We start from the raw sequence: 57671 nt of genomic DNA on the forward strand, positions 1-57671 counted from the left end.
TCCCCATCATCTCCAACCTCACCGGACAACCCGCCACCACCGAACAACTCACCAACCCCGACTACTGGGTCCAACACCTCCGCCACACCGTCCGCTTCAGCGACGGCATCCAATACCTCCACAACCAGAACGTCACCACATACCTGGAGCTCGGCCCGGACGGCGTGCTCACCGCCATGACCCGGACGATCCTGACCTCCGGGGAGGCCGAGGCCCGGCAGGTGGTCACCGCGGTCCCGCTGCTGCGCAAGGGCCGTCCCGAGGGCGGGACCCTCGCGGCCGCGCTCGCCCAGGCCTACGTCCGCGGCGCGGACGTCGAGTGGCGCGGGTTCCTGCCCGGTGGCCGGGCCGTCGCCCTGCCCACCTACCCCTACCAGCGCGACAGCTACTGGCTGAGCGTTCCCGCCGCCCCCGTGGCGCCGAGGCCGGCCGGCGGGCACCCCCTGCTGGACCAGACGGTCGAACTCGCCGCGGGCCAGGGATGGTTGTTCACCGGCACGCTCGACGCGGACGCCGATCCGTGGCTGGCGGAGCACGCCATCCTGGGCCGGCCGCTGCTGCCGGGCGCGGCTGTCGCGGAGCTCGCCCTGTACGCGGCCCGGCGGGCGGGCGCGGCGCAGGTGGCCGAGCTCACCCTCGAACAGCCGCTGCCGCTGGACGAGCGCGTCACCGTCCAGCTGATGGTGGGTGCCCCCGGGACCGACGGGTCGCGCACCCTGGCGCTCCACTCGCGGCCCGAGGGGACGCCGGGCGCGGCATGGGTCCGGCACGCCTCCGGGCTGCTGGCCGACGAGGCTTCCGCAGCGCCGGGCGACCCGGCCGACCTGGCCGTCTGGCCGCCGCAGGGCGCCACCGAGATACCCGTCGGCGACCTCTACGCCCGCCTCGCCGAGCGCGGATACACGTACGGCCCCGCCTTCCAGGGCCTGCGGACCGTGTGGAGTCGCGGGAGCGACCTCTACGCGGAGGTGGTTCTCCCCGACAGCGCCACGGGCCCGCAGGGTGACGGCTTCGGTCTGCACCCGGCCGCCCTGGACGCGGCCCTGCACACCGCCCTCGTCGGAGCCGGTGCCGGAGACCGGCTGCTGGTGCCCTTCGCGTGGAGCGGTCTGACCCTGCGGGCGCCGGGCGCCACCGAACTGCTGGTCCGCCTGCGGCGGGGCACGGGCGACAGCTACTCGCTGCTGATCGCCGACCTGTCCGGTGACCCGGTGTTCACCGCCGAGGCGCTCGCCGTGCGCGAGCTGCGGGCGGACCCGGCGGCCGCCGCCGGACCGGTGCACGGGGCCGGCCTGTTCGGCCTGCACTGGTCCCCGCTGCGCGGGACCGCTCCCGTTCCGGCCGGCCCGTGGGCCGTCCTGGGCGACGCGGACTCCGCCGTCGTGGATGCCGTACGGGCCGCCGGCGTGGCCGTCCGGGCCTACCCCGGCCTGGACGGGCTGCAGGAAGCGGTCGACGGGGGCGCCCCGGTGCCGTCCGTGGTCGTGACGCCGGTGCCCGCGGTGCCGGCCGGGTCGGGCCGGGCCGTGCTCACGGCCCTGGCGCCGGCCCAGCGCTGGCTGGCCGACGAGCGGTTCGCGGACTCCCGGCTCGCCTTCCTCACCGAGGGCGCGGTCGCGGTGGCGGACACCGAGTACCCGGATCCCGCCCTGGCGGCGGTCTGGGGCCTGATCCGCTCCGCCCAGTCGGAGCAGCCCGGCCGGTTCGCCCTCGTCGACGCCGACGGGCGGCCCGAGTCCGTACGCGCTCTCGTGCCGGCCCTGGCCTCCCCGGAGCCGCAGCTCGCGGTGCGGGCGGGGCGGATCTCGGCGCCGGCCCTGCGCGTTCACCGGCCCGCCGTCACCGAGGACGCCCCGGCGGGCTTCGGAGCGGACAGCCACGTCCTGGTCACCGGTGGTCTGGGCACGCTGGGCCGGCTGTTGGCCCGGCACCTGGTGAAGCACCACGGGGTACGGCGGCTGCTCCTGACCGGCCGCCGCGGTGCGGCGACCCCGGGTGCGGAGGAGTTCACGGCCGAACTGGCCGCGCTGGGCGCGGAGGTGACCGTGGCCGCCTGCGACACCGGCGACCGCGCCGCCGTGGCCGCCCTGCTGGCCTCCGTACCGGCGGGCCGGCCGCTGACGGCGGTGGTCCACGCCGCGGGCGTGAGCGACGACTCCGTCCTCGCGGGACTCACCCCGGAGCGGATGGAAGGGGTGCTGCGGCCCAAGGCCGACGCCGCCCTCCACCTGCACGAGCTGACCCGGGACCTGGAGCTGTCGGCCTTCGTCCTCTTCTCCTCGCTCGCGGGCACCCTGGGTTCCGCGGGACAGGGCAACTACGCGGCGGCCAACGCGTTCCTGGACGCCCTGGCCCAGCGGCGCCGCGCCGCCGGGCTGCCGGCCCTGTCCCTGGTCTGGGGTCTGTGGGCGCAGGAGAGCACGCTGACCGGCGACCTCGGCGCGGCGGACCTGAAGCGCCTGGCCCGCTCCGGGATCGGGGCGCTGTCCGCCGAGGAGGGTCTGGCCCTGTTCGACGCGGGCGTGGAATCCGGCGCCGCGGTCCTGACCGCCGCCCACCTCGACCTGCGGACGGCGGATCCGGAGGCGGTCGCGGTGCTGCTGCGGGGGCTGGCTCCGGCCCGGCGCGGTGGTACGGGCGGTGCTCCCGCGGCCCCGGACACGGCGGCCGACCTGCGCGAGCGGCTGGCCCGGGCGCCCCGGCGCGAGCACCGTCACCTCCTGCTCGAGGCGGTACGGGTCGAAGTGGCGGCCGTACTGGGCCATGCGAGCCGTGACAAGGTGCCGGCCGACGGCCGGTTCCAGGACCTGGGCTTCGACTCCCTGACCGCGGTCGAGCTGCGCAACCGCCTGACGGCCGCGACCGGCGTCAAGCTGCCGCCCACGCTCATCTTCGACCACCCGACCCCGGGTGCCCTCGCGGACCGGCTGCGGGCCGCGCTCGTACCCGACGTGCCGACGCGGGACACCCCCGAGGACGCCGCGAACGGCGCCGCCGGTACCGACGGCGCCGGCCTGCCGGACGGCGGGAGCGCGCTCGACACGATGAGCGCCGACGACTTGGTCCGCCTGGCCCTGGGCGAGGGCTGACCCCCCGCCCGGGCCCCGGCCCCGGACCCGTTCCGGACCCCCGACCCAGACACCAGACCCACACCCAGCCCCCCCACGGGGCCCCCAACAGGGAAGTACGGAGAGAACAGGATGGCTTCCACAACCCAACAGCAGGTCGTCGAGGCGTTGCGGACCGCGCTGAAGGAGAACGAGCGGCTCAAGGCCGACCACGCCCGCCTCGTGGAACGCGAGCACGAGCCGATCGCGATCGTGGGCATGGCCTGCCGCTACCCGGGTGGCGTCCGTTCCCCACAGGACCTGTGGCGACTGGCCACCGACGAGGTGGACGCCGTCGGGCCGTTCCCCGCCGACCGCGGCTGGGACCTGGCGGGCCTGTACGACCCCGACCCGGACCGGCCGCACACCTCGTACGCCCGGGAGGGCGGATTCCTGTACGAGGCGGCGCAGTTCGACGCCGAGTTCTTCGGGGTCTCGCCGCGCGAGGCGCACAGCATCGACCCGCAGCAGCGCCTGCTGCTGGAGACGGCGTGGGAGGCCTTCGAGCACGCGGGCATCGACCCGGCCGCGCTGCGGGGCAGCCGCACGGGCGTGTTCGTCGGCACCATGTACGCCGACTACATGAACCGGTTCTCCCCCGCCCCGGAGGAGTACGAGGGCTTCCTGAGCGTCGGCGGCGCCGGCAGCGTGGCCTCCGGGCGGCTGTCCTACACCTTCGGACTGGAGGGTCCGGCCCTCACCGTCGACACGGCCTGCTCCTCCTCCCTCGTGGCGCTGCACCTGGCCTGTGCCTCGCTGCGGCGCGGGGAGTCCACGATGGCGCTGGTCGGCGGTGCCACGGTGATGGCGACGCCGATGCCGTTCGTGGAGTTCAGCCGGCAGCGCGGGCTCGCCGCCGACGGCCGCTGCAAGGCCTTCTCGGCCGCCGCGGACGGCACCGGCTGGGCCGAGGGCGCCGGTCTGCTGCTGGTCGAACGGCTCTCCGACGCCCGCCGCAACGGACACCGCGTCCTGGCCGTGGTCCGTGGTTCGGCCGTCAACCAGGACGGCGCCAGCAACGGGCTGACCGCCCCCAGCGGCCCCGCGCAGGAGCAGCTGATCCGCCAGGCCCTGGCCGCCGCCGGCCTCACCGCCGCCGACGTCGACGCGGTGGAGGCGCACGGAACGGGCACCTCGCTGGGCGACCCGATCGAGGCGCAGGCGCTGCTGGCCACCTACGGCAGCGGGCGTCCGGCGGACCGGCCGCTCCACCTGGGCTCCCTGAAGTCGAACATCGGCCACACCCAGGCCGCGGCCGGGGTCGGCGGCGTCATCAAGATGGCGATGGCGCTGCGCGAGGGGGTGCTGCCGCGGACCCTGCACGTGGACGAGGCCACCCCGCACGTGGACTGGTCGAGCGGCGCCGTCTCCCTGCTGACCGAGACGATCCCGTGGCCCGAGCGGGGCGGGCGGCCGCGCCGGGCCGCGGTGTCCTCCTTCGGGATCAGCGGTACCAACGCGCACGTCATCCTGGAGCAGGCGCCCGCGCCGGAGCCGGCCGCCGCCGGGGAGCCGGCCGCGCTGCCGGCCGTACCGGTGGTGCTGTCGGCGGCCGGGGAGCCCGCGCTGCGCGCGCAGGCCGACCGGCTGTACCGGCACCTGACCGAGGCCGACGGCGACGCGCTGGCGGACGTGGGCTTCTCCCTGGCCACCACCCGCGGCCACCTCCCGCACCGGGCGGTGCTGCTCGCCGAGGACCGCGACGAACTGCTCGACGGGCTGCGCGCGCTGGCCGACGGGGTGCCGGGGCCGGACGTGGTCCGCGCGACGGCCGGGGAGGGCCGCACCGCCTTCCTCTTCGCCGGTCAGGGCTCCCAGCGCGCCCGGATGGGCCAGGAACTGTACGAGGCCTTCCCGGTGTTCGCGGCGGCCTTCGACGGGGTGTGCGCCGCCCTGGAACCGCACCTGGAGCAGCCCCTGCGGGATGTGGTCCTCGCGGCCGAGGACAGCCCCGAGGGCGGACTGCTGAACCGGACGCGGTACACGCAGCCGGCGCTCTTCGCCTTCGAGGTGGCCCTGTTCCGCCTCCTGGAGTCGTGGGGCATCCGGCCCGACGCCGTCCTCGGGCACTCCGTCGGCGCCCTCGCGGCCGTCCACACCTCGGGCGCCCTCTCGCTGGCGGACGCCGCCGAGCTGGCCGCCGTACGCGGCCGGATCATGCAGCAACTCCCCTCCGGCGGGGCGATGGTGGCCCTGCGCGCCTCCGAGGAGCAGGCGACGGCCCTGCTCGCGGGGCACGAGGAGCTCGTCTCGCTCGCCGCGGTGAACGGCCCGGCCGCCACGGTGCTCTCGGGTGACCGGGAGGCCCTGGCCGCCGTGGTCGCGGACTTCGAGGCGGCCGGCGGGAAGGCGACCTGGCTGCGCGTCAGCCACGCCTTCCACTCGCCGCTGATGGAGCCGGCGATGGCGGAGCTGCGGGCCGTGGTCGCCCGCCTGGACTTCCAGGAGCCGCAGCTCTCCTTCGTCTCCGACCTGACCGGCCGGCCCGTGGGCGCGGACGAGCTCGCCGACCCGGAGTACTGGGTCCGGCACGCGCGCCGCGCCGTCCGCTTCCAGGACGGCGTCGGCGCTCTCGCGGAGCTGGGCTGCACCCGCTTCGTGGAGGTGGGGCCGGGCACCGACCTCACCTCGATGGCCGCCGACTGCCTGGAGGAGGCGGACCGGGGCCGCTCCGGCGCCCGCACGCTCATCCCCTCGCTGCGGCGGCGCCTGCCGGAGGTGACCTCGCTGCTCACGGCGGTCGCGCGGATGCACGCCTGCGGCGGTGACGTCGACTGGGCCGCCGTGTTCGCGGGCCGCGGGGCGCGCCGGGTGGAGCTGCCCACGTACGCCTTCCAGCACCGGCCGTACTGGATCGACCTGCCGGCCGGGTCCGGGGACGTGAGCTCCGCCGGGCTCACCGCCGTCGGCCACCCGCTGCTGACGGCCTCCACCGAACTGCCCGACAGCGGCGGCCTGCTGCTGACCGGCCGGCTCTCCCTGGCACGCCACCCGTGGCTGGCCGACCACCGCGTCGGCGGCCGGGTGCTGCTGCCGGGCACCGCGCTGCTGGACCTGGTGACGTGCGCCGCCCGCGAGGCGGGCTGCGGCCTCGTCGAGGAGCTCGTCCTGGAGGCGCCGCTGGTGGTGCCGGAGGAGGGGGAGGTCCGGCTGCGGGTGTCCCTGGCCGCCGCTGACGCCTCCGGCAGCCGGGCCGTCGCCGTCCACTCCCGTCCCGGGGGCGACGCCGACGGGCAGGGCTGGTCCCGCAACGCCCAGGGCTCGGTCCTCGCCGACGGCTCCGCACCGGCGCCGGAGCAGGCCGCGGACCTGGCCGCGCAGTGGCCGCCGCGGGGGGCCGAGCCGGTCTCCGTACCGGTGGCCGGGCTCTACGCCGCCCTCGGCGCCAAGGGCCTCGCCTACGGGCCCGTCTTCCGCGGCGTGCGCGCCGTGTGGCGGCGCGGGCGGGAGGTCTTCGCCGAGGTGGCGCTCCCGGGTGAACGGCCCGGCGCCGACGGGTACGGGCTGCACCCGGCGCTGCTCGACGCGGCCCTGCACCCGATCGCCCTCGGCGGCCTGATCGACGGGGGCGAAGGCGCCGGCACCGGCGCCGACGAGCGGACGTTCCTGCCGTACGCCTGGTCCGGTGTCCGCACGCACGGCCCCGCCGGCACGGTCCTGCGGGTCCGGCTCGCACCGTCCGGCGCGAACGCGGTGGGCATCGACGTCGCGGACGGCTCGGGCCGCCCGGTCGCCTCGATCGGCTCGCTGGCCCTGCGTCCGCTCCCGGCGGAGGCCCTGCCCGCCCACGACGCACCGGGCGACGGACTGCTGTTGCCCACGTGGGAGGAGCTGCCCGAACTGCCGCCCGCCCCCGCGACGCACCGCTGGGCACTGCTCGGTGCGTACGAAGGCGACGGCGAGGGCTCCTCCCTGCGCCTCGGCGCGGCCCTGTCCGGCCTGCCGGCCCTGACCGACGCGCTCTCCGCGGGCGCCGAGGCCCCCGCGCTGCTCGTCCTGCCCTGCCCGCCCTCCGCGGGCGGCGGCGCGCCGGACGCCGGCGCCGGGGCGGCCGTCCGCACGGCCCTGCACCAGGTCCTCGACGCGGTACGGCTCCTCGCGGAGGACGAGCGGCTGGCCGGTACCCGCCTGGCGGTCCTCACCCGGGGCGCCGTCACCCTGGGCGGCGAACAGCACCCCGGGCAGCTCGCCCACCGTGCGGTGTGGGGCCTGCTGCGCTCCGCGCAGGCCGAACACCCCGACCGGTTCACGGTCCTCGACGAGGACGGCACCCCCGCCTCCCGGCGGGCCGTGACGGCCGCGCTCGCCACGGGTGAGCCGCAGCTCGCCCTGCGCGGCGGCACCGCCTACCGTCCCTCGCTCGCCGAGCAGGACGCGGACACGGAGCTGCGGCCGCCCGCCGACACGCCGCACTGGCACCTCGACTACGTGGCCAAGGGGACCTTCGCGAACCTCGCCCTCAAACCCTGGCCGGAGGCGGCCGCCCCGCTGGAGGAGGGCCAGGTGCGGATCCGGATGCGGGTCGCCGGCCTGAACTTCCGCGACGTCCTGCTCTCCCTCGGGGTGATCCCGCCGTCCGTGGACGGGCACGCGGGCGGTTCGGGGCAGGGCGGTGAGGGCGCGGGCACCGTCCTCGAAGTGGGTCCCGGGGTCACCGACCTGCGGCCCGGCGACCGGGTGATGGGCCTGTTCCACGGGATCGGCCCGACCTCGGTCACCGACCGCCGGTTCGTGTGCCGGATCCCGGAGGGCTGGTCATTCCGGCAGGCCGCGGCGGTTCCCGTCACCTACCTGACCGCCTACTACGGCCTGGTGGACCTGGCCGGCCTGCGCGCGGGCGAATCGGTGCTCGTGCACGCGGGAGCCGGCGGCGTCGGCACGGCGGCGATCCAGATCGCCCGCCACCTCGGCGCCGAGGTGTACTCCACGGCGAGCCCCGCCAAGTGGGACGCGTTGCGTGCGGCGGGGGTCCCGGACGGGCGCATCGCCTCCTCGCGCACCCTGGACTTCGAGAAGGCCTTCCTCGATGCCACCGGGGGCGACGGCGTCGACGTGGTGCTCAACTCCCTCGCCGGGGAGTTCGCGGACGCCTCGCTGCGGCTGCTGCCGCGCGGCGGACGGTTCCTGGAGATGGGCAAGACCGACCGGCGCGACGCCGCCGAGGTGGCCGGCACGCACCCCGGGGTGACGTACCGGACGTACGACGTCCGCGATCCCGGTCCGGACCGGATCCAGGAGATCTTCACCGACCTCCTCGGGCTGTTCGAGCGGGGCGCGCTCCAGGCACCGCCGGTGGCGGCCTGGGACCTGCGCCGGGCTCCCGACGCCTTCCGCCACCTGAGCGAGGCCCGGCACATCGGCAAGGTGGTGCTGGACCTGGCCGACGGGAACGAGCGCTGGGACACCGCCCGGGCGGTCCTGATCACCGGCGGTCTGGGCTGGCTGGGCCGGCTCGCCGCCCGCCACCTGGTGGCCGAGCACGGGATACGGCAGCTGGTCCTGATGGGCCGCGGGCTGCCCGGCGAGGACGCGGCCCGGGACATCGCCGGGCTGCGCGCCCTGGGCGCGGACGTCCGTACGGTGCCCTGCGACGCGGCCGACCGGGCCGCGCTGGCCTCGGCCCTCGACGGGCTGGCCGGCGACGGCGTCCGCATCGGCGGGGTCGTGCACGCGGCGGGGGTGCTGGACGACGGCCTGCTCACCTCGATGACCGCCGAGAGCCTGGAGCGGACCCTGCGTCCGAAGGTGGACGCGGCGCTCCACCTGCACGAGCTCACCGAGCCGCTCGGCCTCGACGCGTTCGTCGTCTTCTCCTCCCTCGCGGGAACGCTCAGCTCTCCCGGGCAGGCCGGCTACGCGGCCGGCAACGCCTTCCTCGACGGGCTGATGGAGTACCGGCGTTCGGTCGGCCGCCCCGGCGTCTCCGTCGTGTGGGGCCTGTGGGAGGGGGCCGGCGGCATGGGCGCCGGTCTGACCGACGCGGACGTCGCCCGCATGGCGCGGGTGGGCGTGGCTCCGCTCACCTCGGAGCTCGGGCTGGAACTGCTGGACGCCGCGGTCCGCCGCGACCGTCCGGTGGCGGTGGCGGCGCGGTGGGACCTCGACGGGCTGCGGGCCCGGATCGCGGAGGGCGCGGCGGTGCCGGCCCTGCTGCGGAGCCTGGTGCCCGCCCCGGCGCCCGCCGCGGGGGCGCGGTCCGCGCCCGGGACGGCGGCGGGGGCGGCGGCCGCCGAGGCCTCGCTGACCGGCGACCGCCTGCTGGACTGCGTGCTCCACGAGGTCGCGGCCGTCCTGGGGCACGCCTCCGGTGCGGCGGTGGACCGGGACGGGGCGTTCGAACGGCTGGGCTTCGACTCGCTCACGGCGGTGGAGCTGCGCAACCGGCTCGCCGTCGCCACGGGCGTCAAACTGCCCGCCACGTTCGTCTACGACTGGCCGACCCCGGCCGAACTGGTGGTCCACCTGCGGGAACTGCTCCCGGAGACGGCCGCCGAACCGGCCGCGGAAGCCTCCGCCGCACCGGCGGCGCAGCCCGCCGTGGGCGCGCCCGCCCCGGCGGACACGGCCGGCAACGGCGCCGGCGTCACCGTGGCGCTGCTCGCCGACATCGCCCGGCTGGAGGCCGCGGTCGCCGACCGGCCGCTGAGCGAGGCGCAGAGCGCCGTGGTCAGCGAGCGGCTGCGCGAGCTGCTGACCGAACTGGGTTCTATGAAGGAGGATCACTCCGCGTGGGCATGACCAATTCCCCGACGGCCGCGCCGGCTCCGCCGGCCGGCCGTGCCACCCGGTCGACCGGGCCCGCGAACGGGCCCGTCGACCCCTCCCGGTGGATCCGTACCTACCACGACCGGCCGTCCGCGACCGCCCGCCTCGTGTGCTTTCCGCACGCGGGCGGGGCCGCGAACGCCTTCGTGGCGCTGTCGGCCGCGCTGCCCGAGGACATCGAGCTGCTCGCCGTCCAGTACCCCGGCCGCCAGGACCGGCGCGCCGAACCCTGCGCCGAGGAGATCGGCGAGCTCGCCGCGGGCGTCGCCGGGGCCCTCGCCTCCCGCTCCGATCTGCCGGTGTTCCTCCTCGGTCACAGCATGGGGGCCCTCGTGGCCTTCGAGACGGCCCGGCTCCTGGAGGAACGCGGCCCCGTGGCCAGGCTGTTCGTCTCGGCGGCCCGGCCCCCCGCGCAGGACTGGGAGGAGCCCGACCTGACCGGCGTCGGCGACGAGGAGCTGGTCGCCGGGCTGCGGCGGCTCGGGGGCATCCCCGAACCGCTGCTGCGGGACCCGGAGATCCTCGGCGAGGTGCTGCGCCTGCTGCGCGCCGACCACCGGGCGCTGCTGCGCTACCGCTGCGCCGACGGGGCCGCCGTGGCAGCCCCGCTCACCGTGCTCCTGGCGGCGTCCGACCCGAAGAACTCCCTGGAGCAGATGGCCGACTGGGCCCGGCACGGCAGGAACGGGCACACCCTCGTGACGCTGTCCGGCGGGCACTTCTCGCTCGTCGAACGGCCCGGGGAGACCGGGCCGCTGCTCACCCACTGCGTCCGCCAGGACCTGGCACGGCTCGCCGCGGCGCCCCCGGCCGCGGAGCCGCAGGCGCCCGCCGCCCCGGCCGAGGAGCCCCTCGCCGACCTCGTACGGGAGATCCTGCTGGGCGGCCTCGAAGGCCGCACCCCGGCGCTGCCGACGGACCCGACGGCGCTGGAGGACGCGGCCCGCGCGGTGATGTCCCCCGAGGGCTTCGCGTACGTGGCGGGCACCGCCGGCTCCGGCGCGACCGGCCGGGCCAACCGCGCGGCCTTCGACCGCCACCGGCTGGTGCCGCGGATGCTTCGCGGCACCCGCCGGGCCGACACCTCGGTGACGCTGTTCGGGCAGCGGCTGCCCGTACCGGTCCTGCTGGCACCGCTGGCCGCGCAGCAAGTGGCCCACCCCGAGGGCGAGTCGGCCACGGCGCGGGCCGCCGCGGCGGCCGGTGTGCCGCTGGTGCTGTCGACCTTCGCCTCCCGCACGCTGGAGGAGGTGGCCGAGCAGGCGGGTGACCACCCGCGCTGGTTCCAGCTGTACCTGCCCTCGGACCGGGCGGTGGGCGAGTCGCTGGTGCGGCGTGCCGAGGCCGCCGGCTACACGGCCGTCGTGGTCACGGTCGACGCCACCCACCTGGGCTTCCGCCCGGCCGAACTCGACAGCGGGTACTCGCCGTTCCTGCGCGGCACCGGCATCGCCAACTTCACGGGCGACCCGGCGTTCCTTGCCGGGCTGCCGGCCGGGGCGGACGCCACCGCGGCCGTGCTGCGCTGGGCCCAGATCTCCACCGACCCCACCCTCACCTGGGCGGACCTGGCGTGGCTGCGCGGTCTGACCCGGCTGCCGTTGCTCGTCAAGGGCATCCTGCACCCGGACGACGCCCGGCTGGCGCTGGAGCACGGCGCGGACGGCGTGGTCGTCTCCACGCACGGCGGCCGCCAGCTCGACGGCAGCGTGTCCGCGCTGGACGCACTGCCCGCGGTGCGGGCGGCCGTCGGCCCGGACGTACCCGTGCTGATGGACTCCGGGATCCGGACCGGCAGCGACGTGGTCAAGGCCCTGGCCCTGGGCGCGGACGCCGTCCTCTACGGCAGGCCGTACGTGTACGGGCTCGGGCTCGGCGGCCGGGGCGGCGTCGAGCACGTGCTGCGCTGCCTGCTGACCGACCTCGGCCTGGCCCTGGCACTCACCGGCTGCGCCCGCCTCGCGGACGTCGGGCCGCACCTGCTCGCGGGCACCACCTCGGACACCCCCGGGCACGGGCCCGCGGAGAACGGAGATCGGCGATGAAGCGACCCTACGGCTCCGGCTCGGACCCGACGGGCTGGCTGCGCAGTTACCACCGGGCGCCGGCCGGAGCACCGACGCTGGTCGTCTTTCCGCACGCGGGCGGCTCCGCGACGGGGTACCACGGCCTGTCCGCGGCCCTGTCCGACAGCGCCGAGGTGCTCAACGTGCAGTACCCGGGCCGCCAGGACCGGCTGGGCGAGCGCTGCGTCGAGGACATCGGGGAGATGGCCGACCAGGTGGTCGAGGCCCTGCTCCCCCGTGTGCACCGGCCGCTCGCCCTGTTCGGGCACAGCCTGGGTTCGATCGTCGCGTACGAGGTGGCCCTGCGGCTGGAGCGCCTGCACCCGGACCGCGCGCCGATCGGTGTGATCGTCTCGGGCCGGCCGGCGGCCGCCATCCACCTGAGCCGGGGCCTGTCCCTCATGGCGGACGAGGACCTCGCCTCGTCCATCTTCGACCTGGCCGGCACCCCGCCGGAGCTGCTGGCCGACAAGGACCTGATGGCGGCGGTCCTGCCCTCCCTGCGGGCCGATTTCAAGGCCGCTGAGAGCTACCGGGGCGCCGTGGGCACCCGGCTCGCCTGCCCCCTGCACGCGTACTCCGGGGCGCAGGACTTCAACGTGCCGCGCGAGGGACTGCTGCGGTGGAGCGAGCACACGACGGCCGCCTTCACGGCGCGGTTCTTCGAGGGCGGTCACTTCTACCTCCAGTCCTCCGAGCACGAGGTGGTGCGGGCGATCGCGGACGACCTCCGCTCCTTCGCCGCCGCCTCCCTGGTGGGCAGCGGCCGCTGACCCGGCGGCCCGTACCCACCGCCGGCGGCTGGGCATTTTGATCACGACGGCCGGCTCAGATCCCTTTCCGTCAGTGCTCGGCGGCGTCGGCCGGGCCGGGAGTGTCGGGATTCCCGAGGGACAGGCACCACGGACATTCGTGGAGGTCGCTCGCGGCCCTCGCCGGACGGGGCGAGGACAGGGAGAAACCCGCCCTGTATTCGTCCTGAAGCACCCGGGGCGAGCATATTTTCGTCCGGGGCGGGACGACTGCGCCGGCCGTCCCCGCCTCGGCGAGGCGGCGTGTCACCCGCATCAGCGCTGCCCACACTGCGCTCGCCACCCGGACTGCGGCCAGCCGGACACGGCGCCGGGCAGCTGCCCGGGGGCCTCGATCGGATCGGTCACCGTAGGGGGCCATGCTCACGCAGCCCTTCTCGTAGCCGCACGCGGGTGGGACGGATAGACCTTGCTGCCGGAGGGCGCCCCGGGGAAGGGTGGCAGCCCCTTGCGAATTGCCGACCAGAGACCCCCTCAGAAGTAGAAGGATGATATTTCTTTTATTCTTGACGCTGCTCGACATTCCTCCGAATACGTAGCACGGAAGTGCGTCGAACGGGAATTAGACAGGCCGTGGCAATTTAGCGTGCTTTCATATCGCGGCGAGCCAACAATGTACGGATTGCCGGGGTTTTATGCGACCGGCCGCGTTGCGGATTGCCGGGGTTTTTGAGATATTCAGCGATATTGGCCATACGTCCGAACAGGTGCGCCCCATCGGGAGCGCCGGCTCGACGGGCGACCTGCCGGTGTGCGGAATCGCGCGGCACTCCGGCCGGGATCACCTGGCGGGCCCGGCTCGACGGCTGGGGTCATTCGGCGAGTGGAGTCGGCCGGCGGCGGGGAGGGGCACCGCCGTAGAGGCCGCGCGGGAAGGGTGGCCGACACGATTCGTGGACGATCGGGAACGGATCCTCGCCCACGCAGGCCGAGACGCCTGCGGGCCCCTCTCCCGGTTGCACCGGTGCCGCGACTTCCCGGCGAGACAGCCGGATGGCGTCCACATGACGGGACAGGACGTGCTTGAAGCGTTGGTGGCGCTTGAGTTCAAGGGCGTCCACGTGCCACAGACGGCCAGTGCCCGATGACGTCAACGCAGTGCAACCTGTGCCTGCTGCGGCAGAGATCAGCACGATCCACAGGAGGATGTCTCCCACGACTGGTCCTTTCGAAGGCTGATGATGCAAGGGAAGGGGCACACGCGACCGGAGCCCCGGCGATCGTGGGGCATAACGCAGGGGCATATGCAGAGTTGCGCCCTCCCTGCCGATTGCAGCCATGCGCAGCAATCGGCCCAGCCTTGGCATCTCAGTCTTTCAACTGATGATCAGTCGGCGATCGGGGCGGCCGGACGAGAGGGCCGCAGCCGCCGCAGCCGGCCCTGCGGGCCCGGGGCCGACGGGCTGCGTGCGCACCGGGCTCAGCGGTGGGGATGAAGACACGCCGGACACGCCGTCCTTGAGCTGCGGCGCGGCGGCGCGGCAGGGCGTGGCTACCGAACTCGCGTGGTGTGTGCAGAACGATAAACGGCAGGAAACAGCTGTTCATTTGCGACCATCACCCGGATGGCGCACACCCTGACCAACGCCGTTAGCGTTTATGGAATATGACAACAGCAAAGCTCCCCGTCTTCTTCCGCAAGCCTGCGGAAGGAGACGGACGGGGAGGCAGCTTTCACGCCGGGGCCACCCGGATCGGAAAGTGGACTTTCACCCCACGCGCAACAGGATGCAGCGAGGCCAGGAACGCAACACTCGAACACGAGAGCCTGGAGATCGTTCTGAGCTACTCGTCCTCGATCTTTGAGGACTTCCTCCATACGATGAGCGTGCTCCAGGTCGAGTTCGACCGGAGGTCGGGAAGCACCGCACCGTCCACGGCGCCTGTCGCCGAGCACTCGGGCGGCCACTCCTGTGTTTGAGCCGTACGGATACCCAGACATCCACGGCTTGCACCCTCAGCCGGACACCCCCGCGTTCTGGGGCCGGCCGGACCACGTACAGCAGCACTGTCCCGGGCAACCGCTCGGCGGGCCCGGTGCGCCGGACCGGCCGTGGGACCCTGCGGAAGAGCTCGCCATCCTTCTCCAGGAGAGCGCGCTGCCCGGGCAGCCGGAGCCCTTCAGCCGCGTCGGCTTCGACGACGCCGGTGACACGGTCGGCGCCCTCGGCCTCGTAGCGGGGCTGAAGCACACGCCTGCCGGGCGGCCGCCCAAGCAGGTCTCCAGCGGGCACCGCCGGAGCCCGTCGAAGTCGCCGGTCGGGACCCTGCTGCGAACGGGCAGCCTGTTCACCGCCTTGCTGGTCGCCGTCATCGCCGCCGTGGTGAGCATCCTCAGTGGGCTGGCCATCTGTGACGCCCTGCGCCACAGCGCCGGACTCCACACGGCCCGCGAAGTGGTCGGCTGGTGGCCCCTGCTGATCTACGGCCCCTGGATGGTCGCCTCCCTGTCCATCCTCAGATCCGCGCTGCACCAGCGCCGCGCGCTGCATTCGTGGTCCATCGTGCTGCTGTTCTCCACCCTGGCCACGCTTCTGTGCGTGGCCCAGGCGCCCAGAACGATCGCTGCCGGGACCTCGTCCGCACTTCCCGCGGTGGCGGCGCTGGCCTGCTTCCAGCAGCTGGTCCGCCAGATCACACTCACGCGCCCGCCCCGCCAAGCCGCGCCGCGGCACCGGACCCCGCCCGCCTCGGTGCTCGGGCAGGCGGCCACGGCCGCGCGCGGCCAGGAGGGTGTCCCTCCCCGCTACTCCGTGGCGGAGGAGGCCGTCCGCTCTCCGTCCAGCGGTCGTGGATTCGGGTACGGTCCATGACGGCCGTACGCCTGCGGCGGTGTCATCTGCACCGCAGGCCCGAGCTACGGTCCTCGGCTTGGACAGTGGGTCGCGGGGTTCGCGGGTCGTGTGCTCGGCGCGGGTCGGTGAGCTCCCGCGAGACGGGAGCCGACGGACCGCGACGCGAGAGGGCCGGGCATTCCGTGGGCGGCGACCGCGAAGAGCGGGGGCAGTGACAGCCGCTAACTTCCTTGACAACCCGCTCCTTCCCCACGCCTCACAAAAGTGTTCGCCTGCACCTTTGAAACGAAGATCGAAACCGATAGTCACGGGCCGTGCACAGACTCAGCCCGACGGTCTGTGGCCTTGTCCCCTCACATCGCGGCCTGGGCCCGGACCCGTTCCCCGCTACAGGTCGCACCACATCGCGCCCCGGCCATCCGGTGGCTGCGGCACATCCGAACGACGCACCGCCGGGCAGGGCCACGCCCGGAAAAAACGGACGCCGGCCGCTGCCGTCGGCATCCACGACACGCTCCGGCGCGTCACCTCCCACGTCTACCACGAGAGATCACAAGCATGGCGTACGAAATGTCCCACGCCGAACGAACCAGGTACAAGCGGCGCCAGGATTCCGCCTACCAGGCCGGCGAAGAGGCCGTCACCAACCTCCGGGCGGCGCTCGCGCTCGCGGACCTGACCCTTCCCTCCCTGTGCAACGACGGGCCGGTGGCCGGCCACGGTTTCGTACGGCTCGGAGGCTGCAACGCGGCCTTCGCCAACCGGCTCGCCGAGGTCATCGCCGCAGGGGCCGACGCCCTGCAGTGTCAACGGTGAACAGCCGCACGGCAATCGTCGTCAACGTGTCACGCCCGCATCGGGAGCGGTGCAAGGGTGACGGCTGCCCGGCAGGACGGGGCCCTGTCGTGCCGGGGGGCGGTGCCCCGCCACTGCTTCAAGCGGTTGGAGCACCGTTCCGCGATGTTCCGGACGGCCATCAGGCCGAGCGTTCGCCGGTGAGGCGGACCTTCAGGGTGGCGTGTCCGTTGGCGAAGTTGGAGAAGAGCCGGGTGGGCGGGGCGAGCAGCTCGATGTCGGCCACCCGGGAGCGCAGCGACTCCAGCATGGAGATCATGTGGACCCGGCCCAGGTAGGCGCCGAGGCAGAAGTGCGGTCCGTGGCCGAAGCTGACGTGCTTGTTGGGGGTGCGCCCCAGGTCGAAGGTGTAGGGGTCGGCGAAGGCGTCCTCGTCGAAGTTGGCCGAGCTGTTCCACAGGGTGACGATCTCACCGGCCTTGACGACGTGGTCGCGGATCGGGATGTCCACCAGGGCGTGCCGGCCGAAGTGCATGGTCGGCGTGGTCCACCGCATGACCTCCTCGGTGGCGCTCTCCAGGGTGACCTCCGCGTTCTTCAGCCGGCGCCACTGGTCCTCGTACTGGCTGAAGGCGTGGACGATGCCGGAGGCGGTGGCCCGGCTGGACTCGTCGCCGCCCAGGATGAGGCTGTACGCGTTGTAGATGATCTCCTCCTCGCTGAGCGGCTCGCCGTCGATCGTGGCGGTGGCCAGCGTGCTGAGGACGTCCTCGCCGGGGTTGCGGCGGCGCTCGGCCATCAGTCCGGAGATGTAGAGCACGATCTCGTTGCGCGCCATCAGCGAGACCTCTTCGCCGTCGTCGGCGCTGTACCGGGAGAGGGTCTGGGCGTTCCAGTCCACGAGCTGCTCGCGGTCCTCGGCGGGGATGCCCATGAGGTCGCCGATGCTGTGGATGGGGATCCGGTCGGCGACCGCGGTGACGAAGTCGACCTCGCCCGCCTCGACGGCCTCGGAGATCAGCTGGTCGGTGAGCTGCTGGACGTTCTGCACGACCGGGGCCAGGACGCGCGGCGAGAAGGACTTCATCATCAGGTTGCGGATCTCGCGGTGGCGCGGGCCGTCGGTGACGGCGAGCATCTTGCCCGCGGCGGAGTCCTCGCCGAGCAGCAGGGTGCTGAGCACGTTGCCCTGCTCTGAGGTGTACCGCTTGTTGTCACGGTAGGCGGTCATGATGTCGTCGTACTTGGCGAGGACCCAGAATCCGGGCTTGCCGTCCCGTGCCGGGTGCCAGAACACCGGGTTGTGGGCGCGGAAGGGCCGCCACAGCTGGTGCGGGTCGTTGTCCTCGAAGGTCTGCGGGTCGGTGAGGTCGTAGGCGGCCGGATCGGCCAGGTCCTTCGGGTCCGCGAGCTCGGCCGCCGGCAGGGTGGGGGCAGTCATGGGTGTGTCTCCTCCAGGGCCGCGGACCCGGAGGTCCGCGGCGCGGTCGTGGTCGTCTGCGGAGGTGGGCGGGGGCGGGGGCCTCAGGCGGCTTCCGCCGCCACCGCGGTGGTCGCGAGTTCGGCGATGGTCTGCTTGCGGAACACGTCCTTGGCGGAGATCACCAGCCCGGCCTTCTTCGCCCGGGCGACCACCCTGATGCCGAGGATGGAGTCCCCGCCCAGCTCGTAGAAGTTGTCGGTGACTCCGACGGCCGGGATGCCGAGCACGTCGGACCAGATCTGGGCGAGCAGCCGCTCCGTGCCCGTACGGGGCTCCAGGGCGCCCGCGGGGGCGGTGGCGTGCTCCGGGGCGGGCAGGGCTTTGCGGTCGACCTTGCCGCTCGGGGTGAGCGGGAAGGTCTCCAGGCACACGACGGCGGAGGGCACCATGTGGACGGGCAGCCGGGCGGAGACGAACTCCCGCAGCTCTGCCGGCTGCGGGTGGTGTCCCGCGGCGGCGGGGGTCACGTAGCCGACGAGGCGCTTGTGCTCGCCGTCGGCCAGGGCCAGGACCAGCGCCACCCCGACCTCGGGGTGCTGCTGGAGGACGAGTTCGATCTCGCCGGGCTCGATGCGGTAGCCGCGGACCTTGACCTGGTGGTCGGCCCGGCCCACGTACTCGATGACTCCCGCGCTGGTCCAGCGCACCAGGTCGCCGGTGCGGTACATCCGGTGGTCCGGGGCCTCGCCGTGCGGGTTGTCCAGGAAGCGGTCCGCGGTCAGCTCGGGCCGGTTGAGGTAGCCCTGGGCGACGCCCGGGCCGGCGATGAACAGTTCGCCGGCCACCCCGATCGGCGCCGGTCGCAGCCGCTCGTCGAGCACGTAGGCGGTGGTGTTGGCGACGGCGCGGCCGATCGGGACGGGCATGTTCTCGTCCGCCTCGCGGATGAGGTGCCAGGTGCCGAGGACGGCGGTCTCGGTGGGCCCGTAGAGGTTCACGAGCCGCTGCGGCGGCGCGGCCGCCAGTACCTCGGCCACGCGGACGGAGTTGGCCGCCTCGCCGCCGAAGAGCACCTGGCGCAGCGACCCGAAGGCGTACGGGTCGGCGGCGACGATCTGGTTGAAGACGGCGGTCGTCACGAACAGCGTCGTGACGCCGCCCCGGCGCAGTGCGGCGGTGAGCTCCGCCGGGTCCAGCAGCGTGTCCTTGTCGATGACGACCATCCGGCTGCCCGCCAGCAGGGGGCCCCAGATCTCGAGGGTGGCCGCGTCGAAGGTGACGTCCGAGCCCTGGGCCATGACGTCGTCCGGGCCCAGCGACACCCAGTCGGCGTTGCGGAACAGCCGGACGACGGAGCGGTGTCCGATCACGGCGCCCTTGGGCGTGCCGGTGGAGCCGGAGGTGTACATGATGTACGCGGGGTCGTCGGCGGTGACGCGGACGTCCGGGGCGTCGGCCGGCTGGGCGGCGATCGCCTCGTCCTGCTCGTCGAGGGAGATCATGCGCGTTCCGGCGGACGGCAGTTTGCCGGTGAGCCAGGACTCGGTGAGGCACAGCGGCACTTCGGCGTCGGAGAGCATGAAGCTCAGCCGGTCCCCGGGGTAGTCGGGGTTCAGCGGCAGGTAGGCGCAGCCGGCCTTCAGGACGCCGAGCAGCGCGGTGACGAGTTCGGGGCCGCGGGGCAGGCAGACGGCGATGAAGGTGCCGGGCCGGACCCCGTCGGCGACGAGCAAGTTGGCCAGCCGGTTCGCGCGGGCGTCCAGTTCGGCGTAGGTCAGCGTCTCCAGGCCGGCGCTGACGGCGACCGCGCCGGGGCGCAGGCGCGCCTGTTCGGCGACGAGCTCGTGGACGCAGCTGTCGGCGGGGAACTCGGCCCGGTTGACGGCCCATTCGGTGGTGAGGAGGCGCAGCTCCTCCTCGTCGGCGAGCGGCAGCTCCTCCACGATGGTGGCCGGGTCGGCCGCGGCGGCGTCGAGCAGCACCGACAGGTGGCGGGCGAGCACCTCCACGGTGACCGCGTCGAAGAGGGCGCTGTCGTACTCCAGCGTGCCGGCCAGCTCGCCCGTGCCGGTCTCGGCGAACTCCACGGTGATGTCGTACGCGGCGGGCACACCGGGCGCGGGGAAGGCCCGTACGCCGAGTCCCGGCGCCTGCACCGGCCCGGCCGCCCCGGCGGCGTCGCGCAGCACGACCATCACCTGGACGGCGGGCGTGTCGCCGGCGTCCTTGCCCTCACCCAGGGCGGTGCGGACCCGCTCGAAGGGCACGTCCTGGTGGGCGGCGGCCTCGGCGAGGGTGGCGCAGGTCTGCGCCAGCAGCTCGGTGAACGGCGCCTCGGAGCGTACGTGGGCGCGCAGCAGGAGCGGGTTGTCGAAGGCGCCGACCAGGCCGTCGAGCACCGGCTGGGGGCGGCCGTCCGCGAGGGTGCCCAGGGCCAGGTCCTCCTGGCCGGTGTGGCGGGAGAACAGCACCTGGCACGCGGCGAAGAGGCCGGCGAAGAGGGTGCCGCCGTGTGCCTCGGCGGCGGCGGCGAGGCCCTTGACGGCCCCGGCCGGTATCCGGAGCCCGTGGCGGGCGGCTGCCGCGCCACGGGCCCGGGAGCGGGGCCGGTCGGTGGGCAGCCGCAGGGCGGGCAGGCCGGCGAGGTGGCCGCGCCAGTGCTCCAGCTGTGCGGCGAGGTCGGCCTCGGTGACGCGTGCGCGCTGCTCGGCCGCGTACTGCGCGTACCGCACCGGGAGTTCGGGCAGCCCGGCGGGCCTCCCCGAGACGGCCGCCGCGTACAGCTCGGTCAGGTCCGCGACGAGGAGCGCCCGGGAGCGGGTGTCCACGGCGATGCGGTGGGCGCTCAGCACCAGCACGTGCTCGTCGGCGCGGAGGCGGACCAGGAGGGAGCGCAGCAGCGGGCCGGAGGCGAGGTCGTACGGCCTGGCGGCCAGTTCCGCGATGCGGGCTTCGAGCCGGGGCTCGCGCTCCGGTGCGGGCAGCGCCGCCAGATCCGCGGATTCCAGCTCCAGCGGCCCGGCCGGCCAGACCTTCTGCACGGGCCGGCCGCCGGCCTCGGCGAAGGTGGTGCGCAGGGGCTCGTGCCGGGCCGCCAGGAGCCGCAGGGCCCCGGTGAGTTCGGTGCGGTCGAGGGCGCCGGTCAGCCGGAGCGCGATGACCGGGTGGTGACCGTACGCCCCCTCCTGCCGGTGGGCGGACCGGATGAGCTCCTGCCCGAAGGTGAGCGGCAGCCGGTCGTTCCCGGTCGTCCCGTCGGTCATCCCTTCGTTCCTTTCATGTCCATCTCTTCCATCAGGTCGAGCAGTTCGGGGGTGACGAATTCGTCGATCGGGCAGACACCGGACAGCGTCGAGAAGTACCGGTCCGTCAGTTCACCGCTGGTGGCGATGGCGCGCAGCAGGTCCAGGTGGTGGGCGGGCGGGTCCAGCCGGGCCGTCTTGAGCGTGGCCCGGTACTCGGGCGTGAGGGCCTCCAACCGCTGTTCGGCGTAGGTGTCGAGGGCCGTCCGCAGCCGGTCGGGGTCGTGCAGGCCGTCGCCGATGCAGTCCGCGAGCAGCTGGGCCTGGTAGAAGCCGTCGGTGATCCCGCGCGCGGTGATCGAGTCCTTGTGGTGGGCGGCGTCGCCGACGAGCACCCAGCCGGGTCCGGCGGCCTGCCGGAAGAAGTTGCGCTGGTCGCCGGTGCCGTAGACGCGTTCCAGCCGGGCGCCGCCCGCCATTTCCTCCCGCAGTTCGGGGGCCGTCTTCTCCACGTTCGTGAGCAGGGCGTTGAGCGCGTCGCCGCGCACGCTGTGGAACTGGTCCTGGGGGAGGTATCCGGCGACGAGCGTGGCCCCGTCGTTGGTGGGTACGGTGCCGACCCAGTGCCCGGGGGTGTCGTACAGCCGGAAACCCGGCTGCAGGCCGGACCAGTAGGAGTAGTAGGCGCACGTCGAGGTCGGGTCCTCGACGACGAGCGGGGCGCCGGCCTTCGCGGCGACGGTGGAGCGCATGCCGTCGGCGCCGACGACGAGGGTGGCCCGCTCGACGGCGCCGGTGGAGCCGAGCCGGACGCCGACGACGCGGTCGCCGTCGAAGACGAGGTCGCTCACCGAGCAGTTCTCGCGGAACTCGACGCCCGCGTCGACGGCGCCCTGCGCGAGGATCGGGTCGAGGAGGTAGCGGCGGGGCGCGTAGGCGGCGCGCTGTCCGTCGGCCGGCCAGGAGCAGCCGTCGAGCCGGATGTCGCCGTGGGTGTAGCGGACGTTGTCGAGGGCGGGGGCGCCGGTGGCCACGACCGCGGGCAGCAGGCCCCACCGGGCGAGGGAGGCGACACCGGGCTGATGGATGTAGAGCGTGGAGAGGGTGTCCTTGGGGAAGGTGCCGCGCTCGACCATGAGCACCCGGTAGCCGGCGCGCGCGAGCAGCATCGCGGCCGGAGCCCCGGCGCACCGAGCGCCGACCACAATCACGTCGTAGTGGGTCAAAAGATGCTCCTTGTCCTGCGCCGGCCCCGGTGGCGGGCCTTGCGGGGATGCGTGGGGGGCGGGTACGGGGCCGGCGGCCCGGACCGGTCGGGTCCGGGCCGCCGACCGCGGCTAGTTCACCCGGATCGGCAGCTTCCAGACCCCGGTGAACTCCGGGGAGGTGAGGAAGGTCGGCTTGTCGTCCGGGTCCACCCGCAGCTTGGGGAAGCGGTCGAACAGGATGTTCATGGCGATCCGCCCCTCCAGCCGTGCGAGCGGGGCGCCGAGGCAGAAGTGGATGCCCCGGCCGAAGCCGATCTGCGGGTTGGGGGTGCGGGCCGGGTCGAAGACGTCCGGGTTCTCGAACACCCGGGCGTCCCGGTTGGCGGCCGAGAACCAGACCTCCAGCACGTCGCCCTCGGGCACCTTCACCCCGGCGATCTCCACGTCGCGCGTGGTGACCCGGTAGCCCGCGGCCAGCGGGCTCAGGTAGCGCAGCGACTCCTCCAGCAGGGTCGGCACCAGCGACCGGTCCGCCCGCACCCGTTCGTCGACGTCCGGGAAGGCGTCCAGGCACAGGATGGTGTTGCCCAGCAGCATCGTCGTGGTGATGTGGCCGGCCGAGATCAGCAGATTGGCGAAGTTGACGATCTGCCGGTCGGTCAGCCGCTCCCCGTCGACCTCCGCCTCGACGAGCCGGGACAGCAGGTCCTCCTGCGGCTCGGCGCGCCGCTGGGTGACGAGGTCGAGGATGTAGAAGCCCATCGCCACGGCCGCTTCGGCCTGGGTGTCGAGGGACTCCTCCTGCGCCTGGTCGCCCTGGTGCGTGGTGAGCTGGGTGCTCGCCATGAGCGACTGGTCGGCCCATTCCTTGAGGAGCTCGCGGTCCTCGCGGGGGATGCCGAGCATGTCGCAGATGACGATCACGGGCAGCGGGTAGGCCAGCGCCTCCGCGAGGTCGAAGGTGTCGCCCTTGACCTCGTCGAGCAGCTCGTGGGTGAGCGCGGTGATGCGCGATTCGAGCTCGGCCACCATCTTCAGGGTGAAGGTGCGCCCCACCAGCTTGCGCAGCTTTTGGTGCTCCGGCGGGTCCGCCTGGGTCAGGTTCCCATCGAAGGCCACGGCCGCCTGTTCCGGGCTGACGTAGCGCGCGGCCACCTCCGAGGAGTACGTGGCGGGATCGCTGAGGATCTCCAGCGTCTCCGGGTACCCGTAGACGTGCCACATCCCGACCTCGGGGTCGTACTCGATCGGTGCCTCGGGCTGGATCCCGCGCAGCCAGAAGTGCCGGGGATGCATCTCCCATTTGTCGAGGGGGCTGGTCGTGGTGCTCATCGGGGGTCTCCTTCGGTGGCCCGGTCACGGGCCGCAGAGTGGCGCCTCATCGGACGAGGAGCGGGAGCTCCGAGGTCGAGATGACGTGGGGCAGCGGCAGGAAGGTCGGCGGGTTGTCCGGGTCCGTCCGCATCTTCGGGAAGCGGTCCAGCAGGATGTCCGTCGCGATCCGGCCCTCCATCCGGGCCAGTGGGGCGCCGAGGCAGAAGTGGATGCCCCGGCCGAAGCCGATGTGCGGATTGGGGTCGCGGTACGGGTCGAACAGGTGCGGGCGGGTGAACTGGCGCTCGTCCCGGTTGGCCGCCGACAGCGAGATGGCGACCAGCTGCCCCGGGTGCACCGTGACGCCGGCGAGCTCGCCCTCGGCGACGCAGGCCTTGTAGGCCGTCGCGATCGGGCTCAGGTAGCGCAGCGACTCCTCGATCAGACCGGGGGTGAGGTCCGGGTTCCCGCGGACGGCGGCCAGGTGCTCCGGGTGGGCGTCCAGGCACAGGAGGGTGTTGCCGAGCAGTGCGCTGGTGGTGGCGTGGCCGACGACGAGCAGCTCGTTCGCGAAGTTCACCACCGCGTTGTCGCTCAGCCGCTCCCCGTCGACCTCCGCCTCGACCAGCTTGGTCAGCAGGTCCTCGCGCGGCTTGAGCCGGCGCTCGGCGGCGTGCTCCCGCAGGTACTGGAACATCTCCGGGACCACGCGCATGGCGGCCTGGGCGTCGACGTCCTCGTCCAGGTCGCGGTCGCCGGAGGTGAGGGCGACCGCGCTGTGGGCCATCCGGTCGACCCACGTCTTGAACAGGTCGCGGTCGCTCTGCGGTACGCCGAGCAGTTCGGAGATGACGATGATCGGCATCGGGTAGGCCAGGTCGTCGACCATCTCGATGCTGTCCTGGTCGGACACCTGGTCGAGCAGTTCGTGGGTGATCTCGACCATCCGCGGCTCCAGGGCCGCGACCATCCCGCGGGTGAACGCCTTGCTGATGATCTTGCGCAGCTTGGTGTGGTCCGGCGGGTCGGACTGCAGCAGGGTGCCGTCGCTGAACTCGGGGTCGATCTCCACGTCGCCCGCGATCAGTTCGGCGACGTCGCTGGAGTACGTCCCCGGATTGCCGACGACCTCCAGCACCTCCTTGTACCCGTACACGTTGACGATGCCGTAGTCGTTGACCTCGACCGGGTGCTCGGGCTTGTGGCCGCGCAGCCAGAAGAACTCCGGATTGATGCCCATGCGGTCGACGAAGGTCGCCGCTTCCCTCGCGTCCGCGCCGGCGGATGTCCCGGTCATGGTCAGTTCCCCTCAAGGTGGAGGTTGATGATGCGGGCGATCTCTGCCGCGGGCTGGGCCTTCGGCATGCCCATGTGCGTGGCGTCGATGTCGTGTTCGTGGATGGCGCCGCCGATGTGCGGGGCCCAGATCGCCGCGTAGGACTCGTCCGGGTTCTGCGTGGCGTTGAAGAACACCGCGTCGCCGTCGTAGACGGGCGAGTCCCACTCCAGCAGCATCTCGGCGTGCGACTTGAAGAGGTGGCTGCCGTTCTCCACCAGCGCCTCGCGGTCCTCGTCCACTCCGGAGCCGATGAAGAACTCCTTGAAGAACTCGCGGACCTCCGGCATGTTCACCGGGTCCTCGATGTTCCGGAACCAGCCGCTCGGCGGGCTGTCCATCAGGGCCAGCAGCGCCACCTCGTGTCCGCGCTGCTTCAGTGCCGCGGCGAGGGCGTGGGCGTAGGTGCCGCCCGTGGAGTGCCCGACGAAGTGGTACGGGCCCTCCGGCTGAACCGCCAGGATCTGCTCCAGGTAGTCGTCGAGCATCGCCTGGGTGGACTCGGCCCGGCCCGTGCCGTCGAAGCCGCGGCCCTGGATGCCGTACACCGGCCGGTCGCCGAGGAGCTGGGCGAGGCCCACGTAGGACCAGCACAGTCCGACACCCGGGTGGATGAACCACAGGGGCGGCTTCGTGCCCTCGGTGCGCATCGGCAGGACGACCGCGAACGGGTCGGCGAAGACGGGCGCCTGGGCGGTCTTGACCTGGGACTCCAGGTACTCGGCCAGCTTCGCCACCGTGGTGGCGCCGAACATCACGCGGATCGGGACCTTGGCCCCGAGGACCGCGCGGATCCGGCTGATCAGGCGGGTCAGGCGCAGCGAGTGACCGCCGAGGTCGAAGAAGTCGTCGTCGATGCCGACCTTCTCCAGTCCGAGCGCCTCGGCGAACAGCTTCGCCAGGGTGGTCTCCAGCGGGTTGCGCGGCGCACGGTAGTCCGCTCCGCCGGTGAACTCCGGGTCGGGCAGGGCCTCCCGGTCCAGCTTGCCGTTCGGGGTGAGCGGCAGCCGCTCCAGCGTGACGAAGGCCGACGGGACCATGTACTCCGGCATCCGGCTGGTGAGGTGCTTGCGCAGCGCCTCGGCCACCACGCTCTCGCCCGGTGCGGGGACGACGTAGGCGACGAGCTGCTTGTCGCCGGCCAGGTTGTCCCGGGCGGTGACCACGCCGTGGTCCACCGTCGGGTGGGCCGTCAGCGCGGACTCGATCTCGCCGAGCTCGATGCGGAAACCGCGGATCTTGATCTGGTTGTCCGTGCGTCCGCGGAACACCAGCTCGCCGTCCCGGGTCCACTCGACCAGGTCGCCGGTGCGGTACATCCGCTCGCCGGGCCCGCCGAACGGGCAGGCCACGTACCGCTGGGCGGTCAGCTCGGGCCGGCCGACGTAGCCGCGGGTCAGACCCGCGCCGGCGATGTAGAGCTCGCCGGGTACGCCCGGCAGGACCGGCCGCAGTGCGGCGTCCAGCACGTACACCCGGGTGTTGCGGATGGGGCGGCCGATCGACACGGTGGCCTCGGCGGTGAGCTCGCTCACCGTCGCGCCGATGGTCGTCTCGGTCGGACCGTAGCCGTTGAACATCCGGCGTCCGGCCGACCAGGTGGCCACCAGCTCCGGCGAGGTGGCCTCACCGGCCACCATCAGCGCGGCGACGGTGGACAGCGAGCCCGCCGGCATGGCGGCCAGCACCGTGGGCGTCAGGATCGCGTGGGTCACCCCGTACGTGTCGGCGGTCTCGGCGAGCGGGGCCCCCGGCGTGAGCCGGTCCGGGTCCGCCATGACCAGGGCGCCCCCGGCGAACAGGGACATGCACATCTCGGCGACGGAGATGTCGAAGCTCGGCGAGGCGAACTGCAGCACCCGGCTGCCGGCGGTGATGCCGAGCAGCTCCGTCACCTCCGCGACCATGTTGGCGAAGCCGGTGTGCGTGACGGCCACGCCCTTCGGCCGGCCCGTGGAGCCCGAGGTGTAGATGACGTAGGCGGTGTTGGCCACCACGAGCGGGCTCAGCCGCTGCGCGTCGGTCAGCACGGCGTCGTCCGTCCCGGCCAGGGCCTCGGCGAACTCCGGGGCGTCCAGGACGAGCAGTTGCGAGGGCAGATCGGGCAGCCGGTCCGCCGTGGCCGCGTCGGTCAGGATCAGCCCGATCGCCGAGTCCTCGACCATGTACGTGAGCCGGTCGGCCGGGTAGGCCGGGTCCAGCGGGAGGTAGGCGCCGCCCGCCTTCGTCACGGCGAGGACCGCCACCGGCCACTGCGGCGAGCGCCGCAGGGCCACGCCCACGACCGTCTCCGGTCCGACACCGCGCTCGACGAGGGCCCGCGCCAGCCGGTTGGCCCGCGCGTCCAGTTCCCCGTAGGTCACCTTCTCGTCCTCGAAGAGCACCGCGACCTCGTGCGGGGTCTCGGCGGCCTTGCGCTCGAACAGCGCGGGCAGGGTGAGGGCCGGGGTCTGCGTCGCCGTCTCGTTGAAGGCGAGGAGGAGCCGCTCGCGCTCGGCCTCGTGCAGCACGTCCAGCGCGCCCACCGGGATCTCCGGGTCGGCGATCAGCTGCCGCAGGATGTGCAGCACCCGCTCGGCGATCCGCTCCACCGTCTCCGCGCTGATGGCCTGCCGCTGGTACTGCAGGATCATGCGCAGGTAGGGCTCGGCGTCGGCCGCCAGACCCACCAGGTACGCGGCGCCCGCGGACGGGCGGATACCGGTGAACGAGACGCCCGCCGCGGTGTTGGCCGCGCCCAGGGCCTCCTTGTCGACGGGGAAGGACTGGAACAGCACGATGGTGTTGAAGAGTTCCTTCAGGCCGGCCTCCCGCTGGATGCGGTGCAGCCCGAAGTGGTGGTGGTCCAGCAGCGCGGTCTGCCGCTCCTGGAGGTTCTTCAGCACCTGCCCGAGGGTGTCGCTCGGCGCGTACTCGGCGCGGATGGGCAGGGAGTTGACGAACAGGCCCACCATCTGGTCGACGCCGGGCACCTCGGCCGGGCGGCCGGAGACCGTGGTTCCGAAGATCACGTCCCGCTTCCCGGTGAGCTGGCCGAGCATGAGGGCCCACACGCCCTGGACCAGGGTGCCCATCGACACGCCCAGTTCGGCGGCGCGCTTCTTGAGCGCACGGGCCTCGTCCAGCGGCAGCGGAACGTCGACCTGTCCGACGCGGGCGTCGTCGCCGGCGTCCTGCGGGGTCTCGGCGGCGAGCAGGGTGGCCTCGCCGACGCCTTCCATCTCCTTGGCCCAGGCCGCGGCGGCCGCCTTGTCGTCCCGCCGGGACAGCCAGCGCAGGAACTCCCGGTACTCGGGTACGCGCGGCTGCCCGGAGGCGTCGCCCTCGGACGCGTACAGGTACGCGAGGTCCCGTACGAGCAGGGGGAACGACCATCCGTCGAAGAGCGCGTGGTGCACGGTCAGCACCAGCTCGGAGGTCTCCTCCGCCAGCCGGACCAGCGAGGCCCGCAGCATCGGGGGCTTGGCCGGGTCGAACTGCGCGTAGTGGTCCTCGGCGAGGATCCGCTCCAGCCCCTCCTCGCGGCCCGCCTCGTCGAGGTCGCGCAGATCGGCGACGCGCCAGGGCAGTTCGACCTCGTCGAGGACGAGCTGGGTGAGGTCGCCGCTCGCGTCGGTGACGAAGGCGGTGCGCAGGTTGGCGTACCGGTCGAGGAGCGCCTGCGCGGCCACGCGCATCCGGGCCGGGTCGACCTGGCCCTGGACGTGGAAGGCCACCTGCACGATGTGCGGGTCGAAGGCGTCCTCCTCCAGGCGCATGGTCTCGAAGAGCAGACCGAACTGGAGCGGGGTCAGCGGCCAGACGTCGGCCAGACCCGGGTACTGCGCCTCCCAGTTCTCGATCTCGCCCTGGGTCATGCGGACCAGCGGAACGTCCGAGGGGGTCAGGCCGCCGGCGCCGGGGGTGGCGACGTGGTGGGCGAAGCCCTCCAGGGCGCGCACCCACAGGTCGGCGAGTGCCTGGGCCTCGTCCCGCGTGAGCACACCGGCCGGGTAGGAGACCCGGGCGTTGAAGCGGGGGCCCCGCTCGGTGTCGGTGACGTAGGCGCTGATCTCGACCGTGGAGAGCGCGGGCATGTCCGCGTCCAGGTCCGCGGCGAGGCCGAGCGCGTCGGCCGCCAGGCTCCAGCCGGTGCCCTGCTGCCCGTCGGCGCCGTCGCCGGCGGCGACCCGTCCCAGGTAGTTGAAGGAGATCTGGGGGGTGGCCCGCCAGTCGAGTTCGGCGGCGGTGGACGGGTTGAGGTAGCGCAGGAGGCCGAAGCCGACGCCCTTGTCGGGGATGGCCAGGAGCTGTTCCTTCACGGCCTTGAGCACGCCGCCCGCGGCGGCGCCGCCGGCGAGTGCCTCCTGCACGTCGTGCCCGCCGAGGTCGAGCCGTACGGGGAACATGCTGGTGAACCAGCCCACCGTGCGGGACAGGTCGGCGCCGGGCACGACCTGCTCCTCGCGGCCGTGTCCTTCGAGCCGGATCAGCGTCGAGGACTCCTCGACGCCCCGGTCCGCGCGCCACTGCGTCACGGCGAGCGCGAGGGCGGCCAGCAGGCCGTCGTTGACCCCGCCGTGGAAGGCGGTGGGCACCGTGGTCAGGAGCGCCTCGGTGACCTGCTCCGGGAGCTCCAGGGAGACCGTCTCCACGGTGGACATGACGTCCACCGCGGGGTTCAGGGGCCGTGCGCCGAGAACCGGGTCGTTGCAGTCCAGCAGCTCGGACCACTGCGCCAGTTCGGCGATGCGGTCCGGGTCGGACGCCTCGTCGAGCAGCGCGTGCGCCCAGCGGCGGGCGGAGGTGCCGACCGCGGGCAGGCTCGGGGCGGAGCCCGCGCCGATCTGCTCCCAGGCCGTGGCGAGGTCCGGGAGCAGGATGCGCCAGGACACTCCGTCGACGACCATGTGGTGCAGGACCACCAGCAGCCGGCCGGCGCCCTGCTCCGGGGCGAACCAGACGAACTGGGCCATGGTGCCGGCGGCCGGGTCGAGCCGGCCGGTGGCGGCGTCCAGTTCGGCCCTGGCCGTCTCCAGCCACGCCTCGTCCCAGGTGCCCGGGCAGTCCACCCGCCGGACCAGCGCGGCCACGTCGACCGTGCCGGGGGCGGCGATCTCCAGGCTTCCGTCGCCGCCCTGGACGAGACGGGAGCGCAGGACGTCGTGGTGGTCGAGCACGGCGGTCAGGACCGCGGTGAGCCCGTCCTCGTCGATGTCCCGCGGCAGTTCGAGCGCCGCGGACATCGAGAACCGGTTGAAGCTGCTGCCCAGTTCGAGCATGTACTTCGCGATCGGGGGCAGCGGCATGACGCCGGTGCCGCCGCCTTCCAGCTCGGCCAGGACCGGGCCGAGGTTCTGGCTGCCGGCGGCCGCGGCCAGCTCGGCGACCGTGCGCAGCTCGAAGATCTGCCGCGGGTTGACCACGACGCCCTGCGCCTTGGCGCGGGAGACGATCTGGATGGACCGGATGCTGTCGCCGCCGATGGCGAAGAAGTCGTCGTCGATGCCGACCCGTTCCAGGCCGAGCACCTCGGAGTAGACCCCGGCCAGCACCTCCTCGGTGCGGCTCCGCGGGGGGCGGTAGCTCTCGCCGGCGAAGTCCGGCTCGGGCAGGGCCGCGCGGTCCAGCTTGCCGTTGGGGGCCAAAGGCAGCCGGTCCAGCGGCACGAGCACCGCCGGGACCATGAACTCGGGCAGCCGGCCGGTGATGAAGCGGCGCAGCTCCCGCATGGTGATGCCGGAGGTCATGTCGGCCTCGAACCGGCCCTGCGCGTCCACCTGGCCGCCGGAGTCCGGGGAGCTGACCACGTAGCCGACCAGGCGCTTGCCCCCGTCGGGGGTGCTCTGGCCGGTCACCACGGCGTGTTCCACGCCGGGGTGGGCCGTCAGCGCCGCCTCGATCTCACCGGGCTCGATGCGGAACCCGCGGATCTTGAGCTGGGCGTCGCCGCGTCCGACGTACTCCAGCTGCCCGTCGGCCCGCCAGCGGGCCAGGTCGCCGGTGCGGTACATCCGCGCTCCGGGCGCACCGTACGGGTCGGCGACGAAGCGCTCGGCGGTCAGCGCGGCGCGGCCGTGGTAGCCGCGGGACAGGTTGCCCGCCACGTAGAGCTCGCCCACGGCGCCCACGGGCACCGGCTTGAGGCCGGCTCCCAGGACGTACGTGCGCATGTTGCCCAGGGGCGCGCCGATCGGGGCGGTGTGCGCGCCGTCCCAGTCCTCGTCGGCCGGGAGCCCGAAGGTGGTGGCGTAGAAGCTCTCGGTCTGGCCGTAGGCGTTGACCACCCGGACCCCGGGGACGGCCTCGCGGACCCGGCTGACCAGAGACGCGGGCAGCGCCTCCCCGGCGAACACCACCGCGTCCGCGGTGATCTTGCCGTTGACCTGGTCGAGGAGCTCGGCGAAGACCGAGGGGACCGTGCTGATCACGCCGCCGGTCCAGCCGCCCTGCTCGCCGATGACCAGGACGTCGCGGGCCAGCTCGACCGTGCCGCCGGCCGCCAGCGTGGTGAAGACCTCGAAGACGGAGACGTCGAAGTTGACGGAGGCGCCGGCGAGCGTGCGGGTGCCGGAGTCCACGCCGATCGTGGAGGCGAGCCGCAGCACGCCGTTGACCACGTTGGCGTGGGTGACGGTCACGCCCTTGGGCACGCCCGTCGAGCCGGAGGTGTACATCACGTACGCCGCGTGGTCGGGCAGCAGGGCCGCCGACGGCGCGGTGGCGCCGGAGCCGGCCGCGGAGCCGCCGAGGGCCAGGTCGCCGAGGTACAGGCGGGTGATCCCGGACTCCGGCAGGACGCCGGCGGTGGCCGCGTCCGTGAGCAGCAGCCTCGGCCGCGCGTCGGACAGGATGTGCTCCAGGCGCCGGCTCGGGTACTTCGGGTCGATCGGCAGGTACGCGCCGCCCGCCTTCAGTACGCCCAGCAGGGCCGCGACCAGGTCGGCCGTCCGCGGCAGGGCGACGCCCACGACCGTCTCCGGTCCCACGCCGTGCCCGGCCAGCTCGCGGGCCATCCGGTTCGCCCGCTCGTCCAGTTCGCGGTAGGTCAGCGATTCCTCGCCGCAGACCAGCGCGACCGCGTCGGGCCGCTCCGCCACCTGGAGCTCGAACAGCCCGGGCACGGTCAGCTCGGGGGTCGGCTCCTGCGTGGCGTTGAAGCCCTGCAGCACCAGCTCGCGTTCGGCCGGCTCCACCAGCTCGACCGCGGACACCCGCTGCTCGGGGGCGGCGGCCAGCAGGCCCACCACCCGTACGAAGCGGTCGGCGACGGCCTGGGCCGTCTCCCTGTCGAAGAGGTCGGTGGCGTACTCCAGGAGACCCACCACGCCCATGCCGGGCAGGTCGGCCATGTTGAAGAACAGGTCGAACTTGGCGGTCTCGGTGCGGACCCGCTCGAACTCCACCTGCAGACCCGGCAGGGCGAAGTCCTTCCGGGCGAAGTTCTGCCAGGCGAACATCACCTGGAACAGCGGAGAGTAGGCGGTGGAGCGCTCCGGGTTCAGCACCTCCACGAGCCGCTCGAAGGGGACGTCCTGGTTGTCGTACGCGGCCAGGGACTTGCCCCGGACCCGCTCCAGCAGCTCCGTGAAGGCGGGGTTGCCCGACAGGTCGACGCGCAGCACCCAGGTGTTGACGAAGAAGCCGACCAGTTCGGCGAGGGCCTCGTCGGTGCGGTTGGCGATCGGGGAGCCGATCGTCAGGTCGTCACCGCCGCCGAGCCCGTGCAGCAGCACGGCCAGGGCGGACTGGAGCACCATCGAGGAGGTCGCACCGTGCCGGCGCGCCAGGTCCTCGACGGCGGCCGCCACCTCGGGGGCCAGGGCGAACTCCACGGCGTCGCCGCGGTGGGAGGCCTTGGCCGGGCGCGGGCGGTCGGAGGCGAGCTGCAGCGGCTGCGGCACACCCGCCAGCTCGCCGCGCCAGTAGCCCACCTGTGCGGCGAGCGCGCTGGCCGGGTCCTCCTCGTCGCCGAGCACCTCGCGCTGCCACAGCGTGTAGTCGACGTACTGGACCGGGAGCTCCGCCCACTGCGGGGCGCCGCCCTCCTTGCGGGCCGCGTACGCGGTGGCGAGGTCGCGGGCCAGCGGGGCCATGGAGGAGCCGTCGCTCGCGATGTGGTGGATCAGCAGGACCAGGACGTGCTCCTGCGCGCCGAGCCGGAGCACGGGAGCCCGTACCGGGATCTCGGTGGCCAGGTCGAAGAGGTGCGCGGAGGCCTCGGCCATGGCGTCGGCCAGGCCGCCCTGTGCCACCTCCACGAGCGGGACGTGCAGCTCCGCCTCGTCGGCCGGCAGGACGTGCTGGGCCGGGACGCCGTCGGCGTCCTCGACGATCAGCGTGCGCAGGCTCTCGTGGCGGGCCACGACGTCGCGCAGCGCGGCCTCCAGCGCCGGCAGGTCCAGCTCGCCGGTCAGGCGGAGCGGGAAGGGGGCGTTGTAGGTGGCCGAGGGGCCCTCGAACCGGTCGATGAACCACAGGCGGCGCTGGGCGAACGACAGCGGTACGGAGTCCGGGCGCTCGGCGGTGCGCCGCAGCGGCGGCCGCACGGGCGCTCCGGCGGCGAGGTGCTCGACCAGCTCCACGACCGTGGGCGCCTCGAACACGACCCGGATGGGCAGTTCGACGTCAAGGACCTGACGGATCCGGCTGACCAGGCGGGTGGCCAGCAGGGAGTGGCCGCCCAGGGCGAAGAAGTCGTCGTCGATGCCGACCCGGTCCAGGCCGAGCACCGCCGCGAACAGGCCGCACAGGACCTCTTCCTGCGGGGTGCGCGGAGCCCGGCCGGTGGCCGCCGCCGCGAAGTCCGGGGCGGGCAGGGCCCGCTGGTCCAGCTTTCCGTTGGGGGTCAGCGGCACCTCGGCGATGGCGACGACGGTGGACGGCACCAGGTGCTCGGGCAGCCGGTCCTTCAGGTAGCCGCGCAGGGCGCCCACCAGCGTGCCGATCCGGCCCGCGGCGGCCGGCTCGTTGGCCAGCGTCCGGTCGGCCCGGCCCGACGGCGTGAACCCGCCGGTCAGGACCTGGTCCGTGACGGGCCCGGCCGGGAAGAAGACCGCGTCGAAGCACTCGCCCGCGGCGGCCGACCAGGTGAGCAGCACGCCCCAGCCGCGCTCGGCGGCCCATTCGCGCAGGTCCTGCGGGTCGAGCACCGGGCCCGAGGCGGCGGGTGCGGAGATCACGCCCACGGCCGCGGCGGACTCGACCTCGTCGGCGAGCCGCGCGTTGGGGATGCGGGTGACGCGTACGGGCTGTTCGCCGCCCGCGCGGACGAAGTCCTCCAGGCCGAAGAGGTCGTCGACCTGGCGGCCCCACTGCCGGGCCGGGACCTCGCCCAGCGGGAGCGCGGCCACGGGCGCCTTGTGCAGCAGGACCTCGTAGCGGTGGCGGGTCAGCTCGTTGTGCGGACGCCCGGCCTTCAGCCGGATGTCCACGCCGCCGGCGCCGTGCCGCTCGGCCCACCGGGTGAACCACTCGGGATCGAGGACGAGTTCCTTCTCCATGAGGATCGCGCGGGCGACCGCGGCGCGGCTCACCGAGGCGGAGGCCTCGGGGTGCAGCGCGCGCTGTACGCCGGAACGGAAGAGCCGCAGGGTGGCGGCGTTGCGGACGTCGCCGACGAGGATCCGGCCGCCGGGGGCCAGCAGTTCCATCGCGTTGGCAAGGACCAGGTCCATGTACTCGGCGTCGGGGAAGTACTGGACGACCGAGTTGATGACCACGAGGTCGAAGTGCTCGCGCGGCAGACCGGAGATGTCGTCGCCGTTCTGGTGCCGCAGGTGCACGCGGTCACCGAAGCCGGTCTGTTCCACCTGCACGAGCAGCCGGTCGATGACCGCGGCCGACATGTCGGTGCCCCAGTACTCCTCGACCTGCCCCAGGGTCTGCGACATCAGCAGGCCGGTACCGACGCCGATCTCCATCACGCGGCGCGGCGACCATTTGGTGATCTGCTCCACCGCCGCGTCGCGCCACACGGCCATCTCGTCGAGCGCGATGGGCTGTCCGCCGGTGTAGCTGGAGTTCCAGCCCGTGAAGTCCTCGCCCCAGGCGGCGTCGGAGACGGCGTAGAGGTCGTCGTAGATCTCCTCCCACTCGTCGACCTGCTCGGCGGCGCCGGAGGTGTCGGAGCCGTCCACGCGCGGGACGACGTAGCCGACCAGACGGCGCTCGCCGGCCTGGTCCTCGTTCCACGTGACGACGGCCTGGGCGACACCGGGGTGGGTGGCCAGGGCGGCCTCGACCTCGGCGGGCTCGATGCGGAAGCCGCGGATCTTGACCTGGGTGTCCACCCGGCCCCGGAAGACGAGTTCGCCGTCCGGGGTCCAGGCCACCACGTCACCGGTGCGGTACATCCGCTCGCCGGGCTCGCCGAAGGGCGAGGCCACGAAGCGCTCGGAGGTCAGCGCGGACCGGTGGGCGTAGCCGCGGGCGAGGCCAGCGCCCGCGATGTAGAGCTCGCCGGCCACGCCGGGGAGCGTGGGGCGCAGGCCCGCGTCGAGGACGTAGACCCGCATGTTGTCCATCGGGCGGCCGATCGGGATCGGCTCGCCGACCCGCTCGGGGTCGGGCATCGGGTGGGTGGTGGCGAAGGTGGTGGTCTCGGTCGGGCCGTAGCCGTCGACCACCTTGAGGCCGGGGCAGGCCCGCAGGGCGCGGGTCACCGAGGCCGGGGAGACGACGTCACCGCCGGTCCACACCTCGCGGACCCCGGTGAAGCACCCCGGGTTCTCGTCGGCGATCACCTTGAACAGACCGGCGGTCAGCCACAGGGCGGTGACCCGCTGCTCGGCGATGACCGCGGCCAGCGCGCCGGCGTCCAGCTTGCCGACGGGGGCCACCACGGCGGTTCCGCCGCCCAGCAGGGGGACCCACAGCTCGTAGGTGGAGGCGTCGAAGGACTGCGCGGAGTGTACGAGGACCCGCTCGTGGGCGCCCCCTCGGTACCGGCGGTCCAGCGCCAGGCCGGACACGGCCCGGTGGGTGACGCCGACGCCCTTGGGGACGCCGGTCGAGCCGGAGGTGTACATCACGTACGCGAGCTGGTCGACGCGCCCGTGGGCGGCGGCCGGCAGGGCGTCGGAGGGGGCCGCGGCGACGGCCAGGGCCGTGTCCGCGTCGTCCAGGACCACGTACGGGCAGGTGCCGCCCGGCAGCCCCGCGACGATCTCGGAGTCGGTCAGGAGCAGGGTCGGCGCGGCGTCGCCCAGCATGAACTCGATGCGCTCGGCCGGGTACTCCGGGTCCACCGGCAGGTAGGCGCCGCCGGCCTTGAGGACGGCGAGCAGGGCCACGACCAGCTCCGTGGAGCGCGGCAGGGCCACGCCCACGACGGACTCCTGGCCGACGCCGCGCGCGGCGAGCACGTGGGCCAGCCGGTTGGCCCGGGCGTCCAGTTCGCGGTAGGTCAGGCTCTCGGCGCCGAAGGCGACGGCGATCGCGTCCGGGGTCGCCGCGGCCCGCTCCTCGAACAGCGCCGGCACGGTCTTCCCCGGGACGGGTACGGCCGTGTCGTTGAACGCGCCGAGGAGCCGTTCGCGCTCGGCGGGCTCCAGGACGTGCACGGAGCCGACCCGGGTGTCCGGGTCCGACACCAGTTGCCGGAGGATCCGCGCGAACCGGGCGGCGATGCCCTCGACGGTCTCCGGGTCGAAGAGGTGGTGCTGGTACTGGAGCGCCACCCGCAGGTGCGGGTCGGCGAAGGCCATCACGACCAGCGGGTAGTGCGCGCCGCTGAGCGGGCTGATGCCGGTGATCGAGATGCCGGCGGCCGAGTTCGCCTCGTTGATGGCGACGCCGTCGATCGGGTACGACTCGAAGCCCACGAGGGTGTCGAAGAGGACGTTCAGCCCGATCGAGCGGTGGATGTCCAGCAGCCCGTGGTGGTGGTGGTCGAGCAGGGCGCTCTGCCGGTTCTGCAAGTCGCGCAGCAGCTCGCCGAGGGTGGCGCCGGGTCCGCACTCCACCCGGACGGGCAGGGTGTTGATGAACAGGCCGACCATCGAGTCCACGCCGGGGACGACGGGCGGGCGGCCGGAGACGGTGGCGCCGAACACCACGTCCTGGCGGCCGGTGAGCCCGGCGAGGACGAGGGCCCAGGTGCCCTGGACGAGGGTGTTGAGGGTGAGGCCCAGTTCGGCCGCGCGCCGGCCCAGGTCGCGGGCGGCGTCCGCGGACAGCGGGATGTCGATCTGGCCGATGCCGGCCGGGTCGGACGCGGCGCCGGACTCGGGGGCGATCAGGGTCGGGGACTCGACCCCGGCGAGCTCCGCGGCCCAGGCGCGGGCCGAGGCCTCGCGGTCCTGGCCCGCCTGCCACACCAGGAAGTCGCGGTAGCCGGGCACCCGCCGCAGCGCGGAGGCGTCGCCCTCGGATCCGTAGAGCCGCAGCAGGTCCTGCATGAGGACCGGGATCGACCAGCCGTCGAAGAGGACGTGGTGGGCGGTGAAGACCAGCTCCCAGCGGTCGGGAGCCAGCATGACCAGGGACATCCGCACGAGCGGGGCCCGGGTCAGGTCGAAGTGGGAGTCGTGGTCCTCGGCCAGGAAGCGCTTCAGCGCCTCCTCGCGGCCCTCCTCGCCGAACCCGCTGAGGTCGAGGTACTGCCAGGGCAGCTCCACGCGGTCGCGTACGACCTGCACCCGGTCCCCCGCCGCGTCGAACACGAACGCGGCGCGGAGGTTGGCGTACCGGTCGAGGAGCGCCTGGCCGGCGGCCCGCATCCGGGCCGGCTCGACCTCGCCGGCGAGGTGGAAGACCAGCTGCATCTGGTACGCGTCGAAGGTGGACCCGGCCAGCTGGGCGTGGAAGAGCAGACCGTCCTGCATCGTGGTCAGCGGCCAGACGTCCTCCAGGCCGGGGTAGCGCTCCTCCCAGGCCTCGATCTCCGCCTGGGTCGCCCGGACCAGCGGCACGTCCGAGGGGGTGAGCCCGCCCGCGGCGGGCTCGGCGGCGTGCCGGGCCAGGGCCTGGAGGGCGGTGCTCCACAGCTCGGTGAGCTCCTCGACGTCCTCGGCCGAGAGCAGGCCCGAGGGGAAGGCGAGCCGCGCGGTGAGCTGCGGGCCCTGCTCGGTGTCCGTGACGAGCGCGCCGACGTCCAGCGTCGAGAGGGCGGGCATCCGCCCGTCGGGCTGCGCGATCAGCTCGGTGGTGCCCTCGGCGAGGGTCCAGCCCAGGCCGCGCAGGTGCTCGGGCACGTCCGCGGAGGACGAGAAGCGGCCCAGGTAGTTGAAGCCGATCTGGCCGGTGGGGTACCGGCGCAGCACCTCGGCGGTCTGCGGGTTCAGGTGGCGCAGCAGGCCGTAGCCCACGCCCTTGTCCGGGAGGGACAGGAGCTGCTCCTTGACCGCCTTGACGGCGGAGCCGGCGGCGGCGCCGCCCGCGAAGGCCTCGTCGAGGTCGATCCCGGCGAGGTCGAGGCGGACCGGGTACATGGTGGTGAACCAGCCCACCGTGCGCGACAGGTCGGCGCCGGGGGCGACGTCCTCCTCTCGGCCGTGTCCCTCGACGCGGATCAGGGCGGAGGACTCGTCGATGCCGCGCGCCCGGCGCCAGCGGGCGACGGCCAGCGTCAGCGCCGCGAGCAGGCCGTCGTTGACACCGCCGTGGAAGCGGGCCGGCAGGGTGGTCAGCAGCGTCTCGGTGACCGGGACGGGGAGCTTGAGCCAGGTGTGCTCCACGGTGGACATCACGTCCACGGCGGGGTCCAGGGCCCGCGAGCCCAGGAGCGGGTCGGGGCCGGCCACGACCGAGCGCCACAGGGCGAGTTCGGCGACGCGCTCGGGCGACGACGCCTCCTCCGCCAGGGCGTGGGCCCAGCGGCGCACCGAGGTGCCCACCTCGGGCAGCTCGGGGGTGCGGCCCTCGCGGACCTGCTCCCACGCGGCGGCGAGGTCCGGCAGCAGGATGCGCCAGGACACGCCGTCGACGACGAAGTGGTGGAGGACCAGCAGCAGCCGGCCGGCGCCCTCCTGCGGGGCGAACCAGACGAACTGCGCCATGACGCCGGCCGCGGCATCCAGCCGGCCGGTGGCGGCGTCCAGTTCGGCGGCGGCCGTCTCGAACCACTGCTCGTCCCAGCGGCCGTCCCACTCGACGCGGTGGATCAGCGCGTCGACGTCGACCGAGCCGGGCGCGCCGACCTCCAGGCCGGCGCGGTCCGCGCCGTCGGTGCCGGCGCCGGCGCCGTCGACGCCGCCCGTGACCAGCCGGGAGCGCAGGACGTCGTGGCGGTCCAGCACCGCGCCGAGGGTGGCGGCCAGTGCGGCCCGGTCGATGCCCTCGGGCAGTTCGACGGCCATGGACATGGCGAACCTGTCGATGCCCTCGCCGAGTTCCAGCAGGTACTCGCCGATCGGCAGCAGCGGCAGCCGGCCGGCGCCGCCGCCCTCCAGCTCCGCCAGCACGGGGCCGGTGCCCGCCGCGGCCCCGACGACCGCGACCGCGGCCAGTTCGGCGACGGTGCGGTGGTCGAAGATCTGGCGCGGGCTGACCTCCACGCCGCCGCCGCGGGCGCGGGAGACGACCTGGATGGAGCGGATGCTGTCGCCGCCGATGGCGAAGAAGTCGTCGTCGATGCCGACCCGGTCGAGGCCGAGGACCTCGGCGTAGACCGTGGCGAGGACCTCTTCCGCGGCGTTGCGCGGGGCGCGGTACTCGCCGCCGCTGAAGTCGGGCTCGGGCAGCGCGGCCAGGTCGAGCTTGCCGTTGGCGGTCAGCGGGAGCCGGCCGACCATGACGAAGACGGACGGGACCATGAACTCGGGCAGCCGGCCCGCGGCGAAGCGCCGGAGCTCGCGCACGGACACGCTGGTGGTCAGGTCGACGTCGAGGTCGCCGAGGCTGGCGACGGTGCCGAAGCCGCTCTGGTCGGCCTCCAGCGGGACCACGTGGCAGACGAGCTGCTTGCTGCCGCGGCCCTCGCGGATGGTGACCACGGCCTGGGCCACGCCCGGGTGGGCGGTCAGGACGGCCTCGATCTCGCCGGGCTCGATGCGGAAGCCGCGCACCTTCATCTGCGCGTCGTCACGGCCGGCGTACTCCAGCTGTCCGGCGGCGTTCCAGCGCGCCAGGTCACCGGTGCGGTACATGCGCGAGCCGGCCGGCCCGAACGGGTCGGCGACGAAGCGGTCGGCGGTCAGCCCGCTGCGGCCGTGGTAGCCGCGGCCGATCTCGCCGGCGACGTACAGCTCGCCCACCACGCCGACGGGGACGGGCCGCAGGCCCGGGCCGAGCACGTAGGTGCGGACGTTGCCGAGCGGGGCGCCGATGGGGGCGCTGCCGGAGCCGTCCCACTCCTCGTCGGCGGGCAGCGCGAAGGTGGTGGCGTAGAAGGACTCGCTCTGGCCGTAGGCGTTGACGACGCGGACCCCGGGGATCGTCTCGCGGACGCGCCGTACCAGTGCGGTGGGCAGGGCCTCACCGGCGAAGACCACGGTGTCGACGCCGATGTTCCCGTTGACCTGTCCGAGGAGTTCCGCGAAGACGGACGGGACGGTGCTGATCACGCCGCCGCTCCAGCCGCCGCGCTCACCGATCACCAGCGCGTCACGCACCAGTTCGACGGTGCCGCCGGAGCAGAGGGTGGCGAAGAGCTCGAAGACGGACACGTCGAAGTTGACCGAGGTGCCGGCGAGCACGCGCGTCCCCGCGCCGACGCCGATCGCCGAGGCCAGCCCCAGCACGTCGTTCACCACGTTGGCGTGGGTGATCGCCACGCCCTTGGGCGTGCCCGTGGAGCCGGAGGTGTACATGACGTACGCGACCTGGCCCGGGCGGGTGGTGACCGGGACGGCGGCCGTCCGTGCGTCCTGCGGCGCGTCGACGTCGGAGTGGAAGTCGATGTCGCCCAGGAACAGCTGCGGGACCTGCGTCTTCGGCAGCACGCCCACGGTCTGCTCGTCGGTGAGGACCAGCCCGGGAGCCGCGTCCTCCAGGATGAAGTCGAGCCGTCGGCTCGGGTACCTCGGGTCGATCGGCAGGTACGCGCCGCCCGCCTTGAGCACGCCGAGCAGCCCGGCCACCAGGTCGGCCGTACGCGGCAGCGCCACGCCCACCAGCGTCTCGGCGCCCACGCCGCGCGCGGCCAGCTCCCGCGCCACGCGCGAGGCCCGCGCGTCGAGTTCGCGGTAGGTGAGGACCTCGTCCCCGGCCTCCAGCGCGACCGCGTCCGGGGTGGCCACGGCCTGCCGCTCGAAGAGCTCGGCGACCGTCAGCTCGGGCAGGTCGGCCGCCGTGTCGTTGAACTCCCGTACGACGGTGTCCAGTTCGACGTCGTCGAGGACGGGCGCCAGGGCCACCGGCCGGTCCGGGCGGGCGACGACCTCGCGGATGACCCGCAGGTAGCGGTCGACGACGGACTGCGCCGTGGAGCGGTCGAACAGGTCGGTCGCGTATTCGAGGTAGCAGAGCATGCCCGGACCGGCCGGGTCCGAGAAGTAGTTGAACTCCAGGTCGAACTTGGCCGTCGGAGTGGCGAGCACCTCGAAGCGGGCCCGCTCCAGACCCGGCAGGTCCAGCTCGATCCAGGCGTCGTTCTCCCAGGTGAACATGACCTGGAACAGCGGGTGGTAGGCGGTGGACCGCTCCGGGTTCAGGACCTCCACCAGGTGCTCGAAGGGGGCGTCCTGGTTGTCGTACGCCGTCAGCGCCTTCTGCCGCACCTGCTCCAGCACCCGGTCGAAGGTGGGCGCGCCGGAGAGGTCCGTGCGCAGCACCCAGGTGTTCACGAAGAAGCCGACCAGGTCGGCGAGCTCGTCGTCGGTGCGGCCCGCGACGGTGGAGCCGATGGCGATGTCCTGGCCGGCGCCCAGGTGCTGGAGCACCACGGCGAGGGCGGCCTGGAGCACCATCGGGACGGTCATGTCCCGTTCGCGGCCCAGGGCCTCGACGGCCGCGAGCAGTTCGGCGTCGATCGGGAAGCCGACCGTGTCACCGCGGTGGCTGGCCACCGGCGGGCGCGGGCGGTCCGAGGACAGGCGCAGCGGGGTCGGAACGCCCTGCAGCTCGCCCTGCCAGTAGGCCACCTGCGTGGAGACCACGCTGTCGGGGTCGTTCTCGTCGCCGAGCAGCTCGCGCTGCCACAGCGTGTAGTCGACGTACTGCACGGGCAGGTCCGCCCACTGCGGGGCCTCGCCGGCCAGCCGGGCGGTGTACGCGGTGGCCAGGTCGCGGGAGAGCGGCTCCATCGACTCGCCGTCGCTGGCGATGTGGTGGACCAGCAGGAGCAGGACGTGCTCCCGCTCGCCGGAGCGCAGCAGGGTGGCGCGGACCGGTATCTCCGCCGACAGGTCGAAGGTGTACTGCGCCGTCTGGAAGACGGCCTCGTCCACCCCGTCGGGCGCCACCTCGACGAGCGGTACGTCGAGCAGTGCCTCGGCCACCGGCAGCACCTGCTGCGAGGGCACGCCCTGCTCGTCCATCAGGATGAGAGTACGGAGGCTCTCGTGCCGTGCCACGACATCGCGCACCGCGGACTGCAGGGCGGTCCGGTCGAGCTCGCCGGTCAACCGCACGAGGAAGGGGACGTTATACGTCGCCGACGGTCCCTCGAATCGGTCGATGAACCACAACCGACGCTGTGCGAACGACAACGGGATCATTTTACTGTCCACTCCTGTCCATCTTGCGCAGTCGAGGCCGGCTCGACGTGCCTGCGTTCTTGACCGTGCGCGAAAGCTCTGAAATTGCGTGAGACTCGAAGATCGACCGCAAAGGCACGCTCACCCCGAGCACCTTCCGGATACGGCTGGTGAGCCGCGTCGCCAGCAGGGAGTTGCCCCCCAGTTCGAAGAAGTCGTCGTTCATGCCGACCCGTTCCACGCCGAGCACCTCCGCCAGCAGCTCGCAGAGAGCCGCCTCCTCGGGAGTGCGCGGCGCCCGGTAGGGGCGGCCGGCCGGTTCGGGCTCGGGCAGCGCTGCCCGGTCGAGGCGGCCGTCGGGCGTCAGCGGCAGCCGCTCCAGGGTCACGAGGACCGCGGGGACCAGGGCGGCGGGCAGCTGCCGCGCGGCGTGGGCCCGCACCTGGTCGGTGTACGGACCGGGCTCGGCCCCGTACGGTTCCTCGGGTACGAGGTAGCCCACCAGCTGCGCGGTCCCGCCCGGCCCGTGGCCCGCGCGGGCGACCACGGCCGCCTGGGCCACCCCGGGGTGCCCGGTCAGGACGGCCTCGACCTCGGCGGGCGTGATCCGCGTGCCGCGGACCGCCGCCTCCGTGTCGCCGCGCCCCAGGAACTCCAGCCGGTCGTCGCCGTTCCAGCGGACCAGGTCGCCGGTGCGGAACATCCGCGATCCGGCCGGGCCGTGGGGGTCCGCGACGAACCGCTCCGCGGTCAGCCCGGGGTGTCCCCGGTAGCCGCGGGCCGGCGCGCCGCCCGCGAGGTACAGCTCCCCGACCGCACCGTGCGGCACCGGGGTGAGCCCGGCGCCGAGGACGTACGCCCGCACTCCGGCGAGCGGTGTCCCGGCGGGCACGGCGGCGGTGCCCGGTGGCTCCTCGCCGTCCGCTGGTGAGAAGGCGGTGGCGGGTCCGGTCTCGGGGTGCCCGTGGAGGTTGACCAGCCGGGCCCCCGGGGCGGATTCGGCCGCCCGCCGTGCCAGTGCGGCCGGCAGCGGCTCGCCCGAGAACACGATCGTGTCCGCGTGGACGTCCTCGGCGACCTCGTCGAGCAGGTCGGCGAAGGCCGAGGGGGTCGTGGCGAGCACCCCGCGCGCGGCGGCGCCGGAGGGATCGGGGAGACCGTCTCCGGCGAGGAGGCCGTGCCCGGCGAGGGCCCGCGGATCGGGCAGCACCTCGACGCCCGCGCCGCCGCAGAGCGCGGCGAGGATCTCCGCCACGGGCGGTTCGGTGTCGCCCGAGGCGCCGACCAGCAGCCGCCGGCCGGCCGCGGAGCCGAGCCCCGCGAGCAGCCCCGGCACCCGGTCGGCCAGGTTGCGGTGGGTGGTCTCCACCCCCGTCGGGCCGCCCGAACTGCCGCAGGCGTACGAGAGGTACGCCAGCCCGTCGGGCCGCCGGACGCGGGCCGCCGCGACGGATGCGGCGTCCCCGGAGCCCAGTTCGCCCAGGTGCGCGGTGGGGACCGCGGTGTCCGCGGTGGCGGCCGCCGTGTCCGGGTCGGTGAGCACCAGCAGCGGCCGCGCGTCGGCCAGGACGCACGCGAGGCGCTCGCCCGGGTGGCGCGGGTCGAGCGGCAGGACGGCGGCCCCCGACTTGAGTACGCCGAGCAGCGCGACCACCAGGTCCGCCGACCGGGGCAGCGCCAGGGCCACCGGGGTCTCCGGGCCGGCGCCGCGGGCGATCAGACCGTCGGCCAGCCGGTTCGCCCGCCCGTCGAGCTCCCGGTAGGTCAGGGACCGCGCCCCCGAGACCACGGCGACCGCCTCGGGGGTCGCGGCGGCCTGCCGCTCGAACAGCTCCGGGACGGTCGCCCCGTCGGCGTCGGCGTCGGCGTCCGCTTCCGCGTCCGCGCCGGCGGAACGCGGGCCCGTGCCGAGCCCGTTCAGCAGCCGGTCCCGCTCGGCAGGCTCCAGTACGTCCACGGCGCCCACCCGGCGGCCGGTGTCCTCGGCCAGCTGCCGCAGGATCGCGGCGAACCGGGCGGCGATGGACTCGGCCACGGCGGGGTCGAGCACGGTGCGCTGGTACTGCACCGCCAGGCGCAGCCGGTCGGGCTCGATGAAGGCGAGCACCGTCACCGGGTAGTGGCTGGCGGTGAAGGAGCGGATGCCGGTGATCGAGATCCCGGCCGCGCGGCTGGCCTCGACGATGCCGGCCCGGTCCATGGGGAAGGACTCGAAGCCGATGATCGTGTCGAAGAGGGCGTCCATTCCGGCGGCCTGCTGGATCTCGCTCAGGCCGAAGTGGTGGTGGTCCATCAGCGCGGCCTGCCGTCCCTGCACCGCGGTCAGCAGCTCGCCCAGGGTGTCCGCGGGGGCGCACCGCACCCGTACCGGAAGGGTGTTGAGGAACATGCCGACGGTGGTGTCGGCGCCGGGCAGGGCGGGCGGGCGGCCGGCGACGGTGGAGGCGAACACCACGTCCTGGCGGCCGGTGAGCTGGGCCAGCAGGATCGCCCAGGCGCCCTGGACCACCGTGTTCAGGGTGACGCCGAGATCGGAGGCGCGCCGGAACAGCTCGCGGGAGGCCTCGACGGGCAACGGCACCTCGGCCTGCCGCATCGCGATGTCCTCGGCGGACGCGACCGACTCGGCGGACGCGGCGGACGCGGCAGACGCGGCAGACGCGGCCGACTCGGCGGACCGGCCGGCCGGGGCCGGCGCGGCGGCCGGCGCGGACACCACCGGGGCGAGGAAGGTCGGCTCCCCCAGCCCGCTGAGCTCCTCGCGCCAGACCCGGGCGGACTCCTCGGGGTCCTGCCGGGCGAGCCAGGCCAGGAAGTCCCGGTAGTCACGGGCGGGTTCCAGCCCGGTGGCCTGTCCCGCCGAGCCGTAGAAGGTGAGCAGGTCCTGCATCAGCAGGGGCACCGACCAGCCGTCGAACAGCACGTGGTGGGCGGTGAGTACGAGCTCGTACGTCTCCTCGCCGGTCCGGATCAGCGTCAGGCGCAGCATCGGCGGCGCGATCTGGTCGAAGTGCGTGGTCAGGTCCTCGGCGAGGAACCGCTCGAAGGCCTCCGTGCGCTCCGCCTCGCCGAGCCCGGACAGGTCGAGCTCCTGCCAGGGCAGGGTGACGGAGTCCAGGACCAGCTGGACCAGGTCCCCGTACGCGTTGTGCACGAAGGCGGTCCGCAGGCTGGCGTGCCGCTCCAGCAGCGACTGCCCGGCGGCGCGCAGCCGGCCGGCGTCCACCCGCCCGGACAGGTGCAGGGCGTACTGCACCTGATAGGCGTCGAAGGAGGAGTCCTCGAAGATCGAGTGGAACAGCAGGCCCGACTGGAGCGGGGTGGTGGGCCAGACGTCGGTGAGGCCCGGGAAGCGCCGCTCCCAGCCGTCGATGTCGTACTGGCTCGCGGTCACCAGCGGCAGGTCGGAGGGGGTCAGGCCGCCGGCGCCGGGCCGGGCCGCGTACCGGGCGAGCCCTTCCAGCGCGGCGCACCACAGGTCGGCGAGCTCCCGTACCTCCGCCGGGGTGAGCACTCCCCCGGGGGCGCTGAAGGCAGCGTTCAGGACCGGGCCGGCCGGCTGGTCGCTGACCGTGGCGTTGATGTCGAGCTCGGCTGAGGCCGGCATCAGCGGGTCCTGCGCGGCGTCGAGCTCGGCCAGCTCGGCGATGGCCGCGGCCTCGGGGGCCTGGGTGAAGCCCGCCCCCCGTGCGTTCCCGGGCAGTTCGGAGCCGGCGGCGAAGCGGCCCAGGTAATTGAATCCGACCTGCCCGATGGGGTGTTCGGCCAGCTGGGCGGCGGTCTGCGGGTTCAGGTGGCGCAGCAGGCCGTAGCCGATGCCCTTGTCGGGCAGGGAGAGGAGCTGCTCCTTGACCTTCTTGACGGCCAGGCCGGCGGCCGGCCCGCCCGCGAAGGCCTCGTCGAGGTCCACCCCGGCGAGGTCGAGGCGCACCGGGAAGGCGGTGGTGAACCAGCCCAGTGTGCGGGCAAGGTTCGCGCCGGGGGCGGCGGCCTCCTCGCGGCCGTGTCCTTCGAGGCGGATCAGGGCGGAGGTCTCGTCGACGGAGCGGGTACGCCGCCACTGCGCGAGCGCCAGGGCCAGTGCGGCCAGCAGTCCGTCGTTGACACCGCCGTGGAAGGCCGCGGGCAGGTCCGTCAGCACGGCCTCGGTCACGGAGACCGGGAGCCGGACGTGGGTGAGGTGCACGGAGGACCGTACGTCGACGGCCGGGTCCAGCCGGCGGGCGCCGAGCACCGGGTCGGGCCCCTCGACGATCGAGCGCCAGAGGTCCAGCTCCGCGACCCGCTCGGGGCGCAGGGCCTCGTCGGCCAGCGCGTGCGCCCAGCGGCGCATCGAGGTGGCCACGGGCGGCAGTTCGGGGGTACGGCCCTCGCGGACCTGCTCCCACGCGGTGGCGAGGTCGGGCATCAGGATGCGCCAGGACACGCCGTCCACGATCAGGTGGTGGAGGACCAGCAGGAGCCGTCCGGCGCCACCGCGCCCGGCGCCCTCGTCGACCTCGCCGCCCTGCCCCTCCTCGCCGCCGGGCGCGTCGAACCAGACGAACCGGGCGACGACGCCCGCCGCCGGGTCCAGCCGCTGCGCGGCTTCCTCCAGCTCCCCGAGCAGCAGGTCCCGCCAGGACTCGGCGTCCCAGCGCCCGTCGCACTCGACGCGGCGCAGCAGCGGTTCCACGTCCACGGAGCCGACGGGCGCGACGACCAGGCCGTCGGCCTCACCGTCGCCCTCCCCGGCGGCGTCGGCGACGAGGCGCGAACGCAGCAGGTCGTGGCGGTCCACCACGGCCGTCAGGGTGGCGGCCAGCCCGGCCCGGTCGATGCCCTCGGGCAGCTCCAGCACCATGGCCTGCAGGAAACGGTGGAAGCCGGGGCCCCAGTCGCGGATCCAGCGGGCGACGGGCAGCAGCGGCATCCATCCGGTGCCGCCGCCGGCGAGCTCCGCCAGGACCGGGCCGGTGGTGTCGCCTTGGCCGTTCGCGACGGCGATCTCGGCGAGGCGGGCGACAGTGCGGTGCTCGACGGCCTGGCGGGCGGTGACCACCAGGCCGCGCGCCCGCGCCCAGGACACCACCTGGAGCGACTGGATGCTGTCGCCGCCGAGGGTGAAGAAGTCGTCGTCGATGCCGACCTGGCCCACGCCGAGGGCCTTCGCGTAGAGCTCCGCGAGGATCTCCTCCTGCGGGGTGCGCGGGGCCCGGTAGCTCTCGCCCTTGAACTCGGGTTCCGGCAGGCGGGCCTTGTCGAGCTTGCCGTTCGGGGTCAGGGGCAGCCGGTCCAGCAGGACGAAGGCGGCGGGGACCATGTGGTCGGGCAGCCGGTCGGCGGCGAAGGCGCGCAGCTCGCCGACGCCGAAGCCGGAGTCGAGGGCGATGCTGCCGTAGGCGCTGCCCTGCGGGCCCGCCTGGCCGGGGCGGCCGGAGGCCGCGGGGACGACGTAGGCCACCAGCTGGCGGCTGCCGCGCCGCTCGTACGGGAGGACCGCGGTGTCCGCCACGCCGGGGTGGGCGCTGAGCACCGCCTCGATCTCGAGCGGCTCGATCCGGATGCCGCGGATCTTGACCTGGGTGTCGACGCGGCCGTGGAAGACGAGTTCGCCCTCCGGCGTCCGCTCCACAAGGTCGCCGGTGCGGTACATCCGCGCGCCCGGTCCGGCGAAGGGGCAGGCCACGAAGCGCTGGGCGGACAGATCGGGGCGGCCCAGGTAGCCGCGGGCCAGCGAGGCGCCCGAGACGTACAGTTCGCCGATCACTCCGGCGCTCACCGGGCGGAGCGCGTCGTCCAGGACGTGCACGTCGGTGTCGGTGATCGAGCGTCCGATCGGCGGTACGCGGCCGTCGCCGGCCAGCGGCGCGCTCATCGTGGCGCACACGGTCGTCTCCGTGGGCCCGTACGCGTTGATCATGCGGCGGCCGGCCGACCAGGTGGCGACCAGCTCGGGGGTGGTGGCGTCACCGGCGACCACAAGGGTCTCTACGGAGGCCATGGCCCCGGCGGGCAGCGCGGCGAGCACCGGGGGCGGCAGCGTCACGTGGGTCACGCCGTGCCGGGCGATGGTGTCGGCCAGGGGGTCGCCGGGGGCCAGTGCCTCCTTGTCGGCCAGCACGAAGGTGGCACCGGACAGCAGGCCCATGCACATCTCCCACACCGAGGCGTCGAAGCTCGGCGAGGCGAACTGCAGCACCCTGCTCGCGGGGCTCACCTTCAGCCGCTCGGCGTGCGTGGCCAGCAGCGGGGCGAGGCCGTTGTGGGTGACGGCGACGCCCTTGGGGCGGCCGGTGGAGCCCGAGGTGTAGATGACGTACGCGGTCTGCGCCACCCGCTGCGGGCGGATCCGGTCCGCGTCGGTGAGCGGGCCGGCCGCCTCGGCGGCGACCGCCGCCGCGGTCTCGGGGGCGTCCAGCAGCAGTACGGGGGCGGGGAGTCCGGGCAGCAGGCCGCCGGTGGCGGCGTCGGCCAGGACCAGGCGGGCGCCGGAGTCCTCCACCATGTACCGGAGGCGGTCCGCGGGGTACGCGGCGTCCATCGGCAGGTACGCCCCGCCGGCCTTGAGCACCGCGAGGACGGCCACCCACAGCTCCGGCGACCGCTGCGCGGCCACGCCCACGACCGACTCCGGTCCGACTCCGCGTCCGGCCAGGACCCGCGCCAGGCGGTTGGCGCGCGCGTCGACCTCGCGGTAGGTCAGCGAGGTCTCGCCGAAGACCAGCGCGACGGCGTCCGGAGCGGCGACGACCTGCTTCTCGAACATCTCAGGAATCGTCGCCACCGGCACCGCCGTGTCATGGAACGAGCACAAAGCGACCATCCCCCAATGGTTGGACATGAAGACCGGAATCTCGTGGGTTTGATTTCTCATTGATCTCAGCCGGCGGGCGGTGCGACAAGCCCGAAAAAGCTGCCACACAGGAATTGCCCGCGGAAAACCGCACCGCCCGCGGTGCGACCCGTTGGGGAGCTTAGGGCTCCAGCACCGTACCGGCGATGAATTCGAGCAGCTCGGAGCTCAGTCCGGGCTCGAAGAGATAGAAATGCCCGCTGGGGTAGACACGCAGGTCGAAGGCGGTGTCCGTGTGCGCGCCCCAGGTCTCCATCTCGTTCAGCGGCGCCCGGCTGTCGGACTCGCCGACCAGTGCGGTGATCGGCACGTCCAGCCGCGCGTCGACGGGCATGGCGTGCTGCTCCCAGAGCGAGAAGTCGTCCATCACGGACGGCAGCAGGGCGTCCATGGCGTCCTCGTCGCCGGCGAGCTCCTCGTCGAAGCCGCCGAGCCGCAGCACCTCGGCGCGGAACTCCTCGTCGGAAAGTCCGTGCAGCTGGGGGCGGTCACGGAAGGGCACGGGCGAGGCCTGGCCGGAGAGGAACAGGTGGGCCGGCCGGGGACCGCCGCGCGACTGGAGCGCCAGCGCCAGCTCGAAGGCCAGCAGGGCACCGCAGGAGTGGCCGAAGAAGGAGAACGGGCCGTCCAGGACGCGCCGCAGGGCCTGCATCAGGGCCCGGACGAGCGGGCCGACCTCGGTGGCGGGGTCCTCCATGATCCGGTTCTGCCGGCCGGGCAGCTGCACCGCGACGACCTCGATGTCGGCGGGGAGTTCCTGCACCCAGTCGGCGAAGGCTCCCGCGCCGCCGCCCGCCTGCGGAAAGCAGATCAGTTGGTGGCGGTGTCCGGGCCGTCGCGCCCGCCATATGAAGGGACTTTCGACGACCAGTCCGGCGCCGGTCTCCGTTGCGTGGCTGCGCGTGTGTATGACCATGACCCCTCTGCAGATTTCGGTGGAAGCGGAAAGCGGAGAGCAGATATCAGAAAGTGGAATGCAGTACCGGGTGCGCTGGTGCAGCGGGCCGGATCGGTCACGGCCTATTTCCCGCACTTCCGCAATTGATCGTAGGAGTGGCCCCAGCAGCGAGGCAAGGAATGCCCGCACAGCCCTGCCGGACGGGTACTGGTGAGCGATTCCTCCTTGCGTTTTCGGCCACCGCGCCCCGCTCCTTGTGTTCCCGCTGTCCCGTCGACAGGACGGCGGGCCGGGGAACACTAAGAACGGGGCTGCCCGGCCTGTCGGCCGGGCAGCCCCGTTCGGGTTCTTGCGTGGTGCGGGAGGGTTAGTTCTTCGCCTCGCGGTTGAAGGCGGAGCGGGCCCAGAAGTAGCCGAGGGCGCTGAGGACGACGCCCCAACCGAGCGCGAGCCACGCGCTGTTGCCGATCTCCGTACCCATGAGCAGGCCTCGGAGGGTGTCGGTCATCGGGGTGAAGGGCTGGTACTCGGCGAACCAGCGCAGTCCGACCGGCATGGACTCCGGCGGGACGATGGCGCTGCCGAGGAAGGGCAGGAAGGTCAGCGGCATGGGCGCGTTGCTCGCCGCCTCCACGCTGCTGGAGCCCAGACCGATCGCCGCGGACAGCCAGCTGAGGCCGAAGGCGAGCAGGGCCAGGATGCCGAGGGCGGCGAGCCACTCGACGACGGTGGCGTTGGGCCGGAAGCCCACCAGGAGCGCCACACCGATGACCAGGACCAGGCTGAGCATGGTCTGGATGACATTGCCCACCACGTGCCCGGTCAGCACCGAGGAGCGCGAGATCGACATGGTCCGGAAGCGGTTGATGATGCCTTCGGTCATGTCCGTGCAGACCGACACGGCCGTCGAGACCGCGCCGGCGGTGGCCGCCATCAGGAGGATGCCGGGGGCTACGAAGTTGGTGTAGTCGCCTCGGTCACCCGTACCGCCACCGGGCAGTTCGATGCCGGCGCCGAGCGCGCCGCCGAAGACGTAGACGAACAGCAGGAGCATCAGGATCGGCATCGCGACGATCGAGATCGTCATCGAGGGGTAGCGCTGTGCGTGCTTGAGGTTGCGGCGCAGCATCGTCATCGAGTCGCGCATCGCGTACGTGGTGCTCATCGGCGGGCCTCCTGCGCCGTGTTGGCGGGGCTGGGAACGGTGGTCGCGTGATGGCGCGACCCGTCACCGGTGAGGGCGAGGAAGACGTCGTCCAGGTCGGGCGTGTGGACGGTCAGTGCGTCCGCCGTGACTCCGGCACCCTCCAACAGGTCGAGGACGGCGCGCAGCGCGGGGATGCTGCCGTCGCTCGGGATCTGCAGGGTGAGCTTCTCCTCGTCGCGGGCGCCCTCGTCGAGGCCGAGCCGGCGGGCGGCGGCGTCGAGGCTGTACTCGTCGGCGAAGCGAAGGCGGATGTGGCCACCGGGGATGCGGCGCTTGAGCTCGTCCGCGGTGCCCTCGGCGACGATCTTGCCCTTGTCGAGGACGGCGATCCGGTCGGCGAGCTGGTCGGCCTCTTCCAGGTACTGCGTGGTGAGGAAGATGGTGACGCCCTGGGCGGTCAGCTGCTGGATGAGCGCCCACATGGTGCGGCGGCTGCGGGGGTCGAGGCCGGTGGTCGGCTCGTCGAGGAAGATCAGGCTCGGGTTGCCGACGAGGGTCATCGCCAGGTCCAGCTTGCGGCGCATGCCCCCGGAGAAGGTGGAGGCCATCTTGCCGGCCACCTCGGTGAGTTCGAACTGCCGGAGTAATTCGGCGGTGCGGCGCTTGCCCTCCGCCCGGTCCAGGTGGTGCAGGTCCGCCATGAGGAGCATGTTCTCCTCGGCGGTCAGCAGCCCGTCCACCGCCGCGAACTGGCCGGTGACACCGATCTCGCCGCGGATCGCCTCCGCGTCCCGCTCCAGCGAGTGCCCCACCACGGACGCCTCGCCACCGTCGGCGGCGATGAGCGTGGAGAGGATCTGGACCGTGGTGGTCTTCCCCGCTCCGTTCGGACCGAGCAGCGCGAAGATCGTGCCCGCCTGCACATGCAGGTCAATCCCGTCGAGTACGACCTTCTCGCCGTACGACTTGCGCAGGCCTACTGCGCTGATCCCCTTGGGCGGGGCCATCTGTTCGGTCGCGGCACTCATCGTGCCCCCTCCATTTCGTAGCTGTTGCGAGGCAGAGCTCTGGCGTCAGGCGCCGTGCGCACGCTGGATGGTGATGTCACCGAGGCTGGTCCTCGCGTGCACCTTGACGGTCTCCGCGCCCTCTGTGGGGCCTTCGGCGGATCCGAGGGTGCTGTAGACCGTCCCGGACTGGGAGTTGATGTCGAGCCAGGCGGCAGTCCCCTGGCGGATCCCGACTTCGAGGTTGCCGGCCTTAGTCTGGAGCTCCACCGTGCCGCGCGCCACTTCCTCGATGCGTACGTTGCCATTCGAGCTCTTTGACGTCACCGACCCTTGCGCCCGGCCGACGGTGATGTTTCCATTGGCGACCTTCAGCCGCAGATCGCCCGCCACGTCGTCCAGCCACGTGTTGCCGTTGGAGTTCTTGATGTCGGCGTCCCCGCCGATCGTGCGGACCCGTACGTCGCCCGAACCCGTCGTGACGTCGACGTCGCCCGTCGCCGTGTCGAGCTGCACGTCCCCGTGCTGGGTCTTCAGCCGCACCGGACCGGCCTGGTCGAGCCGGATGTCGCCGGCGCTGGTGCGGACCTCGCACTCGCCCAGCGTCCCCTTGCAGCTGATGTCGCCCATCTCCAGCGTCCCGAGGAGCCGCGAACCCTGCGGCAGCGAGACCTCGACCAGGACCGAGCCGCGGGCGGAGAACAGCCCGCGTGCCTTCGGCGTACGGACCGTCAGCGTGCCGTCGGAGAAGTCGACCTTGGTCTCGTCGGCGGCGCGCTGGTCGTCCTTGTCCCCGGCGGTGCGCGGGTGGATCTCGACCACCGCGTCGGTCCGGTCCCCGGCGCTGATCCGGGCGACACCGACCTCGACGTGGATGTTCGCGGTGATGGGTCCCTTGGTGTCGTAAGAAGGCATGGCTGTCCCGTCCTCGTGAGTCTGGTGATCGCCCCCGCTCCGGGGACGTGAAGATTGACGCGAGAGTGGTCGGCCTCTCGCACGCCGAAACGGTGCTCCGGCGGGGCTAGCTCACCCAGCCCGTGAAGCTCTTCCTGCCGCCGCCGCGCTGGGGGGCCGGCGCGTCACCCGGCCGTCCGCCGCCGGGCTCGAGCGCACCCGAAACGGCCCTGACGAGCCAGGCGTTGAGCGACAGCCCCTCCCGCGCGGCCGCCTGCTCGGCACGTGCCTTGACGTGGCCGGGGAGTCGGAGGTTGATGCGTGCGGTACTGCTGTCCTCTCCTTCCGGCGCGAGCGGCACGGCGGGCAGGGCATGCGCTTCCTCGTAGCCCTGCGCCACGAAGGGCTCGTCCTTCGGCGGCGCCGTCACGACGAACTCGGGTTCGAGCCCGCGCAGCCGTACGTCCACCGAGCCCGGAGCGAGCTCCCGGGTGACCTCGCCCATGGCATCCGACAGGGCGTTCAGGAGGGTGAGTCTGGCTGCCGACTCTAGCGGCGCGGTGAGGCGCTCGGCGAGAGCGCGAGCGTCGTCGCCACCCGCTTCGGCGGCCACCGCGAGCTCGTGCCGAAGACTGGCGACATAGGGCGTGAGGTCCATGTCCCCCAGCATGACACACACATGGCGCCATGGCGAGCCAATCTGGCGCCACATGTGCCACCACTTATAAAACCGCAGGTCAGAGGCGGCGCCATCGCAGTGCCACCCTGAGCCAGATGGCGCCATCGCCCCACCGTCGCGCCACTCCGGCGCCACGCGGCGCCACACGCGGGCCGCGCGGGTCGGCGCGGGCATCGCCCGTCCCGTGCCGTCCCGTCGACGGGACAAAGGCCCCCACCCCCGCGCATTGATCGGAAACGGTGCGCCGGGGGACTTACGGCCACAGCTCCAGCAGCGCGTCCAGGGTGAGCTTCCACATCGGCTCGGCTCCCGTCCCGAACGCCGCGGCGAGCGCGTACCCGACGGCCGCGCCGTCGGCGCCCGGTTCACCCTTCCAGTCGACGGACACCCGCCCGTCCCCGCTCGACGAGAAGACCCCGAGGACCGCTCCGTCCCGGATCAGCCTGCTCCCGTCGAGCGAGTCGGGCACCAACCGGTACTCGCCGACGTCCACCCGGTAGGACTTGCGCGTCAGGAACCCCTTGGCGGGCCGCAACGACACCTCCGCCCCGCCGACGGTCATCGACAGGCGGTCCGGGTCCCGCGTCCCGATCGGCACATGGCTCTCCACCGCCGTACCGGCGGCCCGCCTCACCTCGACCCGCACGATCCCCTCCCCGTCCACGACGAGACTCCCGCCCTCGTGATCGAGTTCGACAGCGACCACGCCGAACAGCGGGTCCTGGGCCGGTGCATACGAGAACGGGTGCATCAACTGGTCCTTTTTCCTGGGAATCCACCCATTGTCAGCTTTGACCGGCCCCGCCCCGCACAGGGGCGGCTCCATCGGCGGCACGGGTGACACTGCCGAGCCACAGCAGGTCGCGAGCCCTGGTCATGGCCACGAAGAGCCGGCTGCGCAGCAGTTCCTCACGCTCCCGGGCCGTCTGCGACGTCTCCGTACCGCCCGCCGCGTCGGCCGCCGTCCCGTTCGCGAACACCGCGTCGTGCTGGGGCAGGAAGACGTTCTTGAACTCCAGGCCCTTGGCCCGGCGATAGGTGCCCAGCTTCACCGCGTCCACGGCGTGGCCGTCGTAGTGCTCCAACTGGCAGACCGGGATGCCCGCCTGGGTGAGCAGCCGCTGGTAGTGGCCGACGGCACGCATGGAGGGGCACAGCAGGGCGGTGTCGGCCGGCGCGCCCTCGGGCAGGGAGCGCAAGGCGTCCAGGAGCGCCCTGTCCTGGGCGTCCACCGTGGGCCGGGTGACGCGCACGACGTCCCCGTCGTGGTAGGTGAGATCGACATCGCGGCGGCCGGGAGTGCGCAGGCCGTCGAGGTCCTCGAACGCGTCGTCGGCCACGACGGCGAGGGCCACGTCCAGGATCTGCTTGCTGTTGCGGTAGTTGGTGCGCAGCACCTGACCGCGGTCGCCGCGGATGTCGATGCCCGCGTCGCTCAGGCGGAAACCACCCGGATAGACGGTCTGCTGGCCGTCGCCCACGAGCAGCAGGCCGTTGGGCGCGTCACCGACGAGTGCGTGCAGGAGGCGCACTCCGACCAGGGTGAGGTCCTGGACCTCGTCCACGATGACGGCCGCGTACGGGGGCCGTTCGGGCCGGCGTGTCGCTTCGGCCAGGGCCAAGGAGAGGACGTCGTTGAAGTCGTGGACCCCGCGCTCGCCGCGCAGCGATTCGTACGCCTCGTACAGCTCCCACACCGACTGCCGGTGCGTCCGGTGCAGGCTCGCCCTGCGGCGCCGCCGGTTGACGGTCGCGTACTCCGCGAAGCTGGTGAGACCCCGCCCCTTGATGACGTAGTCGATCTCCTCGCGCCAGTAGGTCGGTGCCGGGTCGAGCTCGACCAGTCGGCTTTCGCGGCCGACGTTCTTCCAGGCGAGGCTGAAGGCGGTCTCCGCCTTGTCTCCGTGCAGCCGCACCGGTACGCCCCGCTCCTGCAGGAACTCCTGCGCCCAGGAGTGCAGGCTGCGGAAGTCCACGCGGTCGGCGACGGCCGGAGCCATGGTCCTGAGGAAGGTGCTCTGCACCCGGGGCAGGTTGTTGGCGAAGGTGACGTACAGGATGCGGCCGGTGGTCCGCCGGGCCAGGTGGGCCGCACGGTGCAGGGCGACAACCGTCTTGCCGGTACCCGCCGGCCCGCTGATGCGGGCCGGGCCCGACCAGTTGCGGCGCACCAGTGCGACCTGGTCGGGGTGGAGGAAGGTCATCCACTGCTCGATCGGCGCGCGCAGCGCGCCCTCCAGGGCCGCGTCACGCAGCCCTTCCAGATCGAACAGCCCGTCCGGAGCGCCCTGTCGGTGCGGCTCGGGCGCAGAAGACGGCTGCTGGTCGACCGCCGACCCCACGTGGTCCGGGAACACCCGCTCGAGATGATCGGCGATCGCACGGACCGACTCCGCCCGCAGCCGGTGCCGCTGCGACAGCAGCACGGGACCGATCTCGTGCTCACCCAGGAGCCGTATCCGGCCGAGTCCCGCGTCGAAGCGCCGTCCGGCGAACACCATGACGGGCTGGACGGCCACGGGCGACATCCCGAGGGACGCCACCGCGCTCTCGGCGGCCTTGGTGGCGGCGAGCAGCTTGGCCGCCTGCCCCTCGGTGGGCTCGCCGCCGGTCGTGACGTCGAGGACGAAGACACCGCCGGGTCCCACCAGCAGCACGTCCGCGTTGGCGGTCCTCGTCGTGGCCGCCCCTTGCCCATCGACGAGCAAGCGCCACCCGCGCGCGGTCAGCACCAACAGCTGCGCGAGAACCCGCCGCTCGCCCTCGCCGACCGCTGTCCACCTCAGCGCCTGCCGACGGGCGGCCTGCCACTGTTCCCGGAGCAACCGCTCCTGCCGTCGCGCCTCCTGCGCCCGCTGCGATCCCGCCCCGCCTGCCCCCATGCCGAGCCCCCCTCGTACGCGGAGTGGCGATCATAGGACGGAAAGCGACGGCAGCGGCAGAGCGCCTCCCGCCCCGCCGGCCCGGCCCCGTCGACGCGGCCACGGCGCTCCGTGCCGTCGGCCGAGCTCACCCCCGTGCAGCTCGACCCGGCCCGGCCCGCGCCTCCACCACGTGTCCCTCGACACTCCAGTGGCGACGAAGCATTGGTAACGTACACCAGAGTGACTATCCGGCGTCAACCAAAGTGTTGCCGGGGCCAGCCCGATGGGCTTCGAGAAACACTGTGGTGGGCAAAGACTCGGCATCACCTGCCAAGGAGGTCGTGTACGTGGAGGACGAACAGTCGCCCAGCTTCGCCCAACTCCTGGACCACCTCTTCCGGGAGGTGCACCCCCCTTCCCGGGGGCCCTACACCTACGCGGAGGTCGCCGAGGGAATCCGCAAGGCCGCGACCGGGGAGGGGCGCGGGGTGACGGCGAGCGCCATCCAGCAACTGCGCACCGGCGCCAAGCGGAACCCGACGCGACACACCATCAAGGCCCTGGCCGACTTCTTCGGCGTCCCGGCGGGCTACTTCGTCGACAGCGCGGCGGCCGAACGCACCAAGGCCGAGATAGGCCTCCTCGCCGCCATGCGCGATCAGGACGTCCGCAAGGTGGCCCTGCGCGCCAACGGCCTGAGCGTCGACAGCCTGAAGATGCTGTCCACCGTCATTGAACAAGCCCGGAAGCTCGAAGGGCTCACCACCGACGACCCCGCGCAGGACCTCGACCTCGACGACTGAACCGCGCGCCGGGCGGCGACGCACACGGCCCCGCCCCACCCCGCCCGCCAAGCGGAGCCGCGATCATGTCAGCATGGGGGCGCGCGTAGCGGGCTCACAGGGGAAGGTTCGCCCCGGCCGACC

General features: G+C 73.4%; 21 protein-coding genes. 7 read left to right on the plus strand and 14 right to left on the minus strand.

Annotated features, from left to right (window positions below):
• The 6 genes from IF88_RS0123110 to IF88_RS0123145 all read left to right on the plus strand — a co-directional run.
• Positions 1-3089, plus strand: a 3089-nt coding sequence (locus IF88_RS0123110; protein WP_037806757.1) for a type I polyketide synthase, incomplete at its 5' end; no start/stop codon positions are given.
• Between the two features lie 147 nt (positions 3090-3236).
• The gene (locus IF88_RS0123115) at positions 3237-9845 is read left to right on the plus strand and encodes an SDR family NAD(P)-dependent oxidoreductase (protein WP_420710997.1); all 6609 of its coding nucleotides are present in this window, start codon (positions 3237-3239) and stop codon (positions 9843-9845) included.
• Entirely contained in the window at positions 9842-11917 is a 2076-nt protein-coding gene (locus tag IF88_RS49375; RefSeq protein ID WP_324617205.1) for an alpha-hydroxy-acid oxidizing protein, read from the plus strand. Before IF88_RS0123115 ends, IF88_RS49375 begins: the two co-directional genes overlap by 4 nt.
• Positions 11914-12711, plus strand: a complete 798-nt coding sequence (locus IF88_RS0123125) for a thioesterase II family protein (RefSeq protein ID WP_030715678.1) — start codon at positions 11914-11916, stop codon at positions 12709-12711. Before IF88_RS49375 ends, IF88_RS0123125 begins: the two co-directional genes overlap by 4 nt.
• 1988 nt (positions 12712-14699) lie before the next feature.
• Entirely contained in the window at positions 14700-15563 is an 864-nt protein-coding gene (locus IF88_RS0123140) for a hypothetical protein (protein WP_234323659.1), read from the plus strand.
• A gap of 540 nt (positions 15564-16103) precedes the next feature.
• Entirely contained in the window at positions 16104-16361 is a 258-nt protein-coding gene (locus IF88_RS0123145) for a hypothetical protein (RefSeq protein ID WP_030715684.1), read from the plus strand.
• Positions 16362-16521: 160 nt separating this feature from the next.
• On the opposite strand, the gene IF88_RS0123150 is transcribed toward IF88_RS0123145, so the two are convergent.
• The 14 genes from IF88_RS0123150 to IF88_RS0123225 all read right to left on the minus strand — a co-directional run bounded on the left by IF88_RS0123150 (position 16522) and on the right by IF88_RS0123225 (position 56763).
• Positions 16522-17781, minus strand: a complete 1260-nt coding sequence (locus tag IF88_RS0123150; protein WP_078893067.1) for a cytochrome P450 — start codon at positions 17779-17781, stop codon at positions 16522-16524.
• Positions 17782-17864: 83 nt separating this feature from the next.
• Positions 17865-21026, minus strand: a complete 3162-nt coding sequence (locus tag IF88_RS0123155) for a non-ribosomal peptide synthetase (RefSeq protein WP_051837399.1) — start codon at positions 21024-21026, stop codon at positions 17865-17867.
• On the minus strand, positions 21023-22231 hold the full coding sequence (locus IF88_RS0123160) for an NAD(P)/FAD-dependent oxidoreductase (protein ID WP_030715691.1): 1209 nt from the start codon (positions 22229-22231) through the stop codon (positions 21023-21025). Before IF88_RS0123160 ends, IF88_RS0123155 begins: the two co-directional genes overlap by 4 nt.
• Before the next feature lie 111 nt (positions 22232-22342).
• Entirely contained in the window at positions 22343-23545 is a 1203-nt protein-coding gene (locus tag IF88_RS0123165; RefSeq protein WP_051837401.1) for a cytochrome P450, read from the minus strand.
• Between the two features lie 46 nt (positions 23546-23591).
• On the minus strand, positions 23592-24824 hold the full coding sequence (locus IF88_RS0123170) for a cytochrome P450 (protein WP_199808120.1): 1233 nt from the start codon (positions 24822-24824) through the stop codon (positions 23592-23594).
• Positions 24825-24826: 2 nt separating this feature from the next.
• Positions 24827-42433: a non-ribosomal peptide synthetase gene (locus tag IF88_RS42870; RefSeq protein ID WP_158754520.1), complete on the minus strand. Its 17607-nt coding sequence runs from the start codon at positions 42431-42433 to the stop codon at positions 24827-24829.
• A gap of 10 nt (positions 42434-42443) precedes the next feature.
• Positions 42444-49169, minus strand: coding sequence for a non-ribosomal peptide synthetase (locus tag IF88_RS0123190; protein WP_051837403.1), 6726 nt, complete (start codon positions 49167-49169; stop codon positions 42444-42446).
• Between the two features lie 208 nt (positions 49170-49377).
• The gene (locus tag IF88_RS0123195) at positions 49378-50172 is read right to left on the minus strand and encodes a thioesterase II family protein (RefSeq protein ID WP_051837405.1); all 795 of its coding nucleotides are present in this window, start codon (positions 50170-50172) and stop codon (positions 49378-49380) included.
• A 349-nt stretch (positions 50173-50521) separates the two neighbouring features.
• Positions 50522-51319 carry an ABC transporter permease gene (locus IF88_RS0123200; RefSeq protein ID WP_030715712.1) on the minus strand — a complete coding sequence of 266 codons (798 nt, stop codon included), beginning with the start codon at positions 51317-51319 and terminating at the stop codon, positions 50522-50524.
• Positions 51316-52329, minus strand: a complete 1014-nt coding sequence (locus IF88_RS0123205) for a daunorubicin resistance protein DrrA family ABC transporter ATP-binding protein (protein ID WP_030715715.1) — start codon at positions 52327-52329, stop codon at positions 51316-51318. The genes IF88_RS0123200 and IF88_RS0123205 overlap by 4 nt, the downstream gene beginning before the upstream one ends.
• A gap of 45 nt (positions 52330-52374) precedes the next feature.
• On the minus strand, positions 52375-53223 hold the full coding sequence (locus IF88_RS0123210; protein ID WP_030715720.1) for a DUF4097 family beta strand repeat-containing protein: 849 nt from the start codon (positions 53221-53223) through the stop codon (positions 52375-52377).
• 106 nt (positions 53224-53329) lie between these two features.
• Positions 53330-53860: a toxin-antitoxin system HicB family antitoxin gene (locus IF88_RS0123215; protein WP_030715724.1), complete on the minus strand. Its 531-nt coding sequence runs from the start codon at positions 53858-53860 to the stop codon at positions 53330-53332.
• Between the two features lie 274 nt (positions 53861-54134).
• On the minus strand, positions 54135-54632 hold the full coding sequence (locus IF88_RS0123220) for a hypothetical protein (RefSeq protein ID WP_030715727.1): 498 nt from the start codon (positions 54630-54632) through the stop codon (positions 54135-54137).
• Positions 54633-54666: 34 nt separating this feature from the next.
• Positions 54667-56763 carry a nuclease-related domain-containing DEAD/DEAH box helicase gene (locus tag IF88_RS0123225; RefSeq protein ID WP_030715729.1) on the minus strand — a complete coding sequence of 699 codons (2097 nt, stop codon included), beginning with the start codon at positions 56761-56763 and terminating at the stop codon, positions 54667-54669.
• Between the two features lie 329 nt (positions 56764-57092).
• On the opposite strand from IF88_RS0123225, the gene IF88_RS0123230 reads away from it, so the two are divergent.
• Positions 57093-57548 (plus strand): helix-turn-helix domain-containing protein, encoded by a 456-nt coding sequence (locus IF88_RS0123230; protein ID WP_030715732.1) that lies wholly within the window; start codon positions 57093-57095, stop codon positions 57546-57548.
• The last annotated feature ends 123 nt before the right edge of the window (positions 57549-57671 follow it).

Origin of the sequence: Streptomyces sp. NRRL F-2580 (assembly GCF_000720115.1) — a bacterium.
Taxonomy (GTDB): Bacteria; Actinomycetota; Actinomycetes; order Streptomycetales; family Streptomycetaceae; genus Streptomyces.

Bases quoted from the DNA above. Each gene is read 5' to 3' on its own strand.
- IF88_RS49375 (WP_324617205.1), top strand. From the start codon at position 9,842: ATGACCAATTCCCCGACGGCCGCGCCGGCTCCGCCGGCCGGCCGTGCC.
- IF88_RS0123125 (WP_030715678.1), top strand. From the start codon at position 11,914: ATGAAGCGACCCTACGGCTCCGGCTCGGACCCGACGGGCTGGCTGCGC.
- IF88_RS0123145 (WP_030715684.1), top strand. From the start codon at position 16,104: ATGGCGTACGAAATGTCCCACGCCGAACGAACCAGGTACAAGCGGCGC.
- IF88_RS0123150 (WP_078893067.1), bottom strand. From the start codon at position 17,781: ATGACTGCCCCCACCCTGCCGGCGGCCGAGCTCGCGGACCCGAAGGAC.
- IF88_RS0123155 (WP_051837399.1), bottom strand. From the start codon at position 21,026: ATGACCGACGGGACGACCGGGAACGACCGGCTGCCGCTCACCTTCGGG.
- IF88_RS0123165 (WP_051837401.1), bottom strand. From the start codon at position 23,545: ATGAGCACCACGACCAGCCCCCTCGACAAATGGGAGATGCATCCCCGG.
- IF88_RS0123170 (WP_199808120.1), bottom strand. From the start codon at position 24,824: ATGACCGGGACATCCGCCGGCGCGGACGCGAGGGAAGCGGCGACCTTC.
- IF88_RS0123190 (WP_051837403.1), bottom strand. From the start codon at position 49,169: ATGTTCGAGAAGCAGGTCGTCGCCGCTCCGGACGCCGTCGCGCTGGTC.
- IF88_RS0123195 (WP_051837405.1), bottom strand. From the start codon at position 50,172: ATGGTCATACACACGCGCAGCCACGCAACGGAGACCGGCGCCGGACTG.
- IF88_RS0123200 (WP_030715712.1), bottom strand. From the start codon at position 51,319: ATGAGCACCACGTACGCGATGCGCGACTCGATGACGATGCTGCGCCGC.
- IF88_RS0123205 (WP_030715715.1), bottom strand. From the start codon at position 52,329: ATGAGTGCCGCGACCGAACAGATGGCCCCGCCCAAGGGGATCAGCGCA.
- IF88_RS0123210 (WP_030715720.1), bottom strand. From the start codon at position 53,223: ATGCCTTCTTACGACACCAAGGGACCCATCACCGCGAACATCCACGTC.
- IF88_RS0123215 (WP_030715724.1), bottom strand. From the start codon at position 53,860: ATGGACCTCACGCCCTATGTCGCCAGTCTTCGGCACGAGCTCGCGGTG.
- IF88_RS0123220 (WP_030715727.1), bottom strand. From the start codon at position 54,632: ATGCACCCGTTCTCGTATGCACCGGCCCAGGACCCGCTGTTCGGCGTG.
- IF88_RS0123225 (WP_030715729.1), bottom strand. From the start codon at position 56,763: ATGGGGGCAGGCGGGGCGGGATCGCAGCGGGCGCAGGAGGCGCGACGG.